We start from the raw sequence: 56,531 nt of genomic DNA, 5'->3' as shown, positions 1-56,531 counted from the left end.
TCCACCGCGGCCTGCAGCCAGGCTCGGCCGATGACCCGGTCGTACTGCTGCGCGGAACTGCTCATGTGGTTGGCCTTGAGCGGGCGCAGCTCCGAAAGGCTGAATTCGAGCATCTCGCACGCGGCGGGATTGGCCCACAGGATGTTCTTGGTCGCCGCGTCGTGGACGAGCACGCACACCTTCGAGGCGTTCATCATCGCCACGAAGTCGCTGGTGGCCAGCTCCGGCGCAATCGGATCGACCTGCACGGCCTCAGCATAGGAGTTCGCCGCCGGGCCCTCCGGTAAGGATTTCCCCTACCTCCCTGCGTGGGAATCCCCGGCCGTCGGCAGGCAATGACCAATGGCCACGCCCGGCGGCGATCCCTAGCGTCGGAGACATCTTCCCTACGACGCGAGGAGCGCCAGATGGCCCAGATCCAGGAGAGCCCGGCCACGACGCTCGAGGATGTCCTGGCCGAACTCCTCGAGCGCCGTCAGGAGTTCCGCGACCAGCGCCACGTGCCCCGCGACTTCGTCACCCGGCTCAAGGAAGCGGGCGTCTACCGCTCCGCGACGCCCGAACGGTTCGGCGGCGAGCCCCTTCCCCCTGCCGACTTCCTCCGGATCGTCGAGCGGATCTCCGTCGTCGACGGATCCACCGGCTGGGTGGCCAGCTTCGGTTCCGCGCTGGTCTATCTCGCGGCGCTGCCCGTCGAGACGCAGGCCGAGTTGTACGCCGACGGTCCGGACGTGTGCTTCGCCGGCGGTCTCTTCCCCGTGCAGCGGGCCGAACCCACCGCCTCCGGCTTCCTTGTCGACGGCCGCTGGAAGTTCGCGAGCGGTTGTATGGGCGCCGACATCCTGGGCGTCGGGATCCCCGGTGACGACACGACCGCCGGAAAGCCGCGCACCGCGCTGCTGCGGCCCGAACAGGTCAAGATCATCCAGGAGTGGGACGTCGTCGGGATGAAGGGCACCGGTTCCTTCGACCTGGTCGTCGACAAGGTCGAGGTCCCGCGCGAGTGGACGTTCATCCGCGGTGGTGAACCCACCATCGACGAGCCGCTGTACCGCTACCCCACCCTCGCCTACGCCTCCCAGGTGCTGGCGGTCGTCGGCGCGGGGGTCGCCCGTGCGGCGCTCGACTTCGCGACCGAGGTCGGCAGCGGCCGTTCGGGTGTCACGGGCGCGCCGAAACTCGCCGACCGCGCCTACTACCGGACAGGGCTCGCCGAGGCCGAAGCGACGATGCGGTCGGCGCGGGCGTACTTCTACGAGGTCACCCAGGAGGCTTGGCAGACCGTGCTGGACGGTGACCCCGCGACGCCGGAGCAGAACGCGCATCTCCGCCTCGCCTCGACCCATCTCGCGAAGACCGCCGCGGAGACCGTCAACAGGGTCATCGGCCTGTCCGGTACCGGCGCCATCGCCAACGACCACCCGCTGCAGTGGCTGCTCGGCGACGCCCTCGTCCCGCAGCAGCACGCCTTCCTGGGGCCGGCCATGTACGACGCCGCGGGTGCCGTGCTGATGGGGCATCCGCCCACCGTTCCCGGCTTCCAGTGACCACCACCGACCGCTGACGAGGAGTTGGACCACCACCATGAGCGCTACCCCGCTGCGCGTGCTGTTCTGCATCGGTATCAACCAGAACTTCTTCGACCTTCCCGAAGGCGGCGTCGCCGCCGGCGACGTCTGGACCGCCTTCGTCGCGCTGATGGACGGCATCAAGGGCCTGCCCGGCGTGGACTTCATCGGCGACATCGACGACGACTCGCATATGGTCGGCCCGTCCGACGGCTGGCCGTGGACGTGCTACCTGCTCTGCGACGTCGACACGCAGGAAACCGTCAAGCAGGCGTGTGACTTCCTGCGCTCCACCCCGGTCGGTGACAGCCCGTGGAAGCTGTGGAAGTACGCCAAGATCGAAGCGCGCATCGGCCGCGCCCTCACTCCGCGCGAATACCGGGGCTGATCGCGATGACGACAGAATTCACCGCCGCCACCGTGCACGACCTGCCGCCCGCGGACCTCGTCCTGGGCGACCGCGTCGCCGGCCGGATGTACACCGACCCGGCGATCTTCGACCAGGAGATGACGAAGATCTTCGAGCGCGCCTGGATCTGGGTCGCGCACGAATCGGAGCTGCCCAAGTCCGGCAGCTTCAAATCGACCCACGTCGGACGGCATCCGGTCATCGTGACCAAGGACCGCAAGGGCGAGATCCGCACGCTCGTGAACCGCTGCCGCCATCGGGGTGCGTCGCTCTGCGAAAAGAAAACGGGCCACGCCAACGGGTTCACCTGTCCGTACCACGCCTGGTCCTACGGCCTCGACGGCAAGCTGCGTGGCATCCCGTACCCCGACGGGTACGAGGGCGTCATGGACAAGGCCGATCTCGGCTTGAAGACCCTGCGCACCGAGTCGTACGGCGGGATGATCTTCGCGACCCTGAACGCCGACGCCGAACCGTTGGCCGACTTCCTCGGCGACGTCAAACCGTGGATCGACCGCTTCATGGCGCAGGGTGGCGGCTATCCGGTGAAGGTGCTCGGCACCCATCGGTTCACCTACCGCGGCAACTGGAAGATCCAGCTGGAGAACACCACCGACGGGTACCACTTCCCCATCGTGCACCGCTCGTGGATGGCCTCGGTCGACGCCGAAACCGCCGAGATGATGTCGTTCATGACCGATCCGACCGCGCTCACCCACGACCTCGGCAACGGCCACTCGGTGATGCAGATGGTTCCCGAACACTCCGATCTCGACGCCGACGACGGCAGCGAGCCGCTCCAGCCGCGGTTCGACGGCCTGGTCGCCCAGCTCGAAGCCGCCGGAGCGGCCGAAGCCGAGATCCGGAGGCTCGTCCGTGCCGTGCACGGCACGGGGTTCAACCTCAACCTGTTCCCGAACGTGTCGATGTCGATCTCGTTCTTCCGGGTGCTGCGGCCGATCAGTGTCGACGAGACCGTCATCGAACACGTCGCCCTCGGCAGCGACGGCCCGGCCGAGATCGTCGCGCCCGTCAACCGGGAGCGGCTGCGCGCCCACGAGCATTTCCAAGGTCCGTTCGGGTTCGGCACTCCGGACGACTCCGAGGGCTGGGACCGGGTGCAGCGCGGTGCCCAGGGCGCACCCGAGCTGCCGATCATGGTCAACCGCGGTCTGGGTCGCGAGAAGCCCTCCGCCGAGGGCTGGCCGACCAGCCACGTCACCGACGAGACCGGAATGCGGGCGGCGTACGCGCAATGGAAGCGGATGATGAGCGATGACTGAGACCCTCACCGATCCGCGGGTGGTCCGCGCGATCGAGCTGGCCTGGCGCGAGGCCGCGCTGCTGGACGCCAAGGAATACGAGGCCTGGCAACGACTTTACGCCGACGACGGGATGTACATCATCCCGATCGACCGCGACGCCGAAGACTTCGACGACGTCCTCAACATGGTCCACGACGACGCCCGGATGCGCGGGCTGCGCGTGCGGCGGATGACCGAGGGCTACGCACTCGCCGCGGTCGACTCGGCGATCACCGTGCGGACCGTGTCGCGTTTCATCCCCGCCGACGTCGACGACCGGTCGGTCACGCTCAAGGCCGCCCAGATCATCGTGGCGTACAAACGGGGCCGCCACGACCTCTGGGCCGCGGACGTCGATTACGTCGTCCGCCTCGGCGCCGGCGGCGACGAGGACCGCTTCGCCCGCAAGGTCGTCCGGCTGGTCAACGCCGACGAAGCCGTTCCCGCCGCGGGATTCCTGCTGTGAGCGGCACCGCGCCGGTCGCCGTGGTCACCGGCGGGGCGACCGGGCTGGGCGAGCAGATCGCCCGGCGCCTGCACAGCGGTGGCCATCGGGTGGCGGTCGCCGACCTCGACGAAGCGGCCGCGAAACGGCTCGCGACCGAACTCGACCGGAGCGGGGCACACGCCCAGAGCTACCGCGTCGACGTCGCCAGCCGTCCCGACATCGACCAGCTGCTCGCGTCGGTGCTCGGTGACTTCGGCGGTGTCCAGGTGCTGGTCAACAACGCCGCCCGCACGCAGGCACGGCCGTTGCTGGAGATCACGCCGCAGGAGCTCGACGAGGTGATGGCGGTGAACTTCAACGGCACCTTCCACGCCTGTCAGCTGTTCGGCGCGCATATGGCCGAGGCCGGGTACGGCCGGATCGTCAACCTGGCCTCCCTGGCGGGGCAGAACGGCGGCACCACGACCGGCGGCCACTACGCGTCATCCAAGGGCGCGATCCTGACGGCGACCAAGGTGTTCGCCCGCGAGCTCGCCGCCAGGGGCGTCACCGTGAACGCGGTCTCCCCCGGCCCGCAGGACAGCCCCATGGTCCACCGGCTCGTCGGCGAGGAGAACCTCGACCGGCTGACGGCCGGGATCCCGGTGGGGCGCCTGGGCAGTATGACGTTCATCGCCGAAATGGTGGCGTTGCTCGCCTCCCCCGAAGCCGCCTCCGTCACCGGCGCCTGCTGGGACGCCAACGGCGGCCTGTTCATGCGCTGACCTGGAGGCACCTGGATGACGAACGTCCTCTTCCGCGTCGTCGAAATCACCGAAGAGACGTCGGAAATCCGAACCCTGCGGCTGGTCCGGCAGGACGACGAGCCACTGCGCGTCCGCTACCGGGCGGGGGCGCACGTCGACGTGGTCGGTCCGACGGGGGTGCTGCGGCAGTATTCGCTGTGCGGCGCCCCAGACGACCCGCGGTCGATCCTGATCGCGGTCAAACGGGAACCGGATTCGCGGGGCGGATCCGTGGCGATGCATCAGGTTTCGGTGGGCGATCACCTCAAGATCAGCGAGCCGCGCAATCTGCTGACCGTCGCCGAAGACGCGGACCGGCACGTCCTCGTCGCCGGCGGGATCGGTATCACTCCGCTGCTGTCGATGGCCTACGAGCTCTACACGTGGGGCAGCGAATTCGAACTCCACTATTTCGCGCGCTCGCGGGAAACCGCGGCGTTCGTGGAACTGCTGGAAGAACGCGTGGAGTTCGCCGACCGGATCCGCCCGCATTTCGGCGTCCCCCGTGCCGACCAGCCCGCCGTCCTCCGGGCGATCGCCGAAGACCTGACGCCGTCGACCCACGTCTACACCTGTGGCCCCGACGGTTTCATGCGGCGGGTCGGCGACGTGCTCGGCCCGGTGGTCGGCGCGGACCACGTGCACGTCGAGCATTTCGAAGCCGCCGAGGTGGACACGTCGGCCGACCGGCCGCTCACCGTCGAACTCGACACCGGTGAGGAATTCGAGGTACCCGCTGGGAAATCCATCCTGTCGGTCCTCGAGGACAACGGCATCGAGGTCTTCAAGTCCTGTGAGGAAGGCATTTGCGGCTCGTGCGTGTCCGGCGTTCTGGAGGGCACCCCCGATCACCGGGACAACTGCCTGACCGCCGCCGATCGGGAAAGCCAGATGGCGCTCTGCGTCTCACGCGCGCTCACCGACAGACTCGTCATCGAGCTGTACTGAGCGAACCCTCCACCGCCCAATCACCCCTGATTGTCCCAAGTGGACACCCGAAGGCTGGTCGGCTCAAGTCCTCCTCGGTGAGCGCGGCGCGGACCGGTCGTCCCCACGGACACGCTCGGTAGCCCGCGTAGCCACCGAATGGCGAATAGCCGGGCGACCGCTCCGCTGGCACGCTGAATTCGGTCCGCTCCGCCGAGAAAGGGTGATCCCCGGTGACGCGTCCCCTCGTGCTGGACCCGCACGGCAACGACATCCACGCCGAGAACGAGCGATTGCGCGAGCACGGCCCGATCACCCGGGTGGAGTTACCGGGCGGTGTGGTGGCCTGGTCGGTCACGGGTTACGAACTCCTGCGCGACCTGCTCAGCGACCCGCGCGTGTCCAAGGACGCGCGCCGGCACTGGCCGGCGCTGGCCGACGTCAGCGCGGACTGGCCGTTGCTGGTGTGGGTCTCGGTGCGGAACATGTTCACCGCTTACGGCGCCGACCACCAAAGGCTGCGCTCGCTCGTTACGCAGGCTTTCACGGCACGGCGGATCGCCACCCTGGAACCGTGGATCACGCGGATCGTCGATGACCTGCTGACCGGCCTCGAAGCCTTGCCCGAGGGCGAACCCGTTGACCTGCGGGAGAATTTCGCCTATCCGGTGCCCATCGAAGTGATCTGCCACCTGTTCGGCGTACCGGATTCCGCGCGCGGCAACCTGCGGCACTCCGTCGACGTCTTCTTCCGGACCTCGGCGAGCCAGGACGCGATGCTGGCGGCGTACCAGGACATCCACTCGATCTTCACCGAACTCGTCGCCGAGAAGCGGAAGAATCCCGGCGAGGACCTCACCACCGCCCTCATCGCCGCGCAGGACGACGGCGCCCGGCTGGACGAAACCGAACTGATCGACACGCTCATCCTGTTCATCTCGGCGGGTCACGAGACCACCGTGAACCTGCTCGACCAGGCCATCACCGCCCTGCTGACCCATCCCGCCCAGCTCGCCATGATCCGCGACGACCGGGTCTCGTGGGCCGACGCGATCGAGGAAACGTTGCGCTGGCAGGCGCCCGTGGCCAACCTGCCTTTGCGTTACGCCGTCGAGGACATCGCCGTCGCCGACGTGGTCATCCGGCAGGGTGACGCGATCCTGGCCGGCTACGCCGCCGCGGGACGAGACCCGGCGGTGCACGGGCACGACGCCGGCGCTTTCGACGTCACCCGCACCGACAAAGCGCACGTCTCGTTCGGCTACGGCGCGCATTACTGCATCGGCGCACCGCTGGCGCGGTTGGAGGCCGCGATCGCCCTTCCGGCCTTGTTCGCACGATTCCCGGACCTGACTCTCGCGACCCCTCCCGACGCGATGCGGCACCTCGACTCGTTCATCTCCAACGGACATCGCGGCCTGCCGGTCATGCTGAACCGCCGGGTGGCCGCCTTGTAGCTCAGTCCTGGTGCTCGCGTCGCGAGACCTCACGCCAGGGGGCGACCCGTCCAGCGGCGTTGCGAAAGCCACTTTCGCAACCTTGAAGGTTGGGAAAGTGGCTTTCGCAACGCACCCGCGAAACGGCGGCGTCAGCGCCGGCGGAACCGGGCGGCCAGCGCGGCCATCGGCGACCGCCGCGCCCGCACCGGCAGCCTGCCGGACGTGATGTCCTCCAGCAGCGTCGCCACGGTCTCCCGCGCACAAGTGCGGTTCGCGCCGATCCCACCCGAGGGACCGCGTTTGATCCAGCCGACCACGTAGGCGCCGCTGCGTCCGTTGACGCGGCCGCCGGTGTTCGGGATCGTGCCGCGGGTGTCGTCGAACGGAAGACCCGGCACCGGCACACCCCGATAGCCGACCGCGCGGACGACCTGGCCCGCCGCGATTTCGACCGATTCGTCCCGGCCCGTGACGCGAAGGCCCCGTACCTGGGTGTCGCCGATGATCCCAGTGGGCGCGGAGTGGAACCGCAGGACGATCCGCCGTGCGTCCGAGTCCGGCGGCGCGGTCCAGTCGACGGTCTCGCGGCCGACTTCGCGCAGCAGAGCGGCTTTGCCGGTGCCCGCGTCGATCGCGGCCGTGGTGCGCGGGTCCGCGTCGTCGACGACGAGCGGCACACCGGCGCGCCCCGCCAGCGCGAGCAGCTCCGGCGAGGTGTACGCGGCGTCCTCCGGCCCGCGCCGGGCGAGCAGCACGACTTCCCGGATCTTGCTGGTACGCAAGCATTCCAGCGCGTGCGGGGCGATCGTGGTCCCGGCGAGGTCGTCGGGGTCGGCGGTGAGGATCCGGGCGACGTCGAGCGCGACGTTGCCGGTGCCGACCAGAACCACCCGTTCCGCGGAGAGGTCCACCGCGTTCACGGGAACGTCCGGATGACCGTTGTACCAGGCGACGACGGTGGTCGCGGCGATACTGCCGGGCAGGTCCTCGCCGTCCAGGCCGAGGTCGCGCGCCGACGACGCACCGACCGCGTAGACGACCGCGTCGTGACGCTCGGCCAGCTCGTCCACGGACACGTCGCGGCCGACCTCGGTGCCCAGGCGCATCCGCAGCCGCGGATGTTCGTGAAGGCGCGAGAACGTCTCACCGATCCGCTTCGTGGCGGGATGGTCCGGGGCGACGCCGTAGCGGACGAGCCCGCCCGCGACCGGCAGCCGGTCGATCAGGGTGACTCGCGCGTTCGTGTGGAGGAGCAGGTCCTCCACGGCGTACATCCCGGCCGGGCCGGTGCCGACGACGGCGATGTCGGGCGGCGCGAAATCGCTCGGGATGGCCCGGTCGAACGCCGGCGGGGCCCACCGATGGAAGTTCGGCGCCGGATCCACCGAAGGAACGGTCTCACGGTCGGCGTAGAAGTCCGCGTTGATCCCCGCGTAGACCTCCAGCGGTCCGGTCAGCAGATCCGCCGGGAAGATCGCGTCCACCGGGCAGGCGTCCGCGCAGGCCCCGCAGTCGATGCACGAGTCCGGATCGACGTAGAGCATCTCGGTGGTGCCGAAGTCGGGCTCGTCCGGCGTCGGGTGGATGCAGTTGACCGGACAGACCGACACGCAGGTGGCGTCGTTGCAGCAGGTCTGGGTGATCGCGAAGGCCATGTCAGATCAGGTTCGCCCGCTTGTAGAACACCAGCGCGGGGCGGGTGAGCAGACCGCACGAGCCGAGGAACTCCATCAGGCCGGCACAGCTCGACCGCATCATCGCCTTGTGGTGCTCGTTGGCCTTCGCCTCGCGCAACGCGCGCTTGGTGTCGAGCCCCGCGTTCTTGTAGACGTCGCGGTTGATCATGCTGCTGACGATGAAGTACGACGCGATCGCGATGACCAGCGCGTTGATCCGGCGGCGCACGAAACCCGCGCCCTCCAGCTGCTCCCGCGTCTCCTCACGGGCGAACTTCATGTGCCGGGATTCTTCGACCACGTGGATGTTGTTGATGGTACGCACGAACGGGACCACGCGCTCGTCACGCATCCAGTCGCGCTGCATCACATCGAGGACCTCTTCGGCCACGAGGATGGCCGCGTACGCCGCTTCGCCGTTCGCCGTCGCCTTGAAGACCCGGCCGAGTTCGACGGCGAGCTTGCGCGGACGGTACGGGGGCGCGCCGAGCTTCTCCGCACCGCGGGCGAACATGATCGAGTGGCGGCATTCGTCGGCGATCTCGGTGAGCGCCCATTGGAACGCCGGGTCGGTCGGGTCCTTGGCGTAGAAATCGCGAAGCACCATCTGCTGCAGGATCATCTCGAACCAGATGCCGGTGCTCGCGACCGAAGCGGCTTCCTGGCGTGTGAGCTCCTTCTGCTGCTCCGTGCTCATCTCGGCCCAGTAGCTCGTGCCGTAAAGCGTGCTCCACTCCGGGCTGGCACCGTGGTAGTCCTTGTCCAGCGGCGTCTCCCAGTCCACCTCGGTGGCGGGGTCGTAGGACAGCATCGCGGACGAATCGAGAAGCCGCTGCGCGGTCTCGTGGCGGCCTGCCCCGGCCGTTGCCGCGGCGCGTGGCACATCGGTGCTGGTCATACGGACCTCCCTGACGACGTCGACAGAGTGCGCGGCTACCTGTTACCGCGATTCACTGTTACTCAAGGTAACATATAGAACCAGCCCGCGAAAGAAGGGGAGATCCGCCCATGACCGCACCTCGCCGCATCGCCACCTTCGACCACGACGGACTCGTCTTCGACGTCCGGGACACCGGACCGCTCGACGGCACGGTCGTCGTCCTGCTGCACGGCTTCCCGCAGACCGGCGCCTCCTGGACCGAGACCGCCACCCTGCTCCACCAGCGGGGATACCGCACGATCGTGCCCGACCAGCGCGGGTACTCACCCCGCGCGCGACCACGAGGCCGCTTCGCCTACCGGTCCGGCCGCCTCGTGGCCGACACCGTCGCCCTCGTCGAGACCCTGGGCTCCGGGCCGGTCCACCTCGTCGGACACGACTGGGGTGCCGTCGCGGCCTGGTCGACGGCGGCCCGACGACCGGACCTGGTCAGGTCGCTGACCACCGTGTCGGTCCCGCATCCCGGCGCGTTCCTCCGCGCGATGCTCACCAGCGACCAGCTCGTCCGGTCGTACTACATGTTCCTGTTCCAGCTCCCCTGGCTGCCGGAATTCGTCCTCCGGCGCCGGCCACGCTTACTGGACCGCACGTTGACCGGCACCGGGATGACACCCGCCCAGGTCGAGCAGGTCCGCCGGGACATCGTCCACGGCGGAGCCCTCACCGGCGGGCTGAACTGGTACCGCGCGATGCCCTTCCAGCACCAGGGCTCCCTCCGCACCCGGGTCACCGTGCCGACCACGCACGTCTGGAGTGACGGCGACACCGCGCTGTCCCGGCGCAGCGCCGAACTCGCCGGCCAGTACGTCGACGCCGGCTACCGGCTCGAAATCCTGACCGGCGTCAGCCACTGGGTCCCCGAAGAAGCCGCGACGACGCTGGCCGCCATCATCGACCGCACCGCCGCGGAGTCACCTAGTCGACCGGCGTGACCTCGGCCATCTCCGACCAGGCGTCGCCGTCGAGGTTCTGGTAGTTGATCCGGGGCTTCTCCGCGACGACGGTCGACATGAACGGGAAGAAGTCCTGGGCATGCTGGGTCGCGACATGCGCGTCACCGGCGGCGCTGTCGGCGAACACCTCGACGAGGACGAACTCGTTCTCGTCACCGGCGTTCTGGTAGTAGTCGAACGAGATGTTCCCGGGTTCGCTGCGCACCTGCTGCGTGTACTGCTCGATACCCGCCAGCCACTCGGCTCGCTTCTCGGGACGGATCCGTGCTTTGAGGACGATGAGGATCATGGCCCGAGTATCGCAAAGAGGGCCTTCACGCGCTCCGCTCCAAGGCCGGATGAAAGACTGTCCCGGTGATCACGCGGCTCCAGTCCTGTTGGTCCGCGATCCGGTACCTGGCGGTCGGCGCGGTCTCCTCGATGGTCGCCTGGTTCGTCCTCGTCGGCATGGTGTTCGTGCTGCTGATGTGCCCGTTCGGGGTCGGGATCCCGGCGTTGCCCGTCGCGCTCCAGCTGATCCGCCGTCCGGTCACCTTCGAACGCCGCCGGGCCGCCCGCCTGCTGGGTGAGCCGATCCCCGAGCCGTACCGGTCCGGGAACCCGGTGACCGACCCGGCGTCGCGCCGCGACCTTGGCTGGCTCGTCTTTCACGGTGCCACCGGGTTCGTCGTCGGCATCTTCGCCATCGCCCTGCCGCTCGGCGGGCTCCGGCAGATCGTCACGGCGTTCATCTGGCCGATGGTGCCCGGCGGGGTGCAGAGCTCGCTCGGGTTCATGGTCACGTCGTGGCCCATGGCGGCGCTCAGCGCGATCACCGGTGTCGGCATGGTCGCCCTGATCTTGCTGTTCCCCCGTGTGGCCCGTTGGCAGGCCTCCATCGCGCGCAGGCTGCTCGCTCCCGCGCCCGGCGTCGTGCTGACCGACCGAGTCGTCGAACTGGCCGCTTCGCGTGCCGCCGCGCTGGAGGCGCACGGCGCCGAACTCCGTCGTCTCGAACGGGATCTCCACGACGGGACGCAGGCGAGGATCGCCGCGGTGGTCCTGCAGCTGGGGATCGCCGATTCGCTGTTCGACAAGGATCCACATAAGGCCAGGGAACTCCTTGGCAAGGCACAGGACACCGCGACCGGAGCGCTGGCCGAACTCCGGACCGTCGTCCGCAGCATCCATCCGCCGCTGCTGTCCGACCGCGGCCTCGACGGCGCCGTCACCGCGCTGGCCGACCGCTGCCCGGTCCCGTGCTCGGTGGACGTGCGCAGCCGCAGCCGCCGTCCCGCCGCCGTCGAAGCGGCCGCGTACTTCGTGGTCGCCGAGATGCTGGCCAACATCACCAAACATTCCGGTGCCGAACACGCTTGGATCACCCTCGACGGCACCGCCGACACCCTGCTCATCGAGATCCGCGACGACGGCCACGGCGGCGCCGACGAAGCCGCGGGCAGCGGCCTGTCGGGAATCCGCAAACGGGCCGAGGCGTTCGATGGGACCTTGAAACTGTCCAGCCCCGCCGGTGGGCCGACCGTAGTGAAAGTGGAGTTGCCATGCGGGTCGTGATCGTCGAGGACGACGCGCTGCTGCGCGAAGGCCTGGTGATGCTGCTGAACACCTCGGGCATCGACGTCGCCGCGGCGGTGGACGACGTGGACGAGTTCCTCGAACTGGTCGCCAAGGACCGGCCCGACGCGGTCATCACCGACGTCCGGCTACCGCCGACCCACACCGACGAAGGTCTCCGCGCGGCCGTCAAGGCACGGAAAATGCACCCCGGGCTGCCCGTGCTCGTGCTGTCCGCGCACGTCGAAACCGGCTACGCGGCGGAACTTCTCGCCGACGGCAAGGGCGCCGTCGGGTACCTGCTGAAGGAGCGGGTCGGGAAGGTGGAGAAGTTCCTCGACGCGCTGGACCGGGTCGTCAAGGGCGGGACGGCCATGGACCCCGAGGTCATCACCCAGCTGATGGCGCACCGCCGGGCAACCGACCCGCTCGAAGGGCTGACCGCGCGGGAGCGCGAGGTGCTCGGGCTGATGGCGGAGGGCTACAACAACACGACCATCGCCGAACTGCTGGTGGTGAGCGACGGCGCGGTGCACAAGCACATCCGGAACATCTTCGCGAAACTCGGGCTGCCGGAGGACAGCGGGCACCGTCGGGTCCTGGCGGTGCTGGCGTATCTGGGCGGGAAGGGCTGAGGACTGGACGGCCGTGTCGTCCGTCCAATCACGCGTGTCGTCCGCCGGATCACGCGTGTCGTCCATCCAGTCACGAAGCTCCGAGTTCTTCCGCCAGCCCGACGACGATGCCCTCGGGACCGCGGACGTAGCAGAGCCGGTAGATGTCCTCGTACCGCTCCAGCTCGCCCACGAGTTCCGCGCCGTGGACACGCAGGCGTGCGACGACGTCCTCGATGTCGTCCACCGCGAACATGACCCGGCGGATCCCCAGCGTGTTCGCCGGAGCGTCCTTCGGTTCGGGCGTGATGGCCTTCGGCCGATGGAACTTCGCCAGCTCGATCCGGCCGGGACCGTCCGGGACACGCAGCATCGCGACGTCCTGGCGGACGTCTTCGAGCCCGACGACCCGTTCCGCCCCCGGCCAGTCGAGCGGTCCCTTGCCCTCCAGCTCCATTCCTAATTCGACGAAGAACGCGATGACCGCGTCAAGGTCTTCGACGACGATGAGCACGTTGTCCATCCGCTGGATCGCCACGCTGGGTCTCCTTCGCTCGGCGCGGTCGCGGAGGTAGCGCCAGCACCACCTCGCGACGGGGGCCACTCCCCTGTTCGCCGGTCCTGCCCAACCGTAGCGTCTTTCTCATGAACGACATCGAAAAGTCCAGCGGCGCACTGGTCACCGCTTCCCTCTGGCTCGTCCTCCTCGGCAGCGCGGCCACCAACGCGATCGGCCAGTTCGCGGGGCTGGACTGGACCCTCCGCATGATCGCCGGCGCCGTCGCGGTCGTGTGCATCGTGCTGCTGATCATTCGCCACCTGGCTCGGCGCAAAGCCTGAGCCATTCGACGGCCCGCGCCGCGGCGAACCCGATGAACGCGTCCCGCTCCGGCACCCGTGACCGCGCGTCGACGGCGTCGGTGAAAACCCCGACCGCGTAACGGCCGCCATCGGGATACTCGACCACGCCGACCTCGTTGCGCACCGCCGGAAGAGTCCCGGTCTTGCCGCTGACGCGGATCCCGTCGTCCGGGAATCCGGACCGGAGCCGGTGCGGCCACACCTGGAGTTCCATCCAGCGCCGGACGTCCGCGCACGCGGCCGGCGACGCGGCCTCGTCACGCCAGATCATCCCCAGCAACCGGGTGATTTCTTCGGCTGTCGTGGCACAGCTGTGCTCCGGCTGGAGCGCTCGCAACGACGCGATGCGCTCCATCGGGAGTTCGGTCAGCAGTCTTTCGTCGTCCTCGTAGGAGATTCCGAGGTCCTCACCGATACCGCCGAGCACCTCCCCGCAGTCCTGTGACACGGTGGTGTGCTCTAAACCGAGGCCACGCAACGTTTTCTCCGTCGACTCCCGGCCGACGCGGTCGAGGATCAGGTCGGTGGCGACGTTGTCGCTGATCCCGATCATCAGGATCGCGAGGTCATACCAGGACATCGAGATCTCGTGCCGGAAGGTGGCGAGGCCGTACGGGCTCGGTGTGGGGTGTCCAGGTGGGACGGTGACCCGCTCGCCGAGGTCGAGCCCGCCTTCGGCACCCTGCTTCGCCAGTTCCAGCGCGATCGGAACCTTGAAGACCGACGCCGTGACGACGGGGGTGTGCTCGTCGATCCCGAACCGCCGGGTGCCGTCGATTTCGGCCGCGTGCAACCGGATCCGGACGCCTGCTTCCTTCGCTCGTTCGGTGATCGTTTCGATGACTTCGGACTCGGTGGGCATGAGACTCCTGTCTGTTCGACGAGAGGTGGACTGGGGCGGCGTTGCGAAAGCCACTTTCGCAACGTTGAAGGTTGCGAAAGTGGCTTTCGCAACGTCTTCCGGTGGCTCACGTGGCAGGTGGGCATAGGGCCCAGGTGGCCGACTCACGAGGCCGAGCTGGATTCCGCCGGAGCGAAAGAGAACTGCGCCGGGTTCTGCGGCACCCAGAACGCCATCACCGCGGTGAGGAACGTCGTGCCGATCAGGAAACCGAACGCGGCGGTGTAGGAGAAAGTGTCGGCGAGCCACCCCATCGCCACCGGCGCGACGGCGCCCGCCACCTGGCCGCCGAAGTTCATCACGCCCATGCCGATCCCGGTGACCGCTGTGGGCAGTACACGCAGCGGCAGGCCGAATACGGCCATCGTCGCCATACCGAACACGGCGAGGGCGAGCGTCTCGTAGACGGTGAACTCCGTGGTGCTGTCCGCGTTCACCATCAACGTCAGCAGCACCACGGTCACCAGTGAGATCGAACCGAGGTACCAGCGGCCGTGATCGTGGAAATACCGGTCGAACAGCCAGCCGCCGAGAATGGTCGTGCCGATGCTGACCAGCATCGGGATCGCGGCCAGGATCCCGGTCTGGCTCAGCGACAGCCCCCTCGACTCCAGCAGGTAGCTGGGCACCCAGGTGATCATCCCGTAGTTGAGCATGTTGGTGACGCAGAACAGCAGGGTGAACTTCCAGATCACCGGCGACTTCAGCACCTGTTTCCGGGACACCTCTGGGGTTTTCACCACGTCGCGCGGGAGGCTGCTCAGCCTTTCGGGCAAGGCCTTGGGCAGGATCGTCCACACGGCAACGCCGATGAGCGCGCCGACCCCCGCCATCCAGAAGAACGTGTGCCGCCAGCCGACCGCCATCAGCAGCGGGCCGACGATCAGCGGCGCGAGGCCGGCGCCGATACCGCCCGCGGACAGCATCACGCCGGTCACCGTCGCGCGATTGCCCGGGGTGGTCCGTTCGGCGATCGCCTTGAACGAGGCCGCCGGGAAAAGTCCTTGGCACACACCGAAAAGGCCGCGGACGACGAGCAGCATGCCGAAGGTGCCCGCCATCCCGGTCATCGCGGTGAACGCCGACCAGAGCAGCAGGGTGACCAGCATCGGCCCGCGCGAACCGTACCGGTCTGCGAGGAAACCCGCCGGGATCTGGCACACCATGTACACCAGCGCGAACACGGTGACGAGCCAGCCCTGCTCGGTCTTGCTGAGCTCGAACTCGGCGCCGATCATCGGCAGCGCCATCCCGATCGAGAACCGGTCGATGTAGTCGACCGCCCACGCGCACACCATCACCACCATCGTGATGAGCGCCGTCCGGTTGATCCGCCGTGCTGTCCAGGTGTCCTCGTTGACCACTGCCGTCATGGCGCCTCCGCGGGATTTCGGAAGAGAAGGGAGAACGGCGCGAACGTGGCGCCGGTCACTCATTCTGAAACGCGGTCGTCGACCGGAGTTCGTGCGATCACACGAACATCGGCCGTCCTTTCGGGACGGGAGACCAAGGTCAGTCTTCGGCGCCCGGCGGCCCGGTCCGCGCGTCACGGGGCAGCAGCCGCAATTGCAGCATCGCGGCGAACCTCTCCCCCGCGTCGTCGAGGTCGATCTCGCCGACTTCGGCGAGGCGCCGCAGCCGGTAGCGGAAGGTGTTCGGGTGGACGTAGGCCGACGCGGACGCGGCTCCGATGTCACCGAAGGCGTCGAGCCAGCACCGAAGGGTGTGCACCAGTTGTGACTGGTGCTGAGCGTCATAGGCGAGCAAACGCGCGACCGGTCCGGTCGCGACGTCTCCTCTGGCCGCGGCGAGGTCGGCCAGCTCCAGCATGAGCGCGTCGACGTGGACGTCTTCGGCGGTCGCGACGCGTTTGGCGCCACCGTTGGTGAGCAGCACGCGCAACGCCCGGTCCGCGCCGTCGCGGGAGGCGCGGAGACCGGACGCGTCGAGCGCGAGCGGTCCGATGCCGATGGCGGCCGCCGCCCGGCGTCCCGTGCGCTCCAGGAAGGTCGACGCGACCCGCACCGAACGCTCCTGGCAGTCGGCCTGACCGCCGGGCATCGGGAGGATGCCGTAGGCCACGTCGCCGACCAGCGCGACGGCCGAACGAGGCTGGACGGCGCTCAGGTGCATGGCCAGCGCGTCGGCGACCCGCTGGCGGTCCGCGACCAGCCGGAGGTCGTCCTCGGGGTCGGGCGCGCCCAGGAGTCCCATGGCGAGCACGATCGACGGCTGGCCGAGCAACCCGAGCCGGGCGATGGCCTCCGGCGCGCCGGCGCCTCCTTCGAGTGCCGTGCTCACCAGATCCGCGCGCAGCCGCCGTTCGACGTCGGCGCCCGCGCGCAACCGGAGCAGGTGCAACGCGACGAGTTTGGCGGCGTCGATCAATGCCTGGGTGCGCTCCGCGCTGAGCGGTTCCCGGACCGCCGCCCAGATCGAGCCGAGCACCTCGTCGCCGGCGCGGACGGCGAGCGCCACGCGGGGAAGCGCGATGGCGTTGTCGTCGTACCGCTGCGGATCGACGTACACGGGAGTCTGGTCTCGGTACAGCTTCTCGAAGACGCCGTCCTGTTCGAGGCCGCGGGCGAACCGCTCCGGCACCTGCCTGCCGAGGATCGTTTCCACCCGGGACGGGTCCGCTTCGTCCTGCCGGCCGGAGAACGCGAGGATCCGGTTGTTGCGATCCTCGATGGTCACCGGCGCGTCGATGAGCGCGGCGATCGCGTTGGCCAGCGCGAAGAGATCACCCGAAGGCATTCCGCCGAGGGTCTGCGGCGAGACCTCGCCGACGTCCTCTTCGGCGAGCAAGGTCCTCAGCATGGCGGCGAGTTGCGCCCATGACGCGCCTCGCGCGAGCCCGAGCAGGGCGACCCCGGACGATTCCGCGGCTCGCCGGAGTTCCGGCGCCGGGGTGACGGGAGACCGGACGACGAGCGCCGCCGCGCCTCTGGCACCCACGTCGTGCAAGAGGCGGACGACCTCGTCCTGATCCCGCACCCCGACGCCGAGCACGACGGCTCCGCCAGGGATTTCGGATTCGTCGTGCGGATCGTGGATGACCACCCCGCCGAGCTGTTTGCGGGTGGTCCGGCCGACCGCGACCGGTTCCAGGAGCACGTCCCCGAGGTCTTCGAGGACGCGCCCCAAGCTCATATGCGGCTTGCTGGGCACCGGTGTCAGCACCCCCCGAAGTTAAACCCGGCGTCACCGAACCGATCGGTTCGATCCGACCAAATCTAACCCCGGATTTCGTACCGCGCTACGAACCGATCCACGCTTTCTCCTTGGTGACCTCGTCCAGGAGCTCGGGAATCGGAGTCACGCCGAGCCCCGGTCCGGTCGGCACCGGCAGGTGCCCGGCGTCGAGCACGAACGGTTCGGTGATGTCCGTGCGGTAGAACCGGCCGGACGCCGAGGTGTCACCCGGCAGCGTGAAACCGGGCAGCGAGGCGAGCGCGACGTTGGCCGCCCGGCCGAGCCCGGTCTCGATCATCCCGCCGCACCACACCGCCACCCCGTGCGCCGCGCAGACGTCGTGCACCCGGCGGGCTTCGAGGTACCCGCCGACCCGGCCCGGTTTGATGTTGACGATCTGGCAGGCGCCGAGCTTGATCGCGTCCGCGGCGGCCTTGGCCGAGACGATCGACTCGTCGAGGCAGATCGGTGTCCGGACGCGTTTCGCCAGCTCGGCGTGGCCGAGCACGTCCTCCTCTTCGAGCGGCTGCTCGATCAGCAGCAGGTCGAACGGGTCGAGCCGGGACAGCAGCGGCGCGTCGCCCAGGGTGTACGCGGTGTTCGCGTCGACCTGGAGCAGCACGTCGTCACCGAAGCGCTCACGTACCCGACGGACCGGCTCGACGTCCCAGCCGGGTTCGATCTTCAGCTTGATCCGGACATAGCCCTCGTCGAGGTAGCCGCCGACGACGTCGAGCAGCTGCGGGATCGAGTCCATGATGCCGACCGAGACCCCACAGGCCACGGAGTCCCGGGTGGACCCCAGCTCGGCCGCGAAGGAGCGGTCGTGCGCGCGGAGTTCGGCGTCGAGGACCGCCATCTCCAGCGCCCCCTTCGCCATCCGGTGGCCCTTGAACTTCGCCAGCAACGGCGTCACCTTGTGCGCGGTCACGTCTTCGGCGGCCAGCAGCGCGGGGATCAGGTGATTCCGCAGTACGTGCTCGGCCGCGTCGTTGTACTCCGACGAGTAGAGCGGCGCCTCCATCGCCACGCATTCGCCCCAGCCCTCGCCCGCCGGGGTCACCGCGCGGACCAGCAGCAGTTCCCGCTCGGACTGGGTCCCGAACGACGTCCGGAACGGGGCCACGAGCGGCATCCGGACCCGGCGCAGTTCCACACCGCTGAGTTTCACGACTGCTCCTTCGAGATCACGTACCAGCCGGCACGATCGAAACCGGCGACCCGGGCGTTGTCCGCCATCAGTCCGCCGAGGACTTCGCGTAGGGCGACGCGCCACGCGTTACCGCGACCGGGATCGGTGCGGCGCAACCGTTCTATGTCGGGCGGGACCGCGACGAGCACGGTCGGCCCGTCGGTCGATCCGATGCTCGGACCGCCGTCGGAGTCGACCGAGAGCGCCTGCACGCCGCCCACGGCTTCCGCGTCGATCAGGACGGGTTCACCGAAAGCGGCGGCGCGGACCTCGGGGCTCCGGAGATCCCAGCCGACCATCAGCCGGTCGGTGTCACCCGAACCGTTGATGTCGTCCTCCATCGGACCGTAGAAGTCGCGCAGGTAGCCGATCGGGCGCGCGCCGAGTTTCCCCAGGTTGAAGTAGGCGTTGCGCCGCACCAGCGGGTCGAACGTCCAGGTGATCACCGAGACGTCCTGGAGAAGTGCCCACCCGCGCTGGTGCAGTTTGAGCGCATACCCGATCCCGCGGCCCGCGCCCGCCTTGGCGACACCGGCGATATGGCTGTGCAGGCTCGCCTTTCCGGGGTTGCCGAAGAAGCCGAAACAGGCCCCCAGCAGTTCACCGTTCGCGAACGCGCCCGCGACGTAGTTCCCGGCGGTGGACATCGCGCGGAGCAGTTCCGTGCTCACCGGTCTACCACCCGGCCCGGACCGCCAGATCGACTCGAACAGGCCGACCACGGCGGCCAGATCGGCGATCTCGGTCAGCTCGCGGATTTCGACGCCCGAAGCCACGGCCGCGGCCCGCGCGGCGGCGACAGCCTCGTCAGCCACCACCGCCGGCGCCGGGCTGTCCGCGTTCGTAGCAAGATTTGTCACGGGGCAATCCTTTCCCGGCGCATCGGCCGAGTCACCGTCGTGCCGTACCAGATTCGCCGGCGGGATTCGTCGCGCCGGACGGACCCCGCTTCGCGAGGACGTTTTCCACGAGCGCGGCCAGCAGAGCGGTACGGCGCGGCAGTTCCGCCACGAGGACGTGTTCGTGATCCGCGTGCGCCCCGCCGCCGACTGCGCCGAGGCCGTCCAGGGTGGGAACACCCATCCCGGCGGTGTAGTTGCCGTCCGAGGCACCACCGACGGACGCGGAAGTCAGTTCCCCGAGTCCGAGTTCGCCCGCCAAGTCCTGGGCCAGCGCGAACAATCCCGCCGACGAGCCCGCCTCGAGCGGCGGCCGGTTGATCCCGCCGGTCACCCGGACCTCGGCGCCCGCCGAGACCGGACGGAGTTCGCGGATGGCCCGGTCGACGCGGAGTTGTTCCGCCTCGTTCCAGACACGGACGTCCACCGCCACGCGCGCGGCCGCCGGGACGGTGTTGACCGTCGTTCCCGCGGAGACGACAGTGGGCGTCACGCTGGTCCCGGCGTCGGGATCGGCGAGCGCGGCCACCGCGAGGACCTGGTGGGAGATCTCGATTCCCGCGTTGACCCCCTTTTCCGGTTCGAGTCCGGCGTGCGCGGCGCGGCCGACCACCTCCACCCGGTAGTGGGAAACGCCTTTGCGGCGGCACTTCAGCGCTCCGCCGTCCGCCGAAGCCTCCAGTACGAACGCGGCGTCGCACCCGGCCGCGGTCTCCTCGATCAGCGCGCGGGAGGACGGCGAGCCGATCTCCTCGTCGCCGGTGACCAGAATGGACAGTCCGCCGCGATCGGGCACGGTCGCGGCGGCATGCAGAGCCATCACGACGCCCGCCTTCATGTCGAAGCAACCGGGTCCGCGCAACACTCCGTCCCGCACGGAGAACGGATGGGTCTCCAGCGAGCCGTGCGGCCACACCGTGTCGTGGTGCCCGAGTAGCAGGACACGCGGCGGTCCGGCGCCGAAGCTCCACCGCAGATGGGTGACGCCGTCGACGACGATCCTCTCCGGATCCACGCCGAGCAGTCTCCGGCCGATGGCGGCCACCACTTCGGCGCTGCGGGCCACCGCCTGGTGATCCGACGACGGCGACTCGCAACGGACGAGCGTCTCGATGTCGGCGAGCAGGTCGCTCATCGCGGCTCACCCCGCAGCGGCTTGCCGGGGAACGCGTCCGTGCGCAGATTCCCGTCGGTGACGACCGGGACACCCGAGACGAACAGGTGCCGGACGCCGACGGAAGGCCTGGTCGAGTCGAAGTAGGTGGCCGCGTCGGTGATCGCGTGCGGGTCGATCACGACGATGTCGGCGTCGGCACCGACGTTGAGCCGTCCCTTGGCCAGCGCCCCGGGGGCGACCTCGTCGAGTACCCGCGCGGGCAGGTAGGAACAGCGGCGGAACGCCTCCAGCCACGTCCATGCCTTGCTCTCACGCACCATGAGGCGCAACGTCTTGGCGTACGTGCCGGCGGTGCGCGGATGCGTCGCGCCGCCGGGCGGAAGCGGCCATTCGGTGCTCTCGCTGGTGCCGTTCTTCCAGTACACGGGCAGCGCGTCGCTGGCGACGATGGCGTCCGGGAACGCGAGCGCCTGGCGCAGGAGACCGAGGTCGTGTTCGCTGCTTTCGTCGAGGAATTCCAGGATGCACGGCGCGCCCGGATCTTCGGCGCGAACCTGGAGCAGCCGGCCTTCGTCGGCGATCCGCTCCCCCGACTCCAGCATGATCACGCTGGACGGGGACAGTCCCTTCATCTTCAACCGCTCGGGCGAAAGGAAGGCGGCGCCGATCCCGGTGCTGCCCGCTCCGTACGGATAGGCCTCGACGGTCACCCGGGACCCGGCCGCCCGTCCCGCTTCGAGCGCCGCGAGCACCCGCTCGATCTGGTGGCCGGACGTGCTGTTCACGTGACAGTGGTGCATCGCGGCACCGGTCTCGGCCGCGACGATCGCGATCTCGGCCGATCCGTCGATCGGTGTCTCCGGGTTCACCTCGACCAGTTCACGGACATGGGTGTACGTCGGCGCCCCGGCCTCCTTCGCCAGCCGGGCCAGCGCGAGGAACTCGCCGGGGTCGGTGTCGGGCGCGTAGCCGAGCAGCACGCCGACGCCGAGCGCGCCCGCGGCCAGCTCACCGTCCACAAGGGACAGCCAGGCGGCGAGCTCCGTCGGCGACGAAGTCCTTTGCCAGGCGGGGTTTCCGAGGACCGCCAGCCCGCTGTCGATATTCGCGTCCGGCTCGATCCCGGCGAGCACCTGCGCCCGCGCGGCACCCCAGGACGCGGAGAAACCGTAGTGCAGCGGACGTCCCGCCGCGGCCGCCTCGGCGTAGGCCCGTTCGATCGGCATCAACCCGGCCTCGAGATCGAGCGCGGTCGTCACGCCGTCCATCGCCTGGAGCCGCTGGCCCGCGATGGTGTGCACGTGGCTGTGCAGGTCGATGAAGCCGGGCCCGACGACGAGCCCGGAGACGTCGATCTCCACGTCACCCGGCTCCGCGGTCAAACCCTCGCCGACGGCGGTGACCACCCCGTCGGATACCAGCACGTCGGCCGTGCCGTCGAACCCCGTCGCCGGATCGATGACACGACCGCCACGCAAGAGTGTCCGCATGCTTCGCCTCCTAGGATCGCCTCGTTCATGGCGACCCTAGGAGGTTTCGGCGGGCGTCCGTTCGTACCGCGCGACGAATCCGGACCCCTCGGTCCATCCGCCCGCACGAACCGCTCGTGAGTGGTGAGGACGGTTCTGGCCGAGGGTGTCTCAGGTATCTGCTGGCTCCGGCCGCCCTGATGCCGGGCCCGGCCACGGCCGACGTTGCGAAAGCCACTTTCGCAACGTTGAAGGTTGCGAAAGTGGCTTTCGCAACCCGCCCCTGCGAGACCACCGCACCAAGCACTGGGCTCTCAAGCAGGACGGCGCTAAGGCGTCTTCACGTGCGGCCAGCCGTGACTGCTTGCGCGATCTGGAAGGTAGGGAAGGAGGCCAACTTGGAGATTCCTCCACCTGCCTGGCTATACAGTGGAGGTTTCTCCATGGCGAGCCACCAGCCCGTCCCTGTTTGCTGGAGCCATGAGCAGAACGGAAGTGCCACCGGGGACCGCCAGGGCCGTCCGCGTGGCCGCAGGGGATCTGGTGCGGGTCGTCGACGTCGAAGGCGGCCAGGTCGGCGACGTGTTCGCGTTCGCGGCAAACGGGACCGAGCTGACCGAGCACCACAGCGCGGCGCACACCCGCGCCGGGATCGACCGGCTGTTCCCCGCGGTCGGCGAGTCCTTCCTGACCGACCTGCGCCGCCCGATCCTGACGCTGGCCGAAGACACCTCACCGGGCGAGCACGACATGCTGATCCCGGCGTGCGACCCGGCCCGGTACGCCGCACTGGGCGCCCCGGGCCACCGGTCCTGCGCCGCGAACCTGCGTGAGGCGCTGGCGGACGAAGGCCTCGGCTTCACGGGCCCGACGCCGCAGCCGATCAACGTCTTCATGCGCGTCCCGGTCGGCGAGGACGGGCGCCTGAACTGGCTGACCGCGAACTCGCGGCCCGGCGACGCGGTGACCCTGCGCGCCGAGATGGACTGCGTCGTCGTGGTCTCCGCGTGCCCGCAGGATCTCGTCCGGATCAGTGACGCCGGACTCTCCCCGCTCGCCATCGAAACCGTCCACAATGGAGGAACCCGGTCATGACGACCACCATCGAACACCCCGCACTGGCCCCGGCCACGCTCGGCGGCCTCGCGCTGCGCAACCGCTACGCCGTCGCCCCCATGTCCCGCGTCTCGGCCCGTCCGGACGGCACCCCGACCGGTGAGATGGCCGACTACTACGCCGAATTCGCCCGCGGCGGCTTCGGGCTGGTGTTCAGCGAAGGCACCTATCCCGACAGCGCGGCCAGCCAGGGCTACCTCAACCAGCCGGGCCTCGCGCGGGACGAGCACGTCGCGGGCTGGCGTGTGATCACCGCCGGGGTGCGCGCGGCGGGCGGCCGCATGATCGCGCAGCTCATGCATTCCGGGGCCATCGCGCAGGGGAACCCGCACCAGGACCACACCGTCGCTCCTTCGGCCGTCCAGCCGCGCGGGGAGATGATGCGCGCGTACGGCGGCTCCGGGCCGTGGCCGGTCCCCCGCGAGCTGACCACCGCCGAAATCGACGAAGTCGTCGAAGGTTTCGCGGCCGCGGCCGTACGTGCCCGTCTGGCCGGCTTCGACGGCGTCGAGGTGCACGCGGCGAACGGGTACCTCCTCGACCAGTTCCTCACCGACTACACCAACCACCGCACCGACTCCTACGGCGGACCGGTCGCGAACCGGATCCGGCTGACCGCCCGCGTCGTCACCGCGGTCGCCGAGGCCGTGCCCGAGCTGGTGACCGGCGTGCGGCTGTCACAGACGAAGGTCAACGACTTCACCTATCGCTGGCCCGGCGGCCGCGACGACGCCGAGGTGATCTTCGCCGCGGTCGCCGAGGCGGGCGCGCAGTACCTCCACATCGCCAGTGAGGGCCGAAACTGGCTCGAAACGGCGAAGCTGGCCGACGGCAGCACCATCACCGCGCTCGCGCGGCAGGTCACCGGGCTGCCGGTGATCGCCAACGGCGGGATGCACGACCTCACGCAGGCGCGCGAGGTGCTCACCGGCGGGCACGCGGACCTGCTCTCGCTCGGGCACGGCGCGCTGGCCAACCCCGATCTGCCCGCCCGCGTCGCGGCGGCGCGCCCCCTGGCCGAGTTCGACCGGGCGATGGTCACCCCGACGGTCACGGTGGCGAACGCGCGCCGTTGGCGGGAGAGTCGGCAGGCGTGACGGAACCAAGCTGGCACGGCGGCGCGGCCGCGGTGGCGACCCTGACCTTCGACGTGGACGCGGAATCCCCGATCCTCGCGCGCGGACGGGGCTACGCCGACCACCTCTCGACCATGTCCCATCAGGCGTATGGGCCCGGGGTCGGGGTGCCGCGCATCCTCGGCCTGCTCGACGAACTGGCCGTGCCCGCGACGTTCTTCGTGCCGGGCTGGGTCGCCGAACAGCGGCCCGGCCTCGCCGCCACGATCGTGGAACGCGGGCACGAGGTGGCCCACCACTCCTACAGTCACCGGTCGCCGACCACGATGACCGCCGCCGAGCAGCGCGCCGATTTCGAGCGGGGCATGGCGGTCTTCGCCGCACAGGGCATCGAGATCAGCGGGCATCGCGCGGCGGGCTGGGAGTCCACTTGGGACACTCCGGCACTGGTGGCCGGGCACGGGTTGAGCTACGACTCGTCGCTGATGGCCGACGACCGGCCGTACCTGATCGACACCGCGGCGGGCCGGATCGCGGAGCTGCCGGTGCACTGGTCACTCGACGACTGGGAGCAGTACGCGTTCCTTCCCGCGCCTCAGGTCGGCTCGGTGATCACGTCCCCGGTGCGGGTGCTGGAGATGTGGCGCGCGGAGCTGGACGCGATGCGCCGCTACCGATGCCTGTTCAACCTGTGCCTGCACCCGTTCCTTTCGGGCAGGCCGGGACGGCTGGAGGCCGTGCGCTCGCTCGTCGAGTTCGGGCTCGGCCTCGGCGACGTCCGGTTCGCCCGGTGCCGTGACGTGGCCGCCGCCGCGCTGGCCGACCCCGCGTTGCCCGCGGAACCCTTGCGGCGCCTCGAAATCGACCCGGAGGTCTACCCGGACTGAGCCGCCTCCAGGGCCAGGAACAGGTCGACCCGGTCCGCGGTCCGCCCGACGTCGCGGCCGGTCAGCTCGGTCACCTTGGCCAGCCGGTTGCGCAAGGTGTTGACGTGCACGAACAGCGCCGCGGCGGTGGCCGCCCACTGGCCGTCGTGGTCGAGGAACGCCCGCAGGGTCGTCTCCAAGTCACCGTCGCGGACGCGGTCGTGCTCGCGCAGCGGGCCGAGCAGGGCGTCGGCGAAGGTGTGCCGCCACTGCTCGTCGTGCGACTCCAGCAGCAGGCGATAGCTGCCCAGCTCGGCGAAACTCGCCGCGACCGGGCCACCACGCCTGCCCCGGAGCACGCGGCAGGCTTCGCGGCTGCGTGACAGCGGCGCCCGCAGTTCGGCCGCGCCGGACACGGGATCGGCGAGCCCGACGACCACGCGCCCGCCGGCGAGCCGGTGCGACACCGCCGCCGCCAGCCGCGGCGCGAACGCGGCGGGCGACTGCCGTCCCGAACGGAACGGCAGCACCGCGACGACGTCCTGGCTGCCCGCCGCCACGACCGCGGGCAGCCCGTCCGCCAGCAGGAAGTCCGTCACGGCTTCCGCCATCCCCGGCGGCGTCGCGGCGTCGTCTCCCGCGAACGCCAGCGCGATCACCGCCAGCGGCCCGTCCGGGTCGACGCCGAAGGCACGCAACCTGCCGGGCACCTCCGCGGCGCGCTGGGCACCGGACAACACCATGTCCAGCAGCTCGACGGCGAACCGCATCTCGATCGCCTGCACCGCCTGGTGCCGGGCCACCTCCAGGCTGAGGTAGCGGGCGGTCTGCTCCAGCGCGTCCCGCTCCTCGCGCTTCAGATCGACCACGGGCCGCAGGCAGAGCAGTGCGGCGTCCGCGTCGCCGATCGCACCCACCGGGAACAACGCCGCCCGCGTCCCCGCGCCGAGATCCGCCTCCAGCGGCGGCGGATGCCCGGCCAGTGCCTCCGCCGCGGCGCGCGACTGCCCGGCGTCCAGGGCGGCGCCGGCGGACGCGAGTTCCCGGCCCATCCGGTCCACCACGGCCAGCGGCAGTTCGTGCTCCCGGCGGAGGACCGCGAGCACCCCGGCCGCCCCCGCGCCTCGCGACAGCGCCGAGGTCAGCTCGTCGCCTCGGCGCACCATCGACATCAGCGCGTTCTGCCGGTCCGCGGCCTGGATCGCCGCCGCGGCGCGGGTGACCGCCGTGAACGGCACCGCCACCGAGATCTCCAGCAGGGGCAACCCGGCTTCCCGGCAGGCTTCGGCAAGTTCCTGAGGAGTGTCGCGTTGCTCCACGCGCAGGCCGAAGATGATCCCCGCCGCTCCGGCACCGACCACTCGCGTGACGAAATCCGCCGGGGCGACGCGGTCCAGCCACAGGCCGTTGGTCAGCACGACCTCGTGTTCGCGCACGTACGGCCCGGGGTCGGGGAGCTCGGTGTTGTGCACCCACAGCACCTGCTCGGCGAGCGCCCCGGCACGGCCGTGAACGACCACCCGCAGTTCGAGATCCGGGTCGTCGACCAGGGCCGCCAAGGTCAGCATGACTGTGAATATATCCAGCCGGGTGCGTCCTTTATGGATGAACGGCCATTTCATGGTTTGTCATGAGCCCTGGTTAGCGTGCCTCGAAGACCCTTCAGAATTCGAGGAGAACCACTGTGACGGCAGTTTCCCGCACGATCGCCGAGCGCTACACCCTGCTCGAAGAGCTGGGGCGCGACGGGACGGCCGTGCTGTGGCGTGCCGAGGACGGGCCGGACGGCCCCCAGGTCGCGGTCAAGGAACTACCGCTTCCCCCTCACGAGCCCGCCGTCGTGGAACGGCTCCGGCGCGAAGCCCGGGTCGTGGTGGATCACCCGTCGGTGGTGCCCGTCCACGACGTCGTGGTGGCGGACGGGACGGCGTTCCTGGTGATGGATCTGGTGGAGCCCCGGACGTTGGAGGAGCTGGCCTCCTCGGGTCCGATGCAGCCGCGGTTCGTGGCCGATATCGGCGGCAAGGTGCTCGGCGCGCTCGCCGCCGCGCACACCGCGGGCATCGTGCACGGGGACGTGCGGCCCGCGAACATCCTGGTGGCTCCCGACGGCACGGTGAAACTGACCGGTTTCGGGATCGCCAAGGCCATCGACCCGGCGGGCACCCCCGCGTTCCTCGCCCCCGAAACGATCGCGGGGCACGAAGCCACTCCCCACTCCGACCTCTGGTCGCTCGGCGTGACCCTGCTCAGCGCGAGCGAGGGCGGGAACTTCTTCCAGCGCGCGAACGTCGCGGCCACGCTGTACGCCGTCGTCAACGAGCAACCGCCCTTCACCCGGACGCCGGCGCCGCTCGCGGACGTCGTCGGAGGGCTGCTGGCGAAAGCACCGCAGGAGCGCATGCTGCCCGGCCACGCGCTTCCCCTGCTGGCCCAGGCCGCGAGCGGGGTCGAAACCCCGGTACCGCGGCCGCCTTCTCCCGGACTCGGCATGCCCTCGGTGCCCGCGATCCTGGCCGGTGTGGCGAGCATGCTCTTCGGGTTCTACGTCCTCGCCGTCGCGATGATGATCCACCGCGCCTACTACCTGTTCGAACTGCTCTGGCCGCCGCTGCTGCTCGCCCGCGTCGGCATCGTGCTCGCTGGCGCGCTCTGGGTGGCCGGGGGCGGTCTCCTGTTCGCGAAGGTCCGTCATGGACAGGTCATGCTGAGCGTCGCCGGCGGGCTGACGCTGTTCAGCTCGCTCCTGCTGACCACCTCCGACCACGAACGGGAACACTTCGCCCTCGCCCTGCAACCGGGCCTCACCCTCGATCTCATCGCCCTGATCTGCGCTGTCCTCCTGACCATCGCCATCTGGTTCGTCCCGGCCAACCGCCCTGCTGTGGGCTGATCCGCTCACAGCAGCGAAACCGGCGGACGGCCGGGCCCCGGCGGCATGGTCGGGGCATGACCGACAACGAGAAGCAGCCACTCTTCGACCAACGGCTCCGGGAACGGTTCTTCAGCCAGCGTGTGCTGGTCCTCGACGGCGCGCTCGACGACGACAACGGCACGGTCCTCACCACCCAGCTGCTGTCACTCGCGAGCGAGGACCCGCGCAAGGACATCGCGTTGTGGATCCACTCGCCGGGCGGTTCGGTCCCGTCGATGCTGGCCATCCGCGACGTGATGCGGCTCGTCCCGTGCGACGTCGCCACCCTCGCGCTGGGGCTGGCGTGCAGTGCCGGGCAGTTCCTGCTTTCCGCGGGCACCCCTGGCAAACGGTTCGCCCTGCCGCACGCGCGGATCCTCATGCACCAGGGTTCGGCGGGCATCGGCGGCTCGGCCGTCGAGGTGGAGGTGCAGGCGGACGACCTGCGCTACACGCGGGACACGGTGCTGGGCCTCATCGCCGACGACACCGGGCAGCCCATCGACCGGATCTTCGCCGATTCCCTCCACGATCGCTGGTTCACCACCGGGCAGGCACGCGAATACGGCTTCATCGACCACATCGTCGAGAGTCTCGATCAGGTCGTCCCCGTCCGCACGCACAAACTCGGCCTCGGCACCGAAAGGGGTGCGGGCGCATGAGCACCTACACCATCCCCAACGTCATCTCCCGCAGCCCCGCCGGCGAGCGGATCATGGACGTCTACTCGCATCTGCTGTCGGAACGGATCATCTACCTCGGGACCGCGATCGACTCGGGCGTGGCGAACGCGTTGATCACGCAGCTGCTGTATCTGGAGGCGGACAACCCCGAACAGGAGATCAACCTCTACATCAACACCGAGGGCGGCGACCCGTCGGCGATGCTCGCGTTGTACGACACCATGCGCTTCATCAAGGCACCGGTGGCCACGACCTGCGTCGGCCAGGCCGTCGCCGCGGGCGCGATCCTGCTGGCCGCGGGTGAGGCGGGGCACCGGTTCGTGCTGCCGCACACCCGGGTGGTGCTGCACCAGCCCGCCGCGCAGGGCCGTGGCACCATCCCGGACCTCATCCTCCAGGCCGACGAGGTCGTGCGGGTGCGGACGCAGCTGGAGGAGATCCTTTCCGCGCACACCGGCCGTGCCGTCGCCGATCTCCGGCACGACACCGACCGGGACCGCGTGTTCGACGCGGCGGGCGCCGTCGCCTACGGGCTCGCGGACCGCGTTCTCGACGAGCGGGCCTAGGCGGCCATGAGCACTGGGCCTCGCGGGCGGCGGCCGACCGCGAGCCCCGTGCTGCCGCCCCGGCTGATCGTGCCCGCGATACCGAAGAGCAGGTCCGCCAGGTCGAGCCCGAGCGCGCCGGTGACCGCGGCGATCATCTCGCTGGACGGCTCCTTGCGGCCGCGTTCGATCTCCGAGAGGTACTGCGGCGAGATCCCGGCGCGTTCGGCGACGTCGACGAGGCGGCCGCCCTGTTCCTCCCTCGCGGCGCGCAGGCTCTTGCCCAGTACGTCACGCCACAGCGGCTCCGGTTCGGGACGCTTCTGGTGGAAAGGGAGGATGTCCGCCATATGGTCATCGTGACATCGGACCGGGGCGCGCGTGCGCCGTTCCGCTCAAGGCGAAACCGCGCCCCGGTACGCGCCCGGTGTCGTCCCGACCTGGTCGCGGAAACGTCGCCGGAGGTTCACGGCCGACGTCAGCACGTCCGGTTCCACGCGAACGTCCACGAACCAGGCCCGGCGCGACTATCCGGCAGGACTTCCCGACGAGAACTGTCCACAAAGGACAAATCACGTCAACCCCGCACCCGTTCTCGCGGGGGTCGTGAGCGGTAAAGAGGGTTAGAACGATCATTGCCACTCACGACCCCTTCGCAAAGTACTCAAATCGGGCACGCGAAGCGGGGTCAGGTGTCCCTTGTCGACGGTGCAGTCACGATCAGCCGACTGGCCGGTCCCGGCAGGCGAGACGCCTCAACATCCCGGGGGCTGAGCCGCCAGGAACGCCAGAATCCGTCGCCAGGTCAGGGCCGCCGCGTCCTCGTCGTGGTCGGGCAGACTGCTGTCGGTGTAGAAGTGGCCCGCTCCGGGGTAGGTGAACACCCGCGCGTCGGCGCCGGAACGGGTCGCCGCGTCCAGCCAGCCGGGGAGCGCGGCCGGTGGCGCGAAGTCGTCCGGGTCGGCCGCGTGGAGCTGGATCGGCAGCCCCTCCCGGACTTTCGCGGGAAGGTCGGCGACGGCGTGGAGCAGGAGCACACCGGCGGTTGCGGGCCGATGCGGGAGCAGACCCGCGGCCACCACCGCGCCCATCGACATCCCGGCCAGCACGGTTTCCTCGGGCAGCTTCCTGGCGGCGTCGAGCGCGCGGGAGGCGACGGTGGACCACTCGATCCGGTCCTTCAGCGCGAATCCGTCTTCGAGCGTCGTCGCGGTCTCGCCACCGTAGAGGTCGGGTGTGGTGACCTCGTGACCGGCGGCGCGCAGCCGCTCCGCCGCGGCCAGCTCGGCCCGCCGCAACCCCAGTACCGAGTGGAACAGGACGACGTGGGTCATCCGACGACCGACAATCCGCTCTCGGCGGCGAGGATCCCCGCGACCGAGACGGCCTGCTCGCCGGTGATCTTCGCGCCGCGCAGGGTCAGCAGGCCACGGACCCCGGACAGGCGCGAACCACGGAGGTCACAGTCCACCGCGGAGACCGCCGCGAATTCCGTTCCGGTGAACTCGCAGTCCACGAAGGTCAACCGGGACAGGTCACCGGAGAACACCGTCTCCCGGAACGAACATCCGGAGAACACGGCCGGCCCCTTCGCCCGCTCGACCGTCACCGACGCGTAGTCGAACCGGGCGTTCTCGACGTACAGATCGGTCGCGGAGGTGATCGCCACCCCGAGCCCGATCGCGCGGCAGCGAAGGATCTCGACCCGGCGGCCCGTCAGTTCGCGGATCGCCGCGTTGGACAGGTCGACGCCTTCGAGAATCACGTCGGAGAGCGTCAACCTGTCGAGCCGGGAGTTCGCCAGGCCCACGTCCGAGACGAGGGAACGCACGATCTCGCCGCCGCCGTGGATCCCGCTCTGGTCTCCGCCGTCGAGGTGGACCGAGTCGAAATCGAAATCGCCCCGGAGCACGGCGGGTTCGGTTTCGAGTTCGTCGCGCTCGACCGACGGGCGCCGAACCTTGATGCCGTCGAAATCCCGGAAGTCCATGATCCGGACCGTACCGCAGCGGCTCGCGCGTGAAGGGGCTTCACGCGCGAGCCGCCCACAGGGGTCAGTCCCGGACGCCCTTCACCGCGTCCTTGATCTTCTCGCCTGCCTGCTTGACGTTGGCCTTGCCCTGCTCGGCCTTGCCTTCGGCCTGCCACTGCTCGTTGTCCGTCGCGTCACCGGCGGCTTCCTTGGCCTTGCCCTTGAGTTCGTCGATCTTGTTCTCGGCCTTGTCGTTCATCAGGGCCTCCCTTTCGTTGTCCGCTGCCTCCCGGATACCCGGCGGCGGGCCGGGGAAACGACGTCTTCGCTGTGGCCCTCATCTCTCACCACCCGTGTGGCCGCACGGGTACACCGTCTTCGCGACGACGGCCTCGCAGGCCGGGCAGTTGTTCACCGGCCGTTCGCGACGGCCCCAGTAGGGATGGACGGCCCCGCAGAGCGCGGTGACCCGCTCACCGAGGCCGGGGTCCGGGTTGCAGACGGGGCAGTAGGCATGCGCCGCCCGCTCGATGTCGGCTGTCATCCGCCACCTCCGGGGGTAGGTCGTCATCCGTACTTCAGCGTACGGGGGTACGCGTTCCGCGTTTCCCGGTTCGCCCGGCGCCGGATCCGCGTGCGCCGCGCCCACCCGCTCAGGCAATTCGCAACGACGCATATTTCGATCGCCCGGCCTTCCGGAATAATCGCATTTCTCGCGGCAATTACCTCGGCATTACCATCGCATTTACTTACTGGTCTTTTAGAGTGATCAACACTCATGATCACCTTCGAAGAAGGACAACCGGCTACCGGTGCCGCTAGCATTGCGCCGTTCCCCGGACAGACACGGCACATCCTGTTCGCACCGTCTGCCTCATTCACGACTTTAGCCGGGAGGTCGCGAGCGTGCGCTCGCCACGAAAAACCAACGGAAACGGCTCCGAAAACCGCCACGAAGGCGCGGCGACCACCGCCCTGCTGCGTCTCGGCCGTTATCTGACCCGCGCGGAGAGTTCCCCGGACCTGCGTTCGGTACACATCACCGGCGGACGGGAAGGCGACGCGTTCTACCGCGATCGGTGGAGTCACGACAAGGTCGTCCCGTCGACGCACGGCGTAAACTGCACGGGTTCTTGCCGCTGGAACGTGTACGTTTCCGACGGGATCATAACCTGGGAGAGCCAGGACCCCGATTATCCCTCCGTCGGCCCCGACAAACCGGAGTACGAACCACGCGGGTGCCCGCGCGGCGCCTCCTTCTCGTGGTATTCCTATTCCCCGACCAGGGTACGTTTTCCGTACGCTCGGGGCGTACTGGTGGAAATGTACCGTGAAGCGCTGAAACACCACGGTGATCCCGTGGTCGCGTGGGCTTCGGTGATGGACGACCCGATGAAGAGGCTGTCCTACCAGCGCGTGCGGGGAAAAGGCGGGCTGGTCCGGATCGGTTGGGAAGAAGCCGCGGAAATCGCCGCCGCCGCGCATGTGCACGCCATTTCCCGCTACGGCCCGGACAGGGTCGCCGGTTTTTCGCCTATTCCGGCGATGTCCATGGTCTCGCACGCGATCGGATCGCGGTTCATGGCGCTGATCGGCGCCCCGATGCTGTCCTTCTACGACTGGTACGCCGATCTCCCGGTGGCCTCGCCGCAGGTGTTCGGCGACCAGACCGACGTCCCGGAATCCGCCGACTGGTGGGACGCCGCGTACCTGATGATGTGGGGCTCGAACGTCCCCGTGACCAGGACACCGGACGCGCACTGGATGGCCGAGGCGCGCTACCGCGGGCAGAAGGTCGTGGTGGTCTCCCCCGACTACGCCGACAACACCAAATTCGCCGACGAATGGCTGGCCCCGCATCCCGGCACCGACGCCGCGCTGGCGATGGCCATGGGGCACGTCGTCCTCACCGAGTTCTTCGCCGACCGGCAGGTCTCGTACTTCACCGACTACGTCCGCCGCTTCACCGACCTCCCCTTCCTGGTCACGCTGGCCGAACGGGACGGCGCGTACGTCCCGTCGAAGTTCCTCACCGCCGCCGACCTCGGCGAGGACGGCACGGCGGAGCCGCGATGGAAGACCGTGCTGGTCGACGACCGCACCGGCGAACCGGTCGTCCCCAACGGTTCGGTCGGTTTCCGCTGGAACGAGCACGATCAGGGCCGCTGGAACCTCGACCTCGGCGACGTCGTGCCGCGGCTGAGCCTGCTCGCCGACCCCGGCCATGAGGGCGTCGAGGTGCTCCTCCCGCGGTTCGACGCGGAGGGTGTCCTGCGGCGCGGGGTGCCGGCCGTGCGGCAGGGCGGGCAGTGGGTCACCACGGTGTTCGACCTGCTGATGGCGCAGTACGGCGTGCGGCGCGGCGATCTTCCCGGCCGATGGCCGTCCGGCTACGACGATCCGGCGGAACCGTGCACCCCCGCCTGGCAGCAGGAGATCACCTCGGTCCCGGCCGATCGGGTGGCCCGGATCGCCAGGGAGTTCGCCGAGACGGCGGAGGCGTCGCGCGGCCGGTGCATGATCCTGATGGGCGCGGGCACCAACCACTGGTTCCACTCCGACACCATCTACCGTTCCTTCCTGGCCCTGCTCACGATGACCGGTTGCCAGGGCCGCAACGGCGGCGGCTGGGCGCATTACGTCGGGCAGGAGAAGGTGCGGCCGCTGACCGGGCACCAGACCCTGGCCGGCGCGATGGACTGGGTACGGCCCGCCAGGCAGATGATCGGCACGGCCTACTGGTACCTGCACACCGGCCAATGGCGCTACGACACGCTGCGCAACGACGAACTGACCTCGCCGCTGTCACCGGGGAAGCTCGCCGGGACGAGCGCCGCGGACACGCTCGCGCAGTCGGCGCGGCTGGGGTGGATGCCGTCGTTCCCCACCTTCGACCGCAACCCGCTCGACCTCGTGGACGAAGCCGAGGAAGCCGGGCTCGACCCGGTCCGCCATGCCACCGCCCAGATCCGCGAGGGCAGGCTGGGGTTCGCCGCCGAGGATCCGGACGCTCCGGAGAACTGGCCCCGGGTGCTCACGGTGTGGCGGTCCAACCTGCTCGGTTCGTCGGCCAAGGGACATGAGTACTTCCTGCGGCACCTGCTCGGCACGGACGCGAACCTGCGCGGCGAGGAGGCGCCGCCGGACGCGCGGCCGAAATCCGTGAAATGGCATGACACCGCCCCCGTCGGCAAGCTGGATCTCATGCTGGCGATCGATTACCGCATGACCAGCACCACCCTGTTCGCCGATCTCGTACTGCCCGCGGCGACCTGGTACGAAAAACACGACCTCTCGTCGACGGACATGCATCCCTTCGTGCATTCCTTCAACGCCGCCGTCGATCCGCCGTGGCAGACCCGCACGGATTTCGAGGCTTTCCACACCATCGCGAAGCGGTTCAGCCAGCTCGCCGAGCGCCATCTCGGGGTGCGCAAGGATCTCGTCGCCACCCCGATGACGCACGACACCCCCGGGGAAACGGCCCAGCCGGGCGGAGTCGTCCGCGACTGGCGCGACGGCGACGTCGAACCGATCCCGGGTGTCACCATGCCGAAGCTGACCGTCGTCGAGCGCGATTATCCCGCGGTGGCGGCGAGCCTGGCCACGCTCGGTCCACTGCTGGAGAAGCTGGGCGCCACCAGCAAGGGGATCACCTACGACGTCGGTGAGGAGGTGAACTGGCTGCGCGCGAAGAACGGCGTCGCGACGGCAGGGCCAGCTCAAGGCCGCACGCTGATCGACACCGACATCAAGGCCGCGGACGCCGTGCTCGCGCTGTCGGGCACCACCAACGGACGGCTGGCCACCCAGGGCTTCCGCGAACTCGAGAAGCGGGTGGGCACCGAGTTGGCGCATCTTTCCGCCGAACACGAAGGGAAAAAGATCACCTTCGCCGACACCCGGTCGCGTCCGGCGCCGGTGATCACCAGCCCGGAGTGGTCCGGCAGCGAGAGCGGCGGCCGCCGTTACTCGGCGTTCGTGATCAACGTCGAACACGGCAAACCGTGGCACACGCTCACCGGCCGTCAGCACTTCTTCCTCGACCACGACTGGATGCACGAACTCGGCGAGGCGTTGCCGGTCTACCGGCCGCCGCTGGGCGCACAGCACCTTTCCGGTGCGGCGGGCGACGCCGCGGAGGTCACCGTGCGCTATCTGACCCCGCACAGCAAATGGTCGATCCATTCGACGTACCAGGACAACCTGCACATGCTCACGCTGTCCCGAGGCGGGCAGGGGATCTGGATGAGCCCGGCCGACGCGGAGGCCATCGGGGCGAAGGACAACGACTGGATCGAGGCGGTCAACCGCAACGGGGTCGTGGTGGCCCGCGCGATCGTCTCCCACCGGATGCCAGCCGGCACGGTTTTCCTTTACCACGCCCAGGATCGGGCGGTGAACGTGCCGCGCAGCGAGGCGACCGGCAAACGCGGCGGCACGCACAACTCGCTGACCCGGCTGCTGCTCAAGCCCACCCATCTCATCGGCGGCTACGCCCAGCTCTCCTTCGGTTTCAACTATCTGGGCCCCACCGGCAACCAGCGCGACGAGGTCACCGTGATCCGCCGCCGTTCCCAGGAGGTGCGTTACTGATGCGGGTCATGGCACAGCTGGCCATGGTGATGAACCTCGACAAATGCATCGGCTGCCACACCTGTTCGGTGACCTGCAAACAGGCATGGACCAACCGGGCGGGTACCGAGTACGCCTGGTTCAACAACGTGGAAACCCGGCCCGGACAAGGATATCCGCGCCGCTACGAGGATCAGGAGCGCTGGAAGGGCGGCTGGGAGCGGACGGCGAAGGGCAGGCTGCGGCTGCGCGCGGGCGGCAGGCTCACCAAGCTCGCGAAACTGTTCGCCAACCCGGAACTGCCGGAGATCTCCGACTACTACGAGCCGTGGACCTACGACTACGCCACCCTGATCGAGGCGCCGCTCGGCGACGACGTGCCCACCGCGGCGCCCCGGTCCGCGATCACCGGAGAGCCTGCCCAGCCCACCTGGGGGCCGAACTGGGACGACGACCTCGGCGGGTCGGCCGAACACGGCGTCAAGGACCCGATCGCCGAGAAGCTGCGCGAAGAACTCGGCATCGAGATCAAATTCGAGTTCGAGCAGAGCTTCATGTTCTACCTGCCGCGGATCTGCGAGCACTGCCTCAACCCGTCGTGTGTGGCCAGTTGCCCGTCCGGCGCGATGTACAAACGCGAAGAGGACGGGATCGTGCTGGTCGACCAGGACCAGTGCCGCGGGTGGCGGATGTGCGTCACCGGCTGCCCGTACAAGAAGGTCTACTTCAACCACAAGACCGGCAAGGCCGAGAAGTGCACCTTCTGCTATCCGCGGGTGGAAGCCGGGCAGCCGACGGTGTGCGCGGAAACCTGCGTCGGACGGCTGCGCTACATCGGCGTCCTGCTCTACGACGCCGACAAGGTCACCGCCGCCGCATCCGTCGCGGACGAGCACGAGCTCTATCCCGCACAGCTCGATCTGCTGCTCGATCCGCACGACCCCGCGGTGATCCGGGCCGCCGAGGCGGCGGGCGTCCCGCACGACTGGCTGACCGCGGCCCGGCGGTCACCGGTGTACCGGCTGATCCACGACTTCCGGCTGGCGCTGCCACTGCATCCGGAGTACCGCACGATGCCGATGGTCTGGTACATCCCGCCGCTGTCGCCGGTGGTCGACGCGATCAGCGGCAGCGGACACGACGGCGAACACCGCGACAACCTGTTCGGCGCCATCGACGCCCTGCGCATCCCGGTCGAGTATCTGGCCGAACTGTTCACCGCCGGAGACACCGCGCCCGTCCGGCGGTCACTGCGGCGGCTGGCCGCGATGCGGTCCTACATGCGGGCGGTGAACCTCGGGCAGGAGACCGACGAGGACATCCCCGCCTCCGTCGGCCTCACGGGTGAACAGATCTTCGCCATGCACCGGCTGCTCGCGCTGGCCAAGTACGACGAACGCTACGTCATCCCGACCGCGGGCGTCGGGCAGGCTCACGACCTGGAGGGCATCGCCACCCGGTGCAGTCTGGACGTCGACGGCGGCCCGGGTATGGGCGGCGGCGAGTCCACAGTGGACCTGGTGAGCTGGGCGGACGGCGCCCGCCCGGACGCGCTGTTCCCGACGCTGGGAGGGCGGAACCGGTGAAACTCCGTCCCCGGGCCAGGCGGGCTCACGCGGTGTCGCGCCAGATCGCCGGCTGGTGCCTGCAATATCCCGACGAAGCCGTCCTCGGCAAGCTCGGTCTGCTGCGGGCCTGTCTCGACGAGAGCACCGGCCCCGGCCACGACGAACTCCGCCGCACCGTGGCCTACCTCGAACAGGGTGATCCGGGCGAGCTGGCGTCGCACTACATCGAGGTCTTCGACCGGAAACCCCGCCGGACCCTGCACCTGAGCTGGTTCCTCGACGGTGACACCCGCCGCCGCGGCGAGACACTGGCCGCGCTGCGCCGGTTCTACCGCGCACACGGGTTCGCGCCCGCCGAGAACGAGTTGCCGGACTTCCTGCCGGTGATCCTGGAGTTCGCCGCCGCGGCCGGCGCCGACGCCGGCGGGCAGGTCCTCGCCCGCTTCCATCCGGCGCTGGAGCTCCTGCACCGCAATCTGTCCACTATGGACACCCCGTATCGCGACGCCGTCGCCGCGGTGCTGGCCACCTTGCCCGCCGTCCCCGCACCGATACCCGCTGCTCCCGCGGCCGAGCTGGTCGGCCTCGACCCGTTCCCCACCGGCGCCGGAGGTGGCCGATGAGTTCCGGACCGGATCTGCTGCTGTGGGGTGCCGCGCCCTACGCGTCGATCGCGCTGCTGGTCTTCGGCACGATCTGGCGTTATCGCCACGACAAGTTCGGCTGGACGAGCCGGTCCAGCCAGCTCCACGAATCCCGGCTTCTCCGGGTGGCCAGTCCGGTGTTCCACGTCGGCCTGCTGATGGTCGTCGGCGGTCACGTGCTCGGTCTGCTCGTGCCGAAGGGAGTGACCGAGTTCGCCGGGCTCGACGAACACGGCTATCACCTGGTCTCGCTCGGGATGGGCACCATCGCAGGCCTGGTCGCGGTCGGCGGGCTCGGTCTCCTGCTGTGGCGGCGGATCAGGGTGCCGGCGGTGCGCCGCGCCACCTCCGTCAGCGACCGGTACATGTACGTGGTGCTCGTGCTGGTGATGCTCGCCGGGCTGGCCACCACCGTGGTCGACAACGGGGTCCGCGGCGGCTACGACTACCGCGAGACGGTCGCGCCCTGGTTCCGGAGCATCCTGTTCCTCGATCCCCAGCCGGAGCTGATGGCGTCCGCGCCGCTGGACTACCGGCTGCATGTCGCGCTGGGCATGGTGTTGTTCGCACTGTGGCCGTTTTCCCGCCTGGTGCACGCTTTCAGCGCGCCGGTGCGGTATCTGCTCCGTCCGTACGTGGTCTACCGGCGCCGTGCCCCCGGTGGCGTCGGCACCCGCGAACCGCGCCGCGGGTGGGAATGACCCGGTTCCGCCGCGCCGGCTACGTCGCCCTGAGCTCGTTCGGCTGCATCGTCTTCATCGGCCTCTGCGCGATGGCGTCCGGCGCACCCCTGCTGTTCCCTTCACTCGGGCCCACCGCGTTCCTGGTGTTCGCGAGCCCGCGAACCCCCGGAGCCAGCCCTCGCAACACGGTGCTCGGTCATCTGGCCGGGATCCTGGCGGGACTCACCGGTCTCGCCGCCACGGGGCTGCTCACCGCCGTCCCGGACCTGACGCACCCGTCGTGGGCCAGGATCGGGGCGGCCGCGATCGCGCTGGGGTTCACCTGTGCCGCGATGGCCGCGCTGGAGATCCCCCATCCGCCTGCCGGCGCGACCACGTTGATCATCGCGCTCGGCCTCCTGCACACCGTTTCGCAGGTGGTCGCGGTACTGGTGGGCGTCGTCCTCATCGCCTCGCTGGCGGTGCTGGTCAACAAACTGTTCGGCGTCCCCCTATCCCTGGTGGCGCGCGCCCGCCGTGCGTGAACAGCCGTCCCTCGATCGTGGCTCGCCGCGGCCCTGAATGGCCGATGTGCCGGTACGCCACCGGTTCTATCGTTCGGACGCATGGCGAGCGACTTGCAGCGGCGCAAGATCTCGGGTGTGTTCACCGCGATGGACGTCGACGGCGACGGTTTCCTCCAGGAGCGGGACTTCCAGGCGCTGGCCGACCGCTGGGCACGGCGGCGCGGCCCGGGTGACGAACGGCGCCTGACCGGCATCATGCTGAGCTGGTGGACGACGTTGCTGGCGGCGTCGGATCTCGACCGGGACGACAAGGTCACCCTCGACGAGGTCCTGCTGGTGGTCGACAAGCTCCCGGACACGCCCGAGGCGGTGACCGCGACGGCCGACGCGATGTTCGAAGCGATCGACGAGAACGGGGACGGCCTGATCTCCGCGGCGGAATACCGCCAGTTGATCGAGGTCTGGAACGGCCGCCCCACCGATACCGACGCCACCTTCCCGCTGCTCGACTCCGACGGCGACGGGATGCTGTCCAGGGACGAGTTCGCCGCGCTGTGGCTGGAATTCTGGGCGGGTGACGACGCGGCGGCGCCGGGCACCCTGGTCTTCGGTCCGCTCGCCGCCTGACGGCTTTCGGGCTGACCAGGCGGCCATACGGGCCAGACCCGGCCGTCCACCACGTCGCGGACGCCCCCGCCGCTCAGGATGGCAGGCGTGGACGAGGTGACCGACGCCGCGCAGGAAGCGCAGTCGCTCGCCGTCCGCGCGCTGCACGACTCCGGTGACACGGCCGGATTGGCGAGGATCGCCACGAACCAGCCCGGCTGGTCGGTGGCTTCCCGCGCGATCGCCCTCTGCCTGCTGGACCGGTGGGCGGAAGCGGCCGGACTGCTGGCGGAGAACGCTTCCTGGCGTACCGGATCGGCGGTTTCCGCGATGCAGGGAGAACTCTTCGGCAGTCTCGCCGAGCTGTGGGCCGGCCGCCCAGCCCGGTTCGGAGTGCATCTGACCGAGCGCGAACGGTGGCCGTTGCGGACGTCGCGGCGGCATCGCGAGGACCAGCTCACCTCGTACGTCTCCGCGTTGCTCGTGCTGGGCGAACGAGCGCGTGCGGAGAAGCTGCTCGACGACGAGGATTTCCCCGAGACGGGTCTGTGTGACGCCGAACGTTCGATGCTCGCGGCCATGCGCGGGCAGGCCGCTGACGCGATCGGCTTCGCTCACCGAAGCGTCGCCGACCGTTCACGGCGCGGCTACGACACCGGCTCGGCGGCGATGGCCCTGTGTGCCGTTTCGATCCTGCTGCGGCAAGGGCGGCTCACCACGGCGCGGGAACTGCTGGCCACCGTGCGCGCCACGGCACCGACGCTGGCGCATCTGCTCGACATCGCCGAAGCCCGGGTCGACCTGACCGTCGGTGAGACCGGCCGCGCCACCGAACGCCTGCACGCGGCCACCCGCGGACTCGCCGTCGGCACGGAAATCGCCTGGGCCGACCTCGCCGAACTCGCGTTGCGGCGGAACGACCGGGGCTCGGCGGAGACCGCACTCGACGCGCTGGAGGAACTCGCTTCCGCCCTGCCGACCGGACGGGTGCTGCTGCATCGTCATCTCGTCCGGGCCTGCCTCGGCCGGGAGCCCGACAGCGAGTGCCGGTGGCTGGCCCGCGAACGCGGACAACCCCTCGAACTCGCCGTCGTGACCGAACGCCTGGCGCGGCACGGCGCGACGGGACCCCGGACGCTCACCGAGACCACGACGTCGCGGAAGCGCTAGATCACCCCGGCCCGCACCGCGTACGCGACGGCGTGCGGCCGGTTCTTCAGCTTCAGCCGACCGGTGATGCCCTGGATGATGTGCTTCACGCTGCGTTCCGAGTAGCTGAGCTCGCCGGCGATCTCGACGGTGTCCTTGCCCTCGGCCATCAGCCGCAGCACGTCGATCTCCCGGGTGGTGAGCCCGGCGGTGTTGACGCCCATCGGGTCGAGCACCTCGCGTTGCAGCCGCTCGACGTGCTTGAGCAGCTCGCCGAGCAGGCTCGGCGGGAGCACTCCGCCGCCGGTGGCCGCCGCGCGGACGGCGTGCGCCAGCCGTTCGCCGGTCGTGGCCGAGCGCGGCAGGACCGCCACCACCCGGCATTCGATGGCGGGTACGAGTTCCGCCTCGCTGATCTGGCTCACCACGAGCACCACCGGCTTGCCGTCCTCGGCGGCGAGCCGCCGCAGCCAGAGCACGATCTCCGGCGTCAGGCATTCGGCGGCGAACACCAGTACATCGGTCTCGGCGCGCTGCTCCCAGTCCCGGAGGTCGATCCCCTGCTGCGTGCCCAGCTGGCTGGCCAGGCCCGCGCTGGTGATCGGGTCGGGCGCGTGCACCGCCACGGTGATCTGTCGGGTTTCCGTGTCCACTTCGTCCCCTCCGCTTGTCCGCGGCCCCAGTCGGATAGGGACACAGTCTGCGAAGGAGCTCTTCACGAAGTCTCCACGAGTTCTCAACGAGGCGTGAAGGACTTCGTGGCCTGCTGAAACGCCTCGACGTACTTGGGCAGCTCGTCCAGGATCTCGCGGAGCCTGCCCTCGGGTCCGGTGTAGGCCGGGTCGGCGAGGAGGGCGTAGCCGAAGGCCAGCGTCCGCTGAAGCTCGGTGATGCGGGCTTCGGCCTCATCGGCGTCGAGCACCAGCCTGCCGTTCCTGGCGAGGCTGAGCAGGACGTCACCGGCGAAGTGTTCTTGATCCTGGCTCACTGTCACAGCATGCACAGCCGCGCATGCCCGGACCAGCGCCCGCCGGCATTCTGCCCCTGGGAACGTCCGGCTTTGCCCGGTCGCGCCTCGTCTGAACGGTGCCTGAAACCCACATGAACGGACATCCGACAGTCCACGAACCGGCATGTTCCGGGCACGGCCGCCGAAACCCACACGGTGCGTGCCCGATTGATTGCGAAACCCACATCGGCGCCACTAGGCTTTCCGCTGAGCAGGACACTCTTTTCGGCAGTCGGACGCACAGGCGGCAGGTCATGGACGAGGTTTCCTCGCTGACGGTGCGCCTGCTGGGCGGTTCGCCCGTCCGCCACGGCGAGGGTGAGATCGCGCTGGGTCCCGCCCAGCGTCAGGCGGTGTTCGCGACGCTCGCCCTGCGCGCCGGCCAGTTCGTCTCCCGTAAGGAGATCATCGACGCCGTCTGGGGCGAGCGGCCCCCGGACAGCGCCACCGGCATCGTGTACACCTACGTCTCCGCGCTGCGCCGCGCGCTGGAGCCGGCGGGCGAACCGCTCGTCGCCAGCCGCGCCGGCTACAACCTCGACCTGCCGAGGCAGCAGGTCGACGTCCACGTCTTCGAAGCGGAGCTGGAGCGGGCACGCGCGCACCGGCTGGCAGGCTCGCCCGAACGGGAACTGGAGTCGCTTCGCTCCGCGCTCGGGCAATGGCGGGGTTCCGCGCTCGACGGGATCCCCGGGCCGTTCGCCGAGACCCAGCGCGCCCGGCTGAACGAGCTGCGGATGAACGCGCTCGAACGGCAGGCCGAGGTCGCGCTGCACCTCGGCGGCTACCGCGAACTCGTTGGCGAGCTCGCCGTGCTGGTCGAGCGCCATCCGTTGCGCGAAGGCCTGCACCGGATGCTGATCACCGCGTTGTTCCGGTCCGGCAGGCAGGCCGAGGCGCTGGCCGCGTTCGACCGCGCCCGCGAGACGATCATCGAGCAGTCCGGCCTGGAACCCGGGCCGGAGCTGCTCGCCCTGCGGCAGCGGGTCCTGGACGACGATCCGGCGCTGCACCACCAGGATCGGCCGGAACGGCATCGGCGGGCCCACGCCCTGCCCGGACGACCGTCCACCTTCGTCGGCCGGGAGTTCGAACTCCGCCGGGTGCGCCGTCATCTGTCCGCGCTGCTCGACGAAGGCCGCGGCGGGACGATCTGGCTCGACGGCGAGGCGGGCGGTGGCAAGAGCGCGTTCCTGGCCGAGGCCCTCGCCGACGCGAGGAGCCGCACGCGCTGGGTCGAAGCCGACGAGCTGACCGGCGCGGTCCCGCTGAGCCTCATCGTCGACTGCCTCGGCGGCGAAGCGCTCGTGGATCTCGGCGAAACGGTCACCGAACTGTGCGAAGACGGGCCGTGGGTGCTCGTCTTCGAAGACCTGCACTGGGCCGACGAGGAAAGCCTGCTCGCCTGGCAGCGGCTGCACCGGTACACCGCGCATCTGCCGCTGCTGCTGGTCGGCTCGGCTCGCCCCCTCCCCCGGCGCCGCACCCTCGAAGTCCTCCGCACGCGGCTCGACGGGGACGTCATCTCGCTCCCGCCGTTCGACGGCCCGGCCGTCGCCGCGCTCGCCGAGGAGACCTTGGCCAGGGAGCCGGGCGAGGACTTCCTCGGGTTCGCCGCCGAGTACAGCGCCGGGAACGTCGGCTACCTGTGCGAGCTGTTCGCCGAGTTCGCCGACGGGCGCGAGCCCGGCATCGCGCCGCACGGCAGGCTCGCCACCGTGGTCGATGATCATCTCGCCGCGCTTTCCGCGCCGTGCAAGCGAACGCTGACCTCGGCGGCGCTGCTCGGCTCGTCGTTCACGGTCGCCGACCTGACGGATGTCACCGGCCGCGAACTGCGGGCGCTCATCGGAGCGGTCGAAGAGGCGCTCGCCGCGCGTGTGCTGGAATCCGAGGGAGAACGGCTGCGGTTCCGGGTCCCGCTGGTGCGGGAGGTGTTCGCCGCGAACACCCCGCCCGCCATCCGCGCCGTGCTGCACCAGGAGATCGCCGCGACCATGGCGGGTTCCGGCGCGCCCGCGGACCGCGTCGCGGAGCAGTTGCTCCAGGTCGGCGACGAGCTGACGGCCCGCTGGATCCCGCAGTGGCTGCTCGACAACGTCCGCGCGCTGTCCGCCGGGCCGGCGGTCGAACTGCTCCACTTGCTTTCCCACCAACGAAATCTGACCGAGGAGCAGCACCGGAGCCTGGCGGGCGAGCTCGCCGCGCTCCTTTTGCCCGAAACGGGCGCCGCGCCCGCCTGGTCCGCGCAGCCCTGGTGCGCGCCGCTGCACGCGCTCGCCCGGGTGCGCGACCGAACCGGACCGAGGACGTCCTAAACTGCGGGGACACAGTAGTGATCCGGCCACTTTCGGTGCATGACGAGAAATGGAGCCGGCGTGACGAACGGGCTGCGCGTCGAGCTGCTCGGGCCGCCTCGTGCCTGGCTCGACGACGTCGAGCTGAAGCTCGGGCCCGCCCGGCAGCGCGCGGTCTTCGCCACCCTCGCGGCGCGTCACGGCCAGGCGATCTCCCTCGGCGAACTGATCTCCGGCGTCTGGGGCGAGTCGGCGCCCGCCAGCGCCGCCGGCAGCGTCCACACCTACGTCTCCGGTCTGCGCGGGGCGATCCGCAAGGCGGGCGGTGACGCGCACGAGGTCCTGAGCTCGTCCGGGTCGAGCTACGTACTGCGGTTGGACCGGGACGAGCTCGACGTCAGCCGATTCGAACAGGACGCCGCGGCCGCCCGGCGACTGCTCGCGCACCCCGATCAGCGGGGCGCGGCCGCCAGGCTCACCACCGCGCTCGGTCTCTGGCGCGGCGAGGCGTACTCCGGAGTGCCGGGCCCGTTCGCCGAAGCGGAACGCGTCCGGCTCACCGAACTCCAGCTCACCGCCACCGAACTGCGCGCCGCGGCCCTGCTCGGCATCGGTGACCATCGCGAAGTGGTGGCCGAACTGACCGCGCTGGTGCAGCGGCACCCGTTGCGCGAGTCGTTGCACGAGACGCTCATGCGCGCCCTGCACGCCAGCGGGCGGCCGATCGAAGCGCTCAGCGCGTACCGCGAGGCCAGGCGGATACTGCGGGACGAACTCGGCGTCGAACCCGGTGCGCCGCTGCGTGATCTGCATCAACGCATCCTGGACGGCAGCGAAAAACCGGTCACCCGGCCGAAACCGGTTCCGGTCCGCGTCGTGCCACCGCCGGTCGCCAAGGCGATCGAACGCGGCGGCCAGTGCCCGCTGCCCGGACGTGCCCGGGAGGTCGAGCGGCTGGACGGCTTCGTCACGGACGTGCTCGCCGGCCGCGGCCGCCCGGTCTGGCTCGAAGGCGAACCGGGTATCGGCAAATCCGAACTGCTGATCGCCGGGCTGTCGGGCGCCGCGGCGCGGGGCTGTCAGCTGGCCTGGACCGCGGCCGACGAGCTGCGGCAACGGTTCCCGCTGCAGGTGATCATGGAATGCCTCGGGGTGCACCACGGCGCGGCGGATCCGGCCAAGGCGAAGCTGGCCGGCGAGCTGCACGCCGAACCCGCGCACGGGAACTGGGGCCCCGCCGACCCGATCCTGTCCACTGTGGACAAATTGCTGGCGCTGGTCGACGAGACCTGCGCGGCCGGCCCGCTGGTACTGGTGATCGACGACCTCCACTGGGCGGACGAGGCGAGTGTGCTGCTGTGGCAGCGGCTGGCCGCCGCCACCCGTCAGCTGCCGCTCCTGCTGGTGGCCGCCACGCGTACCGGGCACGGCCGCCGCGACCTCGCCCAGCTCCGTCGCGGGATCGAGGCGAGGGAGGGCGAGATCATGCCGGTCGAGGTGCTGACCGACGACGACGTCGCCGCCGTGTTCGAGGTGGTCCTCGGCGCCGGGCTCGGGCCGAGCCTGCGCCCGCTGGTCCGGCGCGCGGCCGGAAATCCGCTCTACGCCAGGGAAATCGCGCACGATCTGGTCCGCACCGGCTCGTTGCGGATCAAGGACGGCGTGGCCGAGGTGACGCTGGACGGCACTGAGAACGCGCCGAGGTCGCTGCTGGCGGCGGTGGCCAGGACGCTGGAATGCCTCGACCCCGCCACGACCGAGATCCTGCGGACCGCCTCGCTGCTGGGCGCGGAGTTCGCCGTCGAGGACCTGGCCGCGCTGGCGGAAAAGGGTCCGCTGGAGGTCCTGCGGGAGCTGGAGCCCGCCATCACCGCGGGCGTCATCGAGTACGCCGGCGACAAACTCGCCTTCCACCATCCATTCCAGCGGCAGGCGCTCTACGGTGCCATCGCCGAACCGGTCCGCGCCGCGTTGCACCGGCGCGCCGCCGAATCGCTCGCGCGGGCGGGCGCGCCGATCAAACGGGTCGCCGAGCAGCTGGCGGCCGGGCCGGTGCCGTTCGACCCGTGGCTGGCGGGCTGGCTCACCGCCAACCACGTCGCGGTGTCCAACCGGGCTCCGCATATCGCGGCCGACCTGCTCCGCGGCGCGCTCGACAGCACGGTGCCCACCGGCGAGCAGCGGAAGACGCTGATCGCCGCGCTGGTCCGTGTGCTGTTCCGGCTCGAACTGGCTCCGGAGGCGGAAGCCGAACAGGCGGTGAAGATCGTCACCGACAAGGCGGATCTGGCGCAGATGCGGCATTTCGTCGCCGCGCTGCGGTATCGCCGGGGCGACACACCGGGTGCGATCGAGGCGCTCGGCGACACCGCGGACGACCCGTCGATGCCGGAGCTGTGGCGCACCAGCACCCGGACGCTGCTCGCCAACTTCCGGCGCGGCACGCTCGCCGATCTCGACGAGACCGAACGGATCGCACGGGCCCTGCACGCCGAAGCGACCGAGCGTTACCCCGCCGCGCACGCGCAGCAGACGTTGTGGCTCGTGCATTCGATCCGCCGCGAGCACGACCGGGCGCTGACCGCGATCGACGCGGCGCTGGAGACCACGGGCGACGAGGCCGACCTGGCGACGCTGCGGTTCGACCTGCTCGACAACCGCCTGTTCACCCTGCAGAACCTCGACCGGCTGAGCGAGGCCGACGCCACGCTGCGCGCCGGGTACGAGACGGCCGCGCGGCACGGCCTGCCCACCGGGCCTCAGGTCTCGGCGGCCGTGCACTACTACTGGACCGGCCGGTGGGACGAGGCGCTGGCCGAACTGGACTCGGTCACCGAGGACGGCCCGGCGATCACCTTCTACGGCGTCCGCGAGCCGGGCGCCGCCGCCCTGCTGCTGCACGGGGTCGCCGCCCTCATCGCCGGCCACCGCGACGAACGCGTCGCCGTCCGCGCGCATCTCGAAGCGGCCGAGGCGCACTCGCCGTCGAACTCTTCCGAGCGCGAGAGCTGCGACTTCTACCTGGCGGCGCAGGCGATGGCCGCCGAACAGCGCGGCGAACTCGACGACGCGCTGCGGCTCATCGCGCCGGTGCTGCGCCCCGACTACGCCCGGATGATGCTGCGTCACCAATGGCTTCCCGACGTCGTCCGCGTCGCGCTCGCCGCCGGGAAGGACGCCGTCGCAAGGGAAGCGCTCGCCGTCTGCACCGAGGAAGCGAGCCAGGAGACCGTCCCCGCCAGGGCGACCGCGGCCGCGCTCCGGTGCCGGTCGCTGATCGACGGCGACCCCGACGGCATGCTGGCCGCGGCCGATCACTACCGCGAGGTCGACCGCCCGATCGAACTAGCGGCCGCCCTGGAGGACGCCGCCGAACTGCTCGGCCGCGCCGGTTACCTCGAAGCGGCGACGCGTTCGCTCACCGAAGCGTGCGAGGTGCTCGGCGACGTCGGGGCCACCTGGAGCATCCGCCGGGCGGAGAGCAGGCTGCGCCGCTACGGCGTGCTGAGCCGCGCCGAGCGGAGTCCCCGGCACAGCGGGGCGCTGTCGCCGCTGGAGCTGCAGGTCGCGCGGCTGGTGGCGGCGAAGCTGTCGAACCCGGAGATCGCCGCCGAGCTGAGCCTGCCGCGGCGGACGGTGCAGTCGCTGGTGTCCAGGGTCCTGACCAAACTGCACGCCGATTCCCGGCTGACCGTCGGCGACCAGCTGCCGAGACGACTCGCGTGACCGCACGACCGAGGAGAACCATGACCCGCGTACTGGCCGGATTGACGGCTCTCGTGCTGCTGCTCAGCGGCTGTTCGGGCACGCCGGAAGCCGGCGGCCGGATCAAACTCACCGTCGCCACGTTCGGCGAGTTCGGGTACGAGAAGCTCTTCGACGAGTACGAGAAGTCCCATCCGGGGATCACCGTCGAGGGCCGGGTCGCCGACTTCGAAACGCATCACCGCCAGCTCGCCACCGGGCTCGGCGCCGGGCGTGGCAGCGCGGACGTCGTGGCGATCGAGGAGCAGTACCTCCCCAAGTTCCGCCAGTCGACGGACAAGTTCAGCGACCTGTCCGAGTTCGGCGCGCAGAGCCTCCGCGAGCACTGGCCTGCCTGGAAATGGGACCAGGGCACCGCCGAAAACGGGAAATTCGTGATGGGCCTCGGCACCGACATGGGCAGCCTCGCCCTCTGCTACCGGCGCGACCTGTTCGCGAACGCCGGTCTGCCTGCCGACCGGGACCAGGTGGCCGCGCTGTGGCCGACGTGGGAGAAGTTCGCCGAGACCGGTGAGCGGTTCAGCGCCAAGGCGCCGGACGACGTCAAATTCGCCGACTCGGCGGGCACCGTCTACACGGCGATGCTCAACCAGGCGCAGGAGAACTACTTCGCCAAGGACGAGCGGTTCATCGCCGACACGAACCCCAACGTGCGCAAGGCCTTCGAACTGGCTGGCGGGATGGCGCTGAAGAAGGAGACGGCCGCGGTCACCACCTTCACCCAGCCGTGGACGGTGGCGATCAAGCAGAGCCGGTTCGCCGCCATCACCTGCCCCGCGTGGATGCTCACCCAGATCGAAGAGGCGGGCGGACCGGAGCTCGCGGGCAAATGGGACGTCACTTCGGTTCCGGGCAAGGCGGGCAACTGGGGCGGCTCGTTCCTGACCGTCCCGAAGCAGGGCGCACACCGCAAGGAGGCCTACGACCTCGCCGTCTGGCTCACCGCGCCCGAACAGCAGAAACGGATCTTCCTGGAAAGCGGGCTGCTGCCGAGCGCGCTGGGCGCGTACCAGGACCCCGCCGTGCTTTCCCACACCAGCCAGTACTTCAGCGGCGCGCCGATCGGCAAGATCTTCGCGGCCTCCGCCGAGGCCTTGCGGCCGAACTACCGCGGGCTGCGCGACGGCGAGGTGCGCCCGGTGTACGGGCACGCGCTGGGCCGCGTCGAAGAAGGGAAGCAGTCGCTCGAGGAGGCATGGAGCCAGGCCGCGACCGAAGGCCGCGCCGCGGCCGCCAACTGAGCGGGGATGGCGTGACACGCAGGTTTCCGGCCGGGTTCCGCTGGGGCACGGCCACGGCGGCCTACCAGATCGAGGGCTCGACGACGGCGGACGGCCGCGGACCGTCCATTTGGGACACTTTCACCGCACGGCCGGGCCTGGCCACCGGCGACCCGGCTTGCGACCACTACCGGCGTTACCGTGAGGACATCGGGCTGCTGAGCGGGCTCGGCGTGCCGCATTACCGGTTCTCCGTCGCGTGGCCGCGGGTCATGCCGGACGGCCGCACGGTCGAGCCACGAGGCCTCGCCTTCTACGATCGTCTTGTCGACACGGTGCTGGAGCACGGGATCACCCCGATGGTGACGCTCTACCACTGGGATCTACCGGAAGCGCTGCAAGCGGAAGGCGGCTGGCCGGCTCGCGACGTCGCGAGCCTTTTCGCCGACTACGCACTGACCGTCCACAATGTACTCGGGGACCGGGTGCGGCAGTGGACCACGATCAACGAACCGTTCTGCGCCGCCTTCATCGGCTACGGCAACGGTGATCACGCGCCGGGCCTCAAGGACGAGGGCGCGGCACTGGTCGCCGGGCACCATCTCCTGCTCGCGCACGGCAAGGCCGCGCAGGCGCTGCGGTCCGGTGGCGGCGAGCAGGAAGTGTCCATCGTGCTCAACTTCGCCCCGGTGCTGACCGACGTGGACGACGCCGCGCACCGCGAGGCCGCGCGCAAATTCGACTTCCTGCACAACAGGTTCTTCCTCGACCCCTTGCTGGGCCGCGGCTATCCACCCGAACTGCTGGCGGATCTGGCGCATCTCGGCACACTGGAACCGGCGATCGCCGACGGTGATCTGGAGATCATCGCGCAGCCGCTGGACGTCCTCGGCGTCAACTACTACGCGCCCGCCCGCGCTGTCCCGCTCGAAGATCCCGAGGCCGACAGCAACTGCCCGCTACCCGGCCTCCGCGGAATGGACGTCCAGCCGCCCCGCGGCGACCTGACCTCTCTCGGCTGGGAACAGCGGCCCTCGTCGTTCACCGATCTGTTGCTGTGGCTGCACGAACACTGCCCCGGACTGCCGCTCGTGATCGCGGAAAACGGTGCCGCCTTCGAGGACGAGGTCCTCGATGGGCGGGTGCACGACGAGAAACGCGTGCGATACTTCGCCGAACACCTCGCCGCCGTGCACGACGCGATCGAACGCGGCGCCGACGTCCGCGGCTACATGGCCTGGTCGCTGCTGGACAACTTCGAGTGGGCGATGGGGTACACGCAACGGTTCGGCCTCGTGCACGTCGACTTCGACACGCAGGAACGAGTACTCAAGGACAGCGCGCGGTTCTATGCGGATGTGGTGGCACGCAACGGGCTTTAGTTCGGGTGTTGCCGACGCACTGGCGTCGGGGACTTTCGGCGGCCGGTGCGTATGGATACGACCTCGCGCGCAGCAACGAGCCCCCTCCGCGGATGCGGTATCAGCCAGGTGTTGCCGGAAAACGACGACGCCCTGGCGTCGGGAACTGTCGGTGGCCGGTCGTACGTTGTGCGTGTGGATGCGACCTCTCGCAAACAGCGAGCCCCTCCGCGGACATGGCGACACACAACAGGCTCCCGCAAGATGTTGCCGAAAAATGGCGACGCACTGGCGTCGGGAACTGTCGGTGGCCGGTCGTACGTTGTGCGTGCGGCGACGACCTCGCAAGCAGCAACATGCCGCCCTACGCGGATGCGTTGGCACGCAACGAGCATCAGCCAGGTGACGCCCGAAACCGACGACACACAGGCACCGAGAACTGCCGCCGACCGGATACAAGTTGAGCGCGCAGACACGGCCTCTCACGCAGCAACGAGCACCCAACCTACGCGGATCTGGCGACACACAGCAGGCATCAACAAGGCGTTGCCGGAAAACGACGACACACTGCCGCCGGGAACTGTCGGCAGCCGGACACAAGTCGAGCGCACAGACACAACCTCGCACAAACAACGAGCCCCTACACGGACATAGCTACACACAACAGGCTCCCGCAAGATGATGCCGAGAAACGACGACGCACAGGCACCGGAAACTGTCGGTGGTCGGTTGTAGCTTCTGTATGTGGACACACGCAACGCCATTGTGGCGCTACTCAAGGAAATCACCTCTTCTGACATGCTCCGGGAGGTCAATGACGCGCTGGATTCGTTGGAGGACAAGGATGCTGTCGACGCTGCCGTGGCGGCGTCGGAGGGGATCGCACGGCTGGAAGCGGTCCGGTTCCGCGCGCTAGCGCAACTGAACAGGCACCGCGACGGCGCGTCGAGTGTGACGCAGGAAGTCGCATTCGCACTGTCTGTTGTAGACGGTCACGCGGCCGGTCTGGTCTCCACGGCCGCGGCGCTGACCAGCCGCCTGCCGCGGACGCTGGGATTGCTGGATCGCGGGCAGGTGGGTGGTTACGGGGCGATGAAGGTCGCCACCGCGACCGCGTGGCTGTCCGACGACGACGCCCGCGCGGTGGACAAGGTCCTGGAAGACCGCCTGCCGGACAAGAACTCGGACCAGATCCGGAAGGCGGCGAATCACGCGGCGATGATGGCCGACCGCGACGGCGCGGCCCGCCGTGTGGAACGGCACCGCGCCGGGCGCCGGTTGTCGATCCGGCAAGGTGAGACCGGGGTCGCCTCGATCGAGGTCGAGGACGGGCCGGTGGAGAAAGTCGCCGCCGCCTACACACGGATCGACCGCGAAGCCCGCGCCCTCAGAACGGGCGGGGAGACCCGCACCCTCGATCAGCTGCGCGCCGACATCGCTCTCGACCTCCTGCTCGGCGGCCAAGGCGGCAAGAGCGAACGGTCCGAAGTGTTCCTCTACATGGACCTCAGCACCTATCTGGGGGTGAACGAGGATCCCGCGGAGCTGGCCGGGCACGGGCACATCCCGGCGTCGCTGGCCCGGCAGATCGCGTCCGGGCCGGACACGGTGCTGCGGCGGATCATCACCGACCCCCTCTCCGGACAAGTACTCGACCTCGGCCGGGACCGATATCGGCCCACGGCAGGTCTCGATGAGTTCGTGCGGGTCCGGGACCGAGAATGCCGAAGACCCGGCTGCTACCGTGTCGCCCAAGCCTGCGATCTCGACCATACGGTGCCCTGGCAACACGGCGGCCACACCGCCGACACCGACCTGGTCGACCTCTGCCGCCGCGACCACCGCTTGAAAGACGAACCCGGCTGGATCTATCGGCTCACGTCGGACGGCACCCTCACCATCACCACACCCACGGGGCGAACCTACGACAGCACACCACCGCCATTACATGAACCCCGCACCGAGAAACCACCGTTCTGAGCCATCGTCGAAAACCGGCAACGGTACGGCCGGACTGAAGTCCGCTCGCGATCATGCCGCGGGCCGACCTGGCACCAGCGGTCGAACCGCACGCCACCCATCGACATACCGACCACAAACCTCAACGCGACCGCGGCCGCAACGCGCCACACGTCTACACAGCAACCTGTCGTCGCCGAAAAACGGCATCGCCCGGGCTGAAGTCCACTCGCGACCACGCCATAGGCCGGCCAGCCAGCAACCGCGGAACCCCTTGCCACCCATCGACAACGCCGAAGCAGCCACAGCCCGACCGCAGAACCAGGAACTTCAACCCAACCACGGCCACACAGCTATACGACAAGCTGTCGTCGCCGAAAAACGGCACCGCCCGGCCTGAACCACCGAAAAGGACCCGACCGCAAAACCCGGGACCCCACCACGACCATCGCGGTCAGGCCCGCGGCGCGCCTCGCATCACGCCGTCGACCACCTTCCTGGCCAGCAGGATGAACAGCACGATCACGGGCAGCACACCGATCGTGGCCGCGGTGAGCATCAGCGAGTAGTCGGTGAAGTAGCCGCTCGCCAGCCGCGACAGCGCCACCTGGACGGTCGGATGCGCGTTGGGGTCGAGCACGATCAGCGGCCAGAAGAAGTCGTTCCACGCGGTCATGAACGTCAGCATCGCGAGCACGGCGGCCTGAGGGCGGATGGCGGGCATGGCGACATGCCAGAACAGCCGCACCGTCGAACAGCCGTCGACGCGTCCGGCGTCGAGCAGTTCGCCGGGGATCGCCTCTTCGCACGCCTGCCGCATCCAGAACACGCTGAACGCGCCGACCAGCCCCGGCACGATCACCGCCTCCAGCCGTCCGTACCAGCCGAGTTCGCCGACCACGAGGTAGAGCGGGATGACGCCGAGCTGGGCGGGCACCATGGCGGTGCCGATGACCACGAGGAAGAGCGAGTCCCGGCCCGGGAAGCGCAGCCGCGCGAAGGCGAACCCGGCCATACTGGAGAGCAGCACGTTCGAAACGGTCACCGTGCCGGCGACGATCAGCGAGTTCTGCATCGCCAGCCAGAAATCGACGGTCCCGAAGACCCTGCCCACGTTCTCGACCAGGTTGCCGCCGGGCAGCAGCGGCGGCGTGGTCTCACCGAGGGCCGAATTGTCCTTCGAGGACACCACGAACGACCAGTACAGCGGGAAGATCGAAGCGACACCGACGGCGAGCAACAGCCCGTAGACGACGAAGCCGGTCCGTTCCCTGGCCGCCACGAGTCACTCACCGCCCCGCATGCGGCGCACGAGTGAGAAGTTGACCAGCGCGAACACGGCCGAGCACAGGAACAGCAACCACGCGATGGCCGCCGCGTATCCGGTGTCGAACTCGCCGAACCCCTTTTCGTACAGGTACATGGCGAGGGTCTGGAACTGCCGGTCGGCGCCGCCCGTCCCGTTGACGCCGGTGTCGTCGAACAGCTGCGGCTCGGCGAACAGCTGCAACCCGCCGATGGTCGAGACGACGACGGTGAAGGCGATGGTGGGGCGGATCGCGGGCACGGTGATGGCCCAGAAGGTCCGCCAGCGCGAGGCACCGTCGAGCATCGCGGCGTCATAGCGTTCCTGCGGCACGGACTGCATGGCCGCGAGATAGAGCAGCGCGTTGTAGCCGGTCCAGCGCCACATCACCATCGTGCTCACCGCGACGTGCGAGGCGAAGCGGTCCGAACGCCAGTCCACCGGATCGATCCCCACCAGGCCCAGCGCCCAGTTGACGACGCCGTAGTCCTCGGCGAACAGCTGACCGAACACCAGCGCCACCGCGACCACCGAGACGACGTTGGGCAACAGCACACTCGCCCGCCACAGGGTCCGCGCCCGCAAGGGACGGTCGAGGAGCGCGGCGAGCCCGAGCGCGGCCAGCAGTTGCGGGACGGTCGAGAGGACGAAGATGCTGACCGTGTTGAAGAGCGCGTTGTAGAAATACGGATCCTGGAGCAGGACGGCGAAATTGCCGAGACCGGCGAACCCGGTGTCACCGTTGACCAGATGCCAATGGTGCAGCGCCACCCAGGCGGTGTAGAGCAACGGAAAAAGGCCGAACACGCCGAAGAGGACGTAGAACGGCGCGGTCATCAGGTATCCGGCGAGCCGCTCGCCCGTACGCTTCAAACGATGATCACCTTGACGCCCGCCAGGCTGATGTCGTCGATCTCCCGGGGTTCGGCGCCACTGTCGGTGATCAGGGTGTCGACGTCACAAAGGCCCCCGAACCGGGCGAAATGGTCGTCGCCGATCTTCGTGTGATCGGCCAGCAGCACCGTCCGCCGGGCGGACGCGATGGCCGCGCGCTTCACCATCGCCTCGGCGGTGTCCGGGGTGGTGAGCCCCCGCTCGACGGAAAGACCGTTGGTACCGAGGAAAGCGACGTCGACGAAGGTGTCCTTGAGGGCGTCGAGCGCCCAGCCGTCGACCGATGCCATCGCGTGGCCACGCAGCCTTCCCCCGACCAGCATCAGCGTGACGCCGGGCCGGTTGGCGAGCGTGAACGCGTTCGGCAGGGAAGGGGTGACCACGGTCAGCCCGCGATCGGCGGGAACGAGGTTCGCCAACCTGGCCACCGTGGTGCCCGCGTCCAGCAGGATCGCGCCCCCGTCGGGGATCTGTTCCAGCGCCGCGGCGGCGATACGGTCCTTCTCCACGCTCATCACCGCGTCGCGGGCGTCGAGTCCCGGCTCGATGCCCAGCCGCTCCACGGGGATCGCGCCGCCGTGCACCCGCCGCACCACTCCGCTGCGCTCCAGCGCCGTCAGGTCACGGCGGACGGTCTCGCTGGTGATCTCGAAAGCCGCCGCGAGCGTCGCCACGTCGACCCGGCCGTTCTGCCGCGCCTGTTTGAGGATGGCGCGCTGCCGCTCTTCGGCGTACAACGGTCACCTCCTGCCCTGGCGGATGAGCGGTCATGGCGACAATAGTTGGTTTCTCACCGGTCCGACAACGGAACCCCTCACCCAAGGGATCTGTCCATTGAGGACACAATGGCCGCGGCGTTTTCACCGGCGGTTGCCCGAAACTACGACAGGACTGCCCGTTTGGCCCGCAGGAAGGCCCGTTCCGTGTCGTTGGTGGCCAAGGTGATCGCCTCGTCGTAGGCGGCCACGGCTTCCGCGGTCCGGCCGAGCCGGGACAGCAGGTTCGCCCGCGTGGCGGGCAGATGGTGGTATCCGGGCAGGTCCAGGCCCTCGATTCCGGCCAGCGCCGCCGCCGGACCGTGTACCTCGGCGACGGCGACCGCGCGGTTGAGCGCGACAACGGGCGTCGGGGCGAGCCGCCACAGCTGGTCGTAGAGCGCCAGCACCTGTGTCCAATCGGTCGAGTCGCCGTCCGTGTGCACGGCGTTGATCGCCGCCTGCACCTGATACGGACCCGGCCGGTCGAGACGCAGGCATCGCCGCACCAGTTCGTGGCCCTCGGCGATCAGTTCCCGGTTCCACAGCGACCGGTCCTGCTCCGCGAGCACCACCAGCTCACCGGAAGGCCCGACCCGCGCGGGGCGACGGGCTTCGGTGAGCAGGAGCAGCGCCAGCAGCCCGGTCACCTCCGGCTCGCCGGGCATCAGATCGGCGAGCGCCCTCGCCAGGCGCACCGCCTCCACGCAGAGGTCCGTCCGCAGCAGATCACCAGACGTGGACGTGTACCCCTCGTTGAAAACCAGGTACAGCACGGTGAGTACCGAGTCCAGCCGTTCCGGCAGTTCAC

General features: G+C 69.6%; 53 protein-coding genes (2 of these 53 running past the window's edge). 29 read left to right on the top strand and 24 right to left on the bottom strand.

Translation table 11 applies throughout. The features are described 5' to 3' along the window. Window positions 1-248: the 5' portion of a PAS domain-containing sensor histidine kinase gene (locus ACZ3HL_RS33470; RefSeq protein ID WP_465535335.1), read on the bottom strand. It extends 1,240 nt beyond the left edge of the window; only the first 248 of its 1,488 coding nucleotides appear in the window; its start codon is at window positions 246-248; its stop codon lies off the left edge, out of view. A 159-nt stretch (window positions 249-407) separates the two neighbouring features. Here ACZ3HL_RS33470 and ACZ3HL_RS33465 point away from each other — a divergent pair, with 159 nt between their 5' ends. The 7 genes from ACZ3HL_RS33465 to ACZ3HL_RS33435 all read left to right on the top strand — a co-directional run bounded on the left by ACZ3HL_RS33465 (window position 408) and on the right by ACZ3HL_RS33435 (window position 6,898). Continuing rightward, complete coding sequence (locus ACZ3HL_RS33465) at window positions 408-1,547, top strand: acyl-CoA dehydrogenase family protein (protein ID WP_465535334.1); 1,140 nt, start codon at window positions 408-410, stop codon at window positions 1,545-1,547. 37 nt (window positions 1,548-1,584) lie between these two features. Beyond that, on the top strand, window positions 1,585-1,956 hold the full coding sequence (locus tag ACZ3HL_RS33460) for a hypothetical protein (RefSeq protein WP_465411493.1): 372 nt from the start codon (window positions 1,585-1,587) through the stop codon (window positions 1,954-1,956). Window positions 1,957-1,961: 5 nt separating this feature from the next. Beyond that, window positions 1,962-3,260, top strand: coding sequence for an aromatic ring-hydroxylating oxygenase subunit alpha (locus ACZ3HL_RS33455; RefSeq protein ID WP_465535333.1), 1,299 nt, complete (start codon window positions 1,962-1,964; stop codon window positions 3,258-3,260). Further along, a complete protein-coding gene (locus ACZ3HL_RS33450; RefSeq protein WP_465535332.1) occupies window positions 3,253-3,747 on the top strand; it encodes an aromatic-ring-hydroxylating dioxygenase subunit beta in 495 nt (164 codons plus the stop codon). The genes ACZ3HL_RS33455 and ACZ3HL_RS33450 overlap by 8 nt, the downstream gene beginning before the upstream one ends. Beyond that, on the top strand, window positions 3,744-4,493 hold the full coding sequence (locus ACZ3HL_RS33445; RefSeq protein ID WP_465535331.1) for an SDR family NAD(P)-dependent oxidoreductase: 750 nt from the start codon (window positions 3,744-3,746) through the stop codon (window positions 4,491-4,493). Before ACZ3HL_RS33450 ends, ACZ3HL_RS33445 begins: the two co-directional genes overlap by 4 nt. 15 nt (window positions 4,494-4,508) lie before the next feature. After that, complete coding sequence (locus tag ACZ3HL_RS33440; RefSeq protein WP_465535330.1) at window positions 4,509-5,462, top strand: PDR/VanB family oxidoreductase; 954 nt, start codon at window positions 4,509-4,511, stop codon at window positions 5,460-5,462. A gap of 212 nt (window positions 5,463-5,674) precedes the next feature. After that, complete coding sequence (locus ACZ3HL_RS33435) at window positions 5,675-6,898, top strand: cytochrome P450 family protein (RefSeq protein ID WP_465535329.1); 1,224 nt, start codon at window positions 5,675-5,677, stop codon at window positions 6,896-6,898. Between the two features lie 131 nt (window positions 6,899-7,029). Here ACZ3HL_RS33435 and ACZ3HL_RS33430 read toward each other — a convergent pair whose 3' ends face one another. Together ACZ3HL_RS33430 and ACZ3HL_RS33425 are read right to left on the bottom strand one after the other, a co-directional pair. Then, on the bottom strand, window positions 7,030-8,535 hold the full coding sequence (locus ACZ3HL_RS33430; protein ID WP_465535328.1) for an FAD-dependent oxidoreductase: 1,506 nt from the start codon (window positions 8,533-8,535) through the stop codon (window positions 7,030-7,032). A gap of 1 nt (window position 8,536) precedes the next feature. Continuing rightward, on the bottom strand, window positions 8,537-9,454 hold the full coding sequence (locus tag ACZ3HL_RS33425) for an AurF N-oxygenase family protein (RefSeq protein WP_465535327.1): 918 nt from the start codon (window positions 9,452-9,454) through the stop codon (window positions 8,537-8,539). 110 nt (window positions 9,455-9,564) lie between these two features. On the opposite strand from ACZ3HL_RS33425, the gene ACZ3HL_RS33420 reads away from it, so the two are divergent. After that, window positions 9,565-10,428: an alpha/beta fold hydrolase gene (locus ACZ3HL_RS33420; protein ID WP_465535326.1), complete on the top strand. Its 864-nt coding sequence runs from the start codon at window positions 9,565-9,567 to the stop codon at window positions 10,426-10,428. Here ACZ3HL_RS33420 and ACZ3HL_RS33415 read toward each other — a convergent pair. Beyond that, window positions 10,412-10,738, bottom strand: a complete 327-nt coding sequence (locus tag ACZ3HL_RS33415) for a putative quinol monooxygenase (protein WP_465535325.1) — start codon at window positions 10,736-10,738, stop codon at window positions 10,412-10,414. The genes ACZ3HL_RS33420 and ACZ3HL_RS33415 overlap by 17 nt on opposite strands. A gap of 65 nt (window positions 10,739-10,803) precedes the next feature. On the opposite strand from ACZ3HL_RS33415, the gene ACZ3HL_RS33410 reads away from it, so the two are divergent. After that, the gene (locus ACZ3HL_RS33410) at window positions 10,804-12,003 is read left to right on the top strand and encodes a sensor histidine kinase (RefSeq protein ID WP_465535324.1); all 1,200 of its coding nucleotides are present in this window, start codon (window positions 10,804-10,806) and stop codon (window positions 12,001-12,003) included. Continuing rightward, window positions 11,991-12,638 (top strand): response regulator, encoded by a 648-nt coding sequence (locus tag ACZ3HL_RS33405; protein WP_465411505.1) that lies wholly within the window; start codon window positions 11,991-11,993, stop codon window positions 12,636-12,638. Before ACZ3HL_RS33410 ends, ACZ3HL_RS33405 begins: the two co-directional genes overlap by 13 nt. Before the next feature lie 70 nt (window positions 12,639-12,708). On the opposite strand, the gene ACZ3HL_RS33400 is transcribed toward ACZ3HL_RS33405, so the two are convergent. Next, window positions 12,709-13,155 (bottom strand): VOC family protein, encoded by a 447-nt coding sequence (locus ACZ3HL_RS33400; protein ID WP_465411506.1) that lies wholly within the window; start codon window positions 13,153-13,155, stop codon window positions 12,709-12,711. A gap of 107 nt (window positions 13,156-13,262) precedes the next feature. Here ACZ3HL_RS33400 and ACZ3HL_RS33395 point away from each other — a divergent pair, with 107 nt between their 5' ends. After that, entirely contained in the window at window positions 13,263-13,457 is a 195-nt protein-coding gene (locus tag ACZ3HL_RS33395) for a hypothetical protein (protein ID WP_465411507.1), read from the top strand. On the opposite strand, the gene ACZ3HL_RS33390 is transcribed toward ACZ3HL_RS33395, so the two are convergent. The 7 genes from ACZ3HL_RS33390 to ACZ3HL_RS33360 all read right to left on the bottom strand — a co-directional run bounded on the left by ACZ3HL_RS33390 (window position 13,426) and on the right by ACZ3HL_RS33360 (window position 22,272). Continuing rightward, window positions 13,426-14,340, bottom strand: coding sequence for a serine hydrolase (locus ACZ3HL_RS33390; RefSeq protein WP_465535323.1), 915 nt, complete (start codon window positions 14,338-14,340; stop codon window positions 13,426-13,428). The two genes, ACZ3HL_RS33395 and ACZ3HL_RS33390, sit on opposite strands and share 32 nt — an antisense overlap. A gap of 143 nt (window positions 14,341-14,483) precedes the next feature. Continuing rightward, the gene (locus tag ACZ3HL_RS33385) at window positions 14,484-15,752 is read right to left on the bottom strand and encodes an MFS transporter (protein ID WP_465411509.1); all 1,269 of its coding nucleotides are present in this window, start codon (window positions 15,750-15,752) and stop codon (window positions 14,484-14,486) included. Window positions 15,753-15,891: 139 nt separating this feature from the next. Further along, complete coding sequence (locus tag ACZ3HL_RS33380; RefSeq protein WP_465411510.1) at window positions 15,892-17,562, bottom strand: PucR family transcriptional regulator; 1,671 nt, start codon at window positions 17,560-17,562, stop codon at window positions 15,892-15,894. A 76-nt stretch (window positions 17,563-17,638) separates the two neighbouring features. Then, window positions 17,639-18,745, bottom strand: coding sequence for an o-succinylbenzoate synthase (gene menC / locus ACZ3HL_RS33375; protein WP_465411511.1), 1,107 nt, complete (start codon window positions 18,743-18,745; stop codon window positions 17,639-17,641). After that, a complete protein-coding gene (locus tag ACZ3HL_RS33370; RefSeq protein ID WP_465535322.1) occupies window positions 18,742-19,626 on the bottom strand; it encodes a GNAT family N-acetyltransferase in 885 nt (294 codons plus the stop codon). The genes menC and ACZ3HL_RS33370 overlap by 4 nt, the downstream gene beginning before the upstream one ends. Window positions 19,627-19,657: 31 nt before the next feature. Continuing rightward, entirely contained in the window at window positions 19,658-20,800 is a 1,143-nt protein-coding gene (locus ACZ3HL_RS33365) for a M20 family metallopeptidase (RefSeq protein ID WP_465535321.1), read from the bottom strand. Then, window positions 20,797-22,272 carry an amidohydrolase family protein gene (locus ACZ3HL_RS33360; protein ID WP_465535320.1) on the bottom strand — a complete coding sequence of 492 codons (1,476 nt, stop codon included), beginning with the start codon at window positions 22,270-22,272 and terminating at the stop codon, window positions 20,797-20,799. Before ACZ3HL_RS33360 ends, ACZ3HL_RS33365 begins: the two co-directional genes overlap by 4 nt. Window positions 22,273-22,731: 459 nt before the next feature. Between ACZ3HL_RS33360 and ACZ3HL_RS33355 the strand changes: the two genes are divergently transcribed. From ACZ3HL_RS33355 to ACZ3HL_RS33345, 3 genes are read left to right on the top strand one after another with little or no spacing between them, the layout of a single operon-like run. Next, window positions 22,732-23,346, top strand: a complete 615-nt coding sequence (locus tag ACZ3HL_RS33355; RefSeq protein ID WP_465535319.1) for a DUF1989 domain-containing protein — start codon at window positions 22,732-22,734, stop codon at window positions 23,344-23,346. Further along, a complete protein-coding gene (locus tag ACZ3HL_RS33350) occupies window positions 23,343-24,464 on the top strand; it encodes an oxidoreductase (protein WP_465535318.1) in 1,122 nt (373 codons plus the stop codon). The genes ACZ3HL_RS33355 and ACZ3HL_RS33350 overlap by 4 nt, the downstream gene beginning before the upstream one ends. Further along, window positions 24,461-25,330 carry a polysaccharide deacetylase family protein gene (locus ACZ3HL_RS33345; protein ID WP_465535317.1) on the top strand — a complete coding sequence of 290 codons (870 nt, stop codon included), beginning with the start codon at window positions 24,461-24,463 and terminating at the stop codon, window positions 25,328-25,330. The genes ACZ3HL_RS33350 and ACZ3HL_RS33345 overlap by 4 nt, the downstream gene beginning before the upstream one ends. Here ACZ3HL_RS33345 and ACZ3HL_RS33340 read toward each other — a convergent pair. After that, window positions 25,318-26,877: a PucR family transcriptional regulator gene (locus ACZ3HL_RS33340; protein WP_465535316.1), complete on the bottom strand. Its 1,560-nt coding sequence runs from the start codon at window positions 26,875-26,877 to the stop codon at window positions 25,318-25,320. The genes ACZ3HL_RS33345 and ACZ3HL_RS33340 overlap by 13 nt on opposite strands. 116 nt (window positions 26,878-26,993) lie before the next feature. Here ACZ3HL_RS33340 and ACZ3HL_RS33335 point away from each other — a divergent pair, with 116 nt between their 5' ends. The 3 genes from ACZ3HL_RS33335 to ACZ3HL_RS33325 are packed head-to-tail and all read left to right on the top strand — an operon-like array spanning window position 26,994 to window position 29,472. Next, complete coding sequence (locus ACZ3HL_RS33335; protein ID WP_465535315.1) at window positions 26,994-28,202, top strand: serine/threonine-protein kinase; 1,209 nt, start codon at window positions 26,994-26,996, stop codon at window positions 28,200-28,202. A 56-nt stretch (window positions 28,203-28,258) separates the two neighbouring features. Next, a complete protein-coding gene (locus ACZ3HL_RS33330; RefSeq protein ID WP_465412877.1) occupies window positions 28,259-28,885 on the top strand; it encodes a ClpP family protease in 627 nt (208 codons plus the stop codon). Beyond that, window positions 28,882-29,472: a ClpP family protease gene (locus ACZ3HL_RS33325; RefSeq protein ID WP_034316174.1), complete on the top strand. Its 591-nt coding sequence runs from the start codon at window positions 28,882-28,884 to the stop codon at window positions 29,470-29,472. The genes ACZ3HL_RS33330 and ACZ3HL_RS33325 overlap by 4 nt, the downstream gene beginning before the upstream one ends. Here the strand turns inward: ACZ3HL_RS33325 and ACZ3HL_RS33320 are convergent. The 5 genes from ACZ3HL_RS33320 to ACZ3HL_RS33300 all read right to left on the bottom strand — a co-directional run bounded on the left by ACZ3HL_RS33320 (window position 29,469) and on the right by ACZ3HL_RS33300 (window position 31,967). Further along, complete coding sequence (locus ACZ3HL_RS33320; RefSeq protein WP_126734195.1) at window positions 29,469-29,801, bottom strand: helix-turn-helix domain-containing protein; 333 nt, start codon at window positions 29,799-29,801, stop codon at window positions 29,469-29,471. The genes ACZ3HL_RS33325 and ACZ3HL_RS33320 overlap by 4 nt on opposite strands. Window positions 29,802-30,206: 405 nt before the next feature. Then, on the bottom strand, window positions 30,207-30,785 hold the full coding sequence (locus tag ACZ3HL_RS33315; protein WP_465535314.1) for a dienelactone hydrolase family protein: 579 nt from the start codon (window positions 30,783-30,785) through the stop codon (window positions 30,207-30,209). Next, window positions 30,782-31,441 carry a pentapeptide repeat-containing protein gene (locus tag ACZ3HL_RS33310; RefSeq protein WP_465535313.1) on the bottom strand — a complete coding sequence of 220 codons (660 nt, stop codon included), beginning with the start codon at window positions 31,439-31,441 and terminating at the stop codon, window positions 30,782-30,784. Before ACZ3HL_RS33310 ends, ACZ3HL_RS33315 begins: the two co-directional genes overlap by 4 nt. Window positions 31,442-31,505: 64 nt before the next feature. Next, window positions 31,506-31,682, bottom strand: coding sequence for a CsbD family protein (locus ACZ3HL_RS33305; protein WP_360127538.1), 177 nt, complete (start codon window positions 31,680-31,682; stop codon window positions 31,506-31,508). A 78-nt stretch (window positions 31,683-31,760) separates the two neighbouring features. Continuing rightward, a complete protein-coding gene (locus ACZ3HL_RS33300; RefSeq protein ID WP_465412874.1) occupies window positions 31,761-31,967 on the bottom strand; it encodes a hypothetical protein in 207 nt (68 codons plus the stop codon). A gap of 362 nt (window positions 31,968-32,329) precedes the next feature. Here ACZ3HL_RS33300 and ACZ3HL_RS33295 point away from each other — a divergent pair, with 362 nt between their 5' ends. The 7 genes from ACZ3HL_RS33295 (at window position 32,330) to ACZ3HL_RS33265 (ending at window position 41,175) form a co-directional block, all read left to right on the top strand. Continuing rightward, entirely contained in the window at window positions 32,330-36,019 is a 3,690-nt protein-coding gene (locus ACZ3HL_RS33295) for a nitrate reductase subunit alpha (RefSeq protein ID WP_465535312.1), read from the top strand. Then, complete coding sequence (gene narH / locus ACZ3HL_RS33290) at window positions 36,019-37,584, top strand: nitrate reductase subunit beta (protein WP_465535311.1); 1,566 nt, start codon at window positions 36,019-36,021, stop codon at window positions 37,582-37,584. Before ACZ3HL_RS33295 ends, narH begins: the two co-directional genes overlap by 1 nt. After that, window positions 37,581-38,189, top strand: a complete 609-nt coding sequence (gene narJ, locus ACZ3HL_RS33285; RefSeq protein ID WP_465535310.1) for a nitrate reductase molybdenum cofactor assembly chaperone — start codon at window positions 37,581-37,583, stop codon at window positions 38,187-38,189. Before narH ends, narJ begins: the two co-directional genes overlap by 4 nt. Further along, a complete protein-coding gene (gene narI / locus ACZ3HL_RS33280; protein ID WP_465535309.1) occupies window positions 38,186-38,911 on the top strand; it encodes a respiratory nitrate reductase subunit gamma in 726 nt (241 codons plus the stop codon). Before narJ ends, narI begins: the two co-directional genes overlap by 4 nt. Next, window positions 38,908-39,417 carry an HPP family protein gene (locus tag ACZ3HL_RS33275; RefSeq protein ID WP_465535308.1) on the top strand — a complete coding sequence of 170 codons (510 nt, stop codon included), beginning with the start codon at window positions 38,908-38,910 and terminating at the stop codon, window positions 39,415-39,417. The genes narI and ACZ3HL_RS33275 overlap by 4 nt, the downstream gene beginning before the upstream one ends. A gap of 81 nt (window positions 39,418-39,498) precedes the next feature. Then, window positions 39,499-40,026, top strand: coding sequence for an EF-hand domain-containing protein (locus ACZ3HL_RS33270; RefSeq protein WP_465412868.1), 528 nt, complete (start codon window positions 39,499-39,501; stop codon window positions 40,024-40,026). A gap of 87 nt (window positions 40,027-40,113) precedes the next feature. Then, window positions 40,114-41,175, top strand: coding sequence for a hypothetical protein (locus ACZ3HL_RS33265; RefSeq protein WP_465535307.1), 1,062 nt, complete (start codon window positions 40,114-40,116; stop codon window positions 41,173-41,175). Here ACZ3HL_RS33265 and ACZ3HL_RS33260 read toward each other — a convergent pair. Next, window positions 41,172-41,807, bottom strand: a complete 636-nt coding sequence (locus tag ACZ3HL_RS33260) for a helix-turn-helix transcriptional regulator (RefSeq protein ID WP_465412866.1) — start codon at window positions 41,805-41,807, stop codon at window positions 41,172-41,174. The genes ACZ3HL_RS33265 and ACZ3HL_RS33260 overlap by 4 nt on opposite strands. Window positions 41,808-41,890: 83 nt before the next feature. Next, window positions 41,891-42,142, bottom strand: a complete 252-nt coding sequence (locus tag ACZ3HL_RS33255) for a hypothetical protein (protein ID WP_465412865.1) — start codon at window positions 42,140-42,142, stop codon at window positions 41,891-41,893. Between the two features lie 275 nt (window positions 42,143-42,417). Here ACZ3HL_RS33255 and ACZ3HL_RS33250 point away from each other — a divergent pair, with 275 nt between their 5' ends. From ACZ3HL_RS33250 to ACZ3HL_RS33230, 5 genes are all read left to right on the top strand, one after another. After that, window positions 42,418-44,481 (top strand): BTAD domain-containing putative transcriptional regulator, encoded by a 2,064-nt coding sequence (locus ACZ3HL_RS33250; protein WP_465535306.1) that lies wholly within the window; start codon window positions 42,418-42,420, stop codon window positions 44,479-44,481. Between the two features lie 60 nt (window positions 44,482-44,541). Next, the gene (locus ACZ3HL_RS33245) at window positions 44,542-48,186 is read left to right on the top strand and encodes a BTAD domain-containing putative transcriptional regulator (protein ID WP_465535388.1); all 3,645 of its coding nucleotides are present in this window, start codon (window positions 44,542-44,544) and stop codon (window positions 48,184-48,186) included. 20 nt (window positions 48,187-48,206) lie between these two features. Beyond that, window positions 48,207-49,466, top strand: coding sequence for an ABC transporter substrate-binding protein (locus ACZ3HL_RS33240; RefSeq protein WP_465412862.1), 1,260 nt, complete (start codon window positions 48,207-48,209; stop codon window positions 49,464-49,466). Window positions 49,467-49,477: 11 nt separating this feature from the next. Continuing rightward, window positions 49,478-50,827, top strand: coding sequence for a GH1 family beta-glucosidase (locus tag ACZ3HL_RS33235; RefSeq protein ID WP_465535305.1), 1,350 nt, complete (start codon window positions 49,478-49,480; stop codon window positions 50,825-50,827). Window positions 50,828-51,604: 777 nt separating this feature from the next. Beyond that, complete coding sequence (locus ACZ3HL_RS33230; RefSeq protein ID WP_465535387.1) at window positions 51,605-52,786, top strand: HNH endonuclease signature motif containing protein; 1,182 nt, start codon at window positions 51,605-51,607, stop codon at window positions 52,784-52,786. A 433-nt stretch (window positions 52,787-53,219) separates the two neighbouring features. Here ACZ3HL_RS33230 and ACZ3HL_RS33225 read toward each other — a convergent pair whose 3' ends face one another. From ACZ3HL_RS33225 to ACZ3HL_RS33210, 4 genes are all read right to left on the bottom strand, one after another. Further along, window positions 53,220-54,047 carry a carbohydrate ABC transporter permease gene (locus ACZ3HL_RS33225; protein ID WP_465535304.1) on the bottom strand — a complete coding sequence of 276 codons (828 nt, stop codon included), beginning with the start codon at window positions 54,045-54,047 and terminating at the stop codon, window positions 53,220-53,222. Window positions 54,048-54,050: 3 nt separating this feature from the next. Continuing rightward, window positions 54,051-54,944 (bottom strand): carbohydrate ABC transporter permease, encoded by an 894-nt coding sequence (locus ACZ3HL_RS33220; RefSeq protein ID WP_465535303.1) that lies wholly within the window; start codon window positions 54,942-54,944, stop codon window positions 54,051-54,053. Next, complete coding sequence (locus ACZ3HL_RS33215) at window positions 54,941-55,702, bottom strand: DeoR/GlpR family DNA-binding transcription regulator (protein WP_465535302.1); 762 nt, start codon at window positions 55,700-55,702, stop codon at window positions 54,941-54,943. The genes ACZ3HL_RS33220 and ACZ3HL_RS33215 overlap by 4 nt, the downstream gene beginning before the upstream one ends. Window positions 55,703-55,845: 143 nt before the next feature. Next, on the bottom strand, window positions 55,846-56,531 hold the 3' portion of the coding sequence (locus ACZ3HL_RS33210; RefSeq protein ID WP_465535301.1) for an RNA polymerase sigma factor. The gene runs 496 nt beyond the window's last position; only the last 686 of its 1,182 coding nucleotides appear in the window; the start codon falls outside the window, past its right edge; its stop codon occupies window positions 55,846-55,848.

Source organism: Amycolatopsis sp. NPDC000009, from assembly GCF_055563465.1.
This window is presented reverse-complemented; position numbering and strand designations above follow the sequence as displayed.

Excerpts from the sequence above, each read along its gene's own strand:
- ACZ3HL_RS33465 (WP_465535334.1), top strand. The coding sequence starts at position 408 with ATGGCCCAGATCCAGGAGAGCCCGGCCACGACGCTCGAGGATGTCCTG.
- ACZ3HL_RS33460 (WP_465411493.1), top strand. The coding sequence starts at position 1,585 with ATGAGCGCTACCCCGCTGCGCGTGCTGTTCTGCATCGGTATCAACCAG.
- ACZ3HL_RS33455 (WP_465535333.1), top strand. The coding sequence starts at position 1,962 with ATGACGACAGAATTCACCGCCGCCACCGTGCACGACCTGCCGCCCGCG.
- ACZ3HL_RS33450 (WP_465535332.1), top strand. The coding sequence starts at position 3,253 with ATGACTGAGACCCTCACCGATCCGCGGGTGGTCCGCGCGATCGAGCTG.
- ACZ3HL_RS33440 (WP_465535330.1), top strand. The coding sequence starts at position 4,509 with ATGACGAACGTCCTCTTCCGCGTCGTCGAAATCACCGAAGAGACGTCG.
- ACZ3HL_RS33430 (WP_465535328.1), bottom strand. The coding sequence starts at position 8,535 with ATGGCCTTCGCGATCACCCAGACCTGCTGCAACGACGCCACCTGCGTG.
- ACZ3HL_RS33425 (WP_465535327.1), bottom strand. The coding sequence starts at position 9,454 with ATGACCAGCACCGATGTGCCACGCGCCGCGGCAACGGCCGGGGCAGGC.
- ACZ3HL_RS33420 (WP_465535326.1), top strand. The coding sequence starts at position 9,565 with ATGACCGCACCTCGCCGCATCGCCACCTTCGACCACGACGGACTCGTC.
- ACZ3HL_RS33415 (WP_465535325.1), bottom strand. The coding sequence starts at position 10,738 with ATGATCCTCATCGTCCTCAAAGCACGGATCCGTCCCGAGAAGCGAGCC.
- ACZ3HL_RS33405 (WP_465411505.1), top strand. The coding sequence starts at position 11,991 with ATGCGGGTCGTGATCGTCGAGGACGACGCGCTGCTGCGCGAAGGCCTG.
- ACZ3HL_RS33395 (WP_465411507.1), top strand. The coding sequence starts at position 13,263 with ATGAACGACATCGAAAAGTCCAGCGGCGCACTGGTCACCGCTTCCCTC.
- ACZ3HL_RS33390 (WP_465535323.1), bottom strand. The coding sequence starts at position 14,340 with ATGCCCACCGAGTCCGAAGTCATCGAAACGATCACCGAACGAGCGAAG.
- ACZ3HL_RS33385 (WP_465411509.1), bottom strand. The coding sequence starts at position 15,752 with ATGACGGCAGTGGTCAACGAGGACACCTGGACAGCACGGCGGATCAAC.
- ACZ3HL_RS33365 (WP_465535321.1), bottom strand. The coding sequence starts at position 20,800 with ATGAGCGACCTGCTCGCCGACATCGAGACGCTCGTCCGTTGCGAGTCG.
- ACZ3HL_RS33360 (WP_465535320.1), bottom strand. The coding sequence starts at position 22,272 with ATGCGGACACTCTTGCGTGGCGGTCGTGTCATCGATCCGGCGACGGGG.
- ACZ3HL_RS33355 (WP_465535319.1), top strand. The coding sequence starts at position 22,732 with ATGAGCAGAACGGAAGTGCCACCGGGGACCGCCAGGGCCGTCCGCGTG.
- ACZ3HL_RS33350 (WP_465535318.1), top strand. The coding sequence starts at position 23,343 with ATGACGACCACCATCGAACACCCCGCACTGGCCCCGGCCACGCTCGGC.
- ACZ3HL_RS33340 (WP_465535316.1), bottom strand. The coding sequence starts at position 26,877 with ATGCTGACCTTGGCGGCCCTGGTCGACGACCCGGATCTCGAACTGCGG.
- ACZ3HL_RS33330 (WP_465412877.1), top strand. The coding sequence starts at position 28,259 with ATGACCGACAACGAGAAGCAGCCACTCTTCGACCAACGGCTCCGGGAA.
- ACZ3HL_RS33325 (WP_034316174.1), top strand. The coding sequence starts at position 28,882 with ATGAGCACCTACACCATCCCCAACGTCATCTCCCGCAGCCCCGCCGGC.
- ACZ3HL_RS33320 (WP_126734195.1), bottom strand. The coding sequence starts at position 29,801 with ATGGCGGACATCCTCCCTTTCCACCAGAAGCGTCCCGAACCGGAGCCG.
- ACZ3HL_RS33315 (WP_465535314.1), bottom strand. The coding sequence starts at position 30,785 with ATGACCCACGTCGTCCTGTTCCACTCGGTACTGGGGTTGCGGCGGGCC.
- ACZ3HL_RS33310 (WP_465535313.1), bottom strand. The coding sequence starts at position 31,441 with ATGGACTTCCGGGATTTCGACGGCATCAAGGTTCGGCGCCCGTCGGTC.
- ACZ3HL_RS33305 (WP_360127538.1), bottom strand. The coding sequence starts at position 31,682 with ATGAACGACAAGGCCGAGAACAAGATCGACGAACTCAAGGGCAAGGCC.
- ACZ3HL_RS33300 (WP_465412874.1), bottom strand. The coding sequence starts at position 31,967 with ATGACAGCCGACATCGAGCGGGCGGCGCATGCCTACTGCCCCGTCTGC.
- narH (WP_465535311.1), top strand. The coding sequence starts at position 36,019 with ATGCGGGTCATGGCACAGCTGGCCATGGTGATGAACCTCGACAAATGC.
- narI (WP_465535309.1), top strand. The coding sequence starts at position 38,186 with ATGAGTTCCGGACCGGATCTGCTGCTGTGGGGTGCCGCGCCCTACGCG.
- ACZ3HL_RS33275 (WP_465535308.1), top strand. The coding sequence starts at position 38,908 with ATGACCCGGTTCCGCCGCGCCGGCTACGTCGCCCTGAGCTCGTTCGGC.
- ACZ3HL_RS33270 (WP_465412868.1), top strand. The coding sequence starts at position 39,499 with ATGGCGAGCGACTTGCAGCGGCGCAAGATCTCGGGTGTGTTCACCGCG.
- ACZ3HL_RS33250 (WP_465535306.1), top strand. The coding sequence starts at position 42,418 with ATGGACGAGGTTTCCTCGCTGACGGTGCGCCTGCTGGGCGGTTCGCCC.
- ACZ3HL_RS33240 (WP_465412862.1), top strand. The coding sequence starts at position 48,207 with ATGACCCGCGTACTGGCCGGATTGACGGCTCTCGTGCTGCTGCTCAGC.
- ACZ3HL_RS33230 (WP_465535387.1), top strand. The coding sequence starts at position 51,605 with ATGCTCCGGGAGGTCAATGACGCGCTGGATTCGTTGGAGGACAAGGAT.